This is a genomic window from Kitasatospora sp. NPDC092286 (assembly GCF_044755565.1).
In the GTDB taxonomy this organism is placed as follows: Bacteria; Actinomycetota; Actinomycetes; order Streptomycetales; family Streptomycetaceae; genus Kitasatospora.
Genome location: NZ_JBIVRD010000038.1, coordinates 1 through 56,982, shown reverse-complemented (window position 1 = coordinate 56,982; position 56,982 = coordinate 1). Strand labels below are relative to the sequence as shown.

General features: G+C 72.6%; 51 protein-coding genes and 2 pseudogenes. 28 read left to right on the top strand and 25 right to left on the bottom strand.

Going from position 1 to position 56,982, the window contains the following annotated elements; all coding sequences use genetic code 11:
* The first annotated feature begins 184 nt into the window (after nt 1-184).
* The 4 genes from ACIQIB_RS30720 to bla all read left to right on the top strand — a co-directional run bounded on the left by ACIQIB_RS30720 (nt 185) and on the right by bla (nt 2,825).
* Entirely contained in the window at nt 185-421 is a 237-nt protein-coding gene (locus ACIQIB_RS30720) for a hypothetical protein (protein ID WP_363609693.1), read from the top strand.
* Between the two features lie 19 nt (nt 422-440).
* Nucleotides 441-1,223: a helix-turn-helix transcriptional regulator gene (locus ACIQIB_RS30715; RefSeq protein WP_363609695.1), complete on the top strand. Its 783-nt coding sequence runs from the start codon at nt 441-443 to the stop codon at nt 1,221-1,223.
* 80 nt (nt 1,224-1,303) lie between these two features.
* Complete coding sequence (locus ACIQIB_RS30710; RefSeq protein ID WP_363609697.1) at nt 1,304-1,726, top strand: sigma factor-like helix-turn-helix DNA-binding protein; 423 nt, start codon at nt 1,304-1,306, stop codon at nt 1,724-1,726.
* A gap of 178 nt (nt 1,727-1,904) precedes the next feature.
* A complete protein-coding gene (gene bla / locus ACIQIB_RS30705; RefSeq protein ID WP_400762048.1) occupies nt 1,905-2,825 on the top strand; it encodes a class A beta-lactamase in 921 nt (306 codons plus the stop codon).
* A gap of 102 nt (nt 2,826-2,927) precedes the next feature.
* On the opposite strand, the gene ACIQIB_RS30700 is transcribed toward bla, so the two are convergent.
* Nucleotides 2,928-5,648: a M4 family metallopeptidase gene (locus tag ACIQIB_RS30700; protein ID WP_400761999.1), complete on the bottom strand. Its 2,721-nt coding sequence runs from the start codon at nt 5,646-5,648 to the stop codon at nt 2,928-2,930.
* Between the two features lie 504 nt (nt 5,649-6,152).
* Here ACIQIB_RS30700 and ACIQIB_RS30695 point away from each other — a divergent pair.
* The 3 genes from ACIQIB_RS30695 (at nt 6,153) to ACIQIB_RS30685 (ending at nt 10,795) form a co-directional block, all read left to right on the top strand.
* Entirely contained in the window at nt 6,153-7,112 is a 960-nt protein-coding gene (locus ACIQIB_RS30695) for a LysR family transcriptional regulator (protein WP_400761997.1), read from the top strand.
* Nucleotides 7,113-7,353: 241 nt separating this feature from the next.
* Nucleotides 7,354-9,924, top strand: a complete 2,571-nt coding sequence (locus ACIQIB_RS30690; protein WP_400761996.1) for a collagenase — start codon at nt 7,354-7,356, stop codon at nt 9,922-9,924.
* A 253-nt stretch (nt 9,925-10,177) separates the two neighbouring features.
* Complete coding sequence (locus ACIQIB_RS30685) at nt 10,178-10,795, top strand: TOPRIM nucleotidyl transferase/hydrolase domain-containing protein (protein WP_363609706.1); 618 nt, start codon at nt 10,178-10,180, stop codon at nt 10,793-10,795.
* A gap of 324 nt (nt 10,796-11,119) precedes the next feature.
* Here the strand turns inward: ACIQIB_RS30685 and ACIQIB_RS30680 are convergent, their stop codons facing one another.
* The 4 genes from ACIQIB_RS30680 to ACIQIB_RS30665 all read right to left on the bottom strand — a co-directional run bounded on the left by ACIQIB_RS30680 (nt 11,120) and on the right by ACIQIB_RS30665 (nt 14,917).
* On the bottom strand, nt 11,120-12,277 hold the full coding sequence (locus ACIQIB_RS30680; RefSeq protein WP_400761994.1) for a hypothetical protein: 1,158 nt from the start codon (nt 12,275-12,277) through the stop codon (nt 11,120-11,122).
* A gap of 200 nt (nt 12,278-12,477) precedes the next feature.
* A complete protein-coding gene (locus ACIQIB_RS30675; RefSeq protein WP_363609710.1) occupies nt 12,478-13,455 on the bottom strand; it encodes a DUF6529 family protein in 978 nt (325 codons plus the stop codon).
* On the bottom strand, nt 13,452-14,405 hold the full coding sequence (locus ACIQIB_RS30670) for a metallophosphoesterase (RefSeq protein ID WP_363609712.1): 954 nt from the start codon (nt 14,403-14,405) through the stop codon (nt 13,452-13,454). The genes ACIQIB_RS30675 and ACIQIB_RS30670 overlap by 4 nt, the downstream gene beginning before the upstream one ends.
* A complete protein-coding gene (locus ACIQIB_RS30665; protein WP_400761992.1) occupies nt 14,402-14,917 on the bottom strand; it encodes a cupredoxin family copper-binding protein in 516 nt (171 codons plus the stop codon). Before ACIQIB_RS30665 ends, ACIQIB_RS30670 begins: the two co-directional genes overlap by 4 nt.
* An 818-nt stretch (nt 14,918-15,735) precedes the next feature.
* On the opposite strand from ACIQIB_RS30665, the gene ACIQIB_RS30660 reads away from it, so the two are divergent.
* Nucleotides 15,736-16,146, top strand: coding sequence for a hypothetical protein (locus ACIQIB_RS30660; protein ID WP_400761990.1), 411 nt, complete (start codon nt 15,736-15,738; stop codon nt 16,144-16,146).
* A gap of 137 nt (nt 16,147-16,283) precedes the next feature.
* Here the strand turns inward: ACIQIB_RS30660 and ACIQIB_RS30655 are convergent, their stop codons facing one another.
* The 8 genes and pseudogenes from ACIQIB_RS30655 to ACIQIB_RS30620 form a co-directional block, all read right to left on the bottom strand.
* Nucleotides 16,284-17,021, bottom strand: a complete 738-nt coding sequence (locus ACIQIB_RS30655; RefSeq protein ID WP_400761988.1) for a class I SAM-dependent methyltransferase — start codon at nt 17,019-17,021, stop codon at nt 16,284-16,286.
* The gene (locus ACIQIB_RS30650) at nt 17,018-18,058 is read right to left on the bottom strand and encodes a thiopeptide-type bacteriocin biosynthesis protein (protein WP_400762047.1); all 1,041 of its coding nucleotides are present in this window, start codon (nt 18,056-18,058) and stop codon (nt 17,018-17,020) included. The genes ACIQIB_RS30655 and ACIQIB_RS30650 overlap by 4 nt, the downstream gene beginning before the upstream one ends.
* A 20-nt stretch (nt 18,059-18,078) precedes the next feature.
* Nucleotides 18,079-19,386, bottom strand: coding sequence for a lanthionine synthetase C family protein (locus ACIQIB_RS30645; protein ID WP_400761986.1), 1,308 nt, complete (start codon nt 19,384-19,386; stop codon nt 18,079-18,081).
* The gene (locus ACIQIB_RS30640) at nt 19,383-19,559 is read right to left on the bottom strand and encodes a hypothetical protein (RefSeq protein WP_400761984.1); all 177 of its coding nucleotides are present in this window, start codon (nt 19,557-19,559) and stop codon (nt 19,383-19,385) included. The genes ACIQIB_RS30645 and ACIQIB_RS30640 overlap by 4 nt, the downstream gene beginning before the upstream one ends.
* A gap of 224 nt (nt 19,560-19,783) precedes the next feature.
* Nucleotides 19,784-22,423, bottom strand: a pseudogene (locus ACIQIB_RS30635) (lantibiotic dehydratase); the annotation flags it as partial.
* 279 nt (nt 22,424-22,702) lie between these two features.
* Nucleotides 22,703-22,903 carry a hypothetical protein gene (locus ACIQIB_RS30630; protein ID WP_363609726.1) on the bottom strand — a complete coding sequence of 67 codons (201 nt, stop codon included), beginning with the start codon at nt 22,901-22,903 and terminating at the stop codon, nt 22,703-22,705.
* A gap of 214 nt (nt 22,904-23,117) precedes the next feature.
* A complete protein-coding gene (locus tag ACIQIB_RS30625) occupies nt 23,118-23,531 on the bottom strand; it encodes a hypothetical protein (protein ID WP_400761982.1) in 414 nt (137 codons plus the stop codon).
* Nucleotides 23,532-23,711: 180 nt separating this feature from the next.
* Nucleotides 23,712-24,167 carry a hypothetical protein gene (locus ACIQIB_RS30620; protein WP_363609730.1) on the bottom strand — a complete coding sequence of 152 codons (456 nt, stop codon included), beginning with the start codon at nt 24,165-24,167 and terminating at the stop codon, nt 23,712-23,714.
* Between the two features lie 231 nt (nt 24,168-24,398).
* Between ACIQIB_RS30620 and ACIQIB_RS30615 the strand changes: the two genes are divergently transcribed.
* The 5 genes from ACIQIB_RS30615 (at nt 24,399) to ACIQIB_RS30595 (ending at nt 31,936) form a co-directional block, all read left to right on the top strand.
* Nucleotides 24,399-24,860, top strand: coding sequence for a hypothetical protein (locus ACIQIB_RS30615; protein WP_363609732.1), 462 nt, complete (start codon nt 24,399-24,401; stop codon nt 24,858-24,860).
* Nucleotides 24,861-24,969: 109 nt separating this feature from the next.
* A complete protein-coding gene (locus tag ACIQIB_RS30610) occupies nt 24,970-26,268 on the top strand; it encodes a magnesium transporter MgtE N-terminal domain-containing protein (protein ID WP_400761980.1) in 1,299 nt (432 codons plus the stop codon).
* A 419-nt stretch (nt 26,269-26,687) separates the two neighbouring features.
* Nucleotides 26,688-28,154, top strand: a complete 1,467-nt coding sequence (locus ACIQIB_RS30605; protein WP_400761978.1) for an NRAMP family divalent metal transporter — start codon at nt 26,688-26,690, stop codon at nt 28,152-28,154.
* A gap of 172 nt (nt 28,155-28,326) precedes the next feature.
* The gene (locus tag ACIQIB_RS30600) at nt 28,327-30,609 is read left to right on the top strand and encodes a hypothetical protein (protein ID WP_400761976.1); all 2,283 of its coding nucleotides are present in this window, start codon (nt 28,327-28,329) and stop codon (nt 30,607-30,609) included.
* Nucleotides 30,599-31,936, top strand: coding sequence for a hypothetical protein (locus tag ACIQIB_RS30595; RefSeq protein WP_400761974.1), 1,338 nt, complete (start codon nt 30,599-30,601; stop codon nt 31,934-31,936). Before ACIQIB_RS30600 ends, ACIQIB_RS30595 begins: the two co-directional genes overlap by 11 nt.
* Nucleotides 31,937-32,267: 331 nt before the next feature.
* Here the strand turns inward: ACIQIB_RS30595 and ACIQIB_RS30590 are convergent, their stop codons facing one another.
* Both ACIQIB_RS30590 and ACIQIB_RS30585 read right to left on the bottom strand, forming a co-directional pair.
* Entirely contained in the window at nt 32,268-33,275 is a 1,008-nt protein-coding gene (locus ACIQIB_RS30590; RefSeq protein ID WP_400762044.1) for a TSUP family transporter, read from the bottom strand.
* A 255-nt stretch (nt 33,276-33,530) separates the two neighbouring features.
* Nucleotides 33,531-34,994, bottom strand: coding sequence for a S41 family peptidase (locus ACIQIB_RS30585; protein WP_400652442.1), 1,464 nt, complete (start codon nt 34,992-34,994; stop codon nt 33,531-33,533).
* Between the two features lie 230 nt (nt 34,995-35,224).
* Here ACIQIB_RS30585 and ACIQIB_RS30580 point away from each other — a divergent pair, with 230 nt between their 5' ends.
* From ACIQIB_RS30580 to ACIQIB_RS30570, 3 genes are all read left to right on the top strand, one after another.
* Complete coding sequence (locus ACIQIB_RS30580; protein ID WP_400761972.1) at nt 35,225-35,398, top strand: hypothetical protein; 174 nt, start codon at nt 35,225-35,227, stop codon at nt 35,396-35,398.
* A 339-nt stretch (nt 35,399-35,737) separates the two neighbouring features.
* Nucleotides 35,738-35,890 carry a hypothetical protein gene (locus tag ACIQIB_RS30575; RefSeq protein WP_400761970.1) on the top strand — a complete coding sequence of 51 codons (153 nt, stop codon included), beginning with the start codon at nt 35,738-35,740 and terminating at the stop codon, nt 35,888-35,890.
* Nucleotides 35,891-36,126: 236 nt separating this feature from the next.
* Nucleotides 36,127-36,819 carry a hypothetical protein gene (locus ACIQIB_RS30570; protein WP_363609748.1) on the top strand — a complete coding sequence of 231 codons (693 nt, stop codon included), beginning with the start codon at nt 36,127-36,129 and terminating at the stop codon, nt 36,817-36,819.
* Nucleotides 36,820-37,108: 289 nt separating this feature from the next.
* Here ACIQIB_RS30570 and ACIQIB_RS30565 read toward each other — a convergent pair whose 3' ends face one another.
* From ACIQIB_RS30565 to ACIQIB_RS30545, 5 genes are all read right to left on the bottom strand, one after another.
* Nucleotides 37,109-38,803 (bottom strand): hypothetical protein, encoded by a 1,695-nt coding sequence (locus tag ACIQIB_RS30565; RefSeq protein ID WP_400761968.1) that lies wholly within the window; start codon nt 38,801-38,803, stop codon nt 37,109-37,111.
* The gene (locus ACIQIB_RS30560) at nt 38,800-39,549 is read right to left on the bottom strand and encodes an ABC transporter ATP-binding protein (protein WP_400652431.1); all 750 of its coding nucleotides are present in this window, start codon (nt 39,547-39,549) and stop codon (nt 38,800-38,802) included. The genes ACIQIB_RS30565 and ACIQIB_RS30560 overlap by 4 nt, the downstream gene beginning before the upstream one ends.
* A gap of 275 nt (nt 39,550-39,824) precedes the next feature.
* Nucleotides 39,825-40,100: a hypothetical protein gene (locus tag ACIQIB_RS30555; protein WP_363609754.1), complete on the bottom strand. Its 276-nt coding sequence runs from the start codon at nt 40,098-40,100 to the stop codon at nt 39,825-39,827.
* A 149-nt stretch (nt 40,101-40,249) separates the two neighbouring features.
* The gene (locus ACIQIB_RS30550; RefSeq protein WP_400761966.1) at nt 40,250-40,549 is read right to left on the bottom strand and encodes a hypothetical protein; all 300 of its coding nucleotides are present in this window, start codon (nt 40,547-40,549) and stop codon (nt 40,250-40,252) included.
* 216 nt (nt 40,550-40,765) lie between these two features.
* Nucleotides 40,766-41,119 carry a hypothetical protein gene (locus ACIQIB_RS30545; RefSeq protein WP_400761965.1) on the bottom strand — a complete coding sequence of 118 codons (354 nt, stop codon included), beginning with the start codon at nt 41,117-41,119 and terminating at the stop codon, nt 40,766-40,768.
* Between the two features lie 84 nt (nt 41,120-41,203).
* On the opposite strand from ACIQIB_RS30545, the gene ACIQIB_RS30540 reads away from it, so the two are divergent.
* The 7 genes from ACIQIB_RS30540 to ACIQIB_RS30510 all read left to right on the top strand — a co-directional run bounded on the left by ACIQIB_RS30540 (nt 41,204) and on the right by ACIQIB_RS30510 (nt 49,506).
* Nucleotides 41,204-41,425, top strand: a complete 222-nt coding sequence (locus ACIQIB_RS30540; RefSeq protein ID WP_400761963.1) for a hypothetical protein — start codon at nt 41,204-41,206, stop codon at nt 41,423-41,425.
* 357 nt (nt 41,426-41,782) lie between these two features.
* The gene (locus tag ACIQIB_RS30535; protein ID WP_400761961.1) at nt 41,783-45,106 is read left to right on the top strand and encodes an ALF repeat-containing protein; all 3,324 of its coding nucleotides are present in this window, start codon (nt 41,783-41,785) and stop codon (nt 45,104-45,106) included.
* A gap of 106 nt (nt 45,107-45,212) precedes the next feature.
* The gene (locus ACIQIB_RS30530) at nt 45,213-45,608 is read left to right on the top strand and encodes a hypothetical protein (RefSeq protein ID WP_363609764.1); all 396 of its coding nucleotides are present in this window, start codon (nt 45,213-45,215) and stop codon (nt 45,606-45,608) included.
* Nucleotides 45,609-45,814: 206 nt separating this feature from the next.
* Nucleotides 45,815-46,366, top strand: a complete 552-nt coding sequence (locus ACIQIB_RS30525) for a hypothetical protein (protein WP_363609765.1) — start codon at nt 45,815-45,817, stop codon at nt 46,364-46,366.
* 92 nt (nt 46,367-46,458) lie between these two features.
* Nucleotides 46,459-47,637, top strand: coding sequence for a trypsin-like serine protease (locus tag ACIQIB_RS30520; protein ID WP_400761959.1), 1,179 nt, complete (start codon nt 46,459-46,461; stop codon nt 47,635-47,637).
* Between the two features lie 532 nt (nt 47,638-48,169).
* On the top strand, nt 48,170-49,225 hold the full coding sequence (locus ACIQIB_RS30515) for a C45 family autoproteolytic acyltransferase/hydolase (protein ID WP_400761957.1): 1,056 nt from the start codon (nt 48,170-48,172) through the stop codon (nt 49,223-49,225).
* Between the two features lie 59 nt (nt 49,226-49,284).
* Entirely contained in the window at nt 49,285-49,506 is a 222-nt protein-coding gene (locus tag ACIQIB_RS30510) for a hypothetical protein (RefSeq protein ID WP_400761956.1), read from the top strand.
* Nucleotides 49,507-49,635: 129 nt separating this feature from the next.
* Here ACIQIB_RS30510 and ACIQIB_RS30505 read toward each other — a convergent pair whose 3' ends face one another.
* From ACIQIB_RS30505 to ACIQIB_RS30495, 3 genes are all read right to left on the bottom strand, one after another.
* Nucleotides 49,636-50,319 (bottom strand): helicase associated domain-containing protein, encoded by a 684-nt coding sequence (locus ACIQIB_RS30505; RefSeq protein WP_400761954.1) that lies wholly within the window; start codon nt 50,317-50,319, stop codon nt 49,636-49,638.
* Between the two features lie 227 nt (nt 50,320-50,546).
* Nucleotides 50,547-50,939 (bottom strand): hypothetical protein, encoded by a 393-nt coding sequence (locus ACIQIB_RS30500; protein WP_400652405.1) that lies wholly within the window; start codon nt 50,937-50,939, stop codon nt 50,547-50,549.
* The gene (locus tag ACIQIB_RS30495; RefSeq protein WP_363609787.1) at nt 50,936-51,226 is read right to left on the bottom strand and encodes a hypothetical protein; all 291 of its coding nucleotides are present in this window, start codon (nt 51,224-51,226) and stop codon (nt 50,936-50,938) included. The genes ACIQIB_RS30500 and ACIQIB_RS30495 overlap by 4 nt, the downstream gene beginning before the upstream one ends.
* 437 nt (nt 51,227-51,663) lie before the next feature.
* On the opposite strand from ACIQIB_RS30495, the gene ACIQIB_RS30490 reads away from it, so the two are divergent.
* The 5 genes and pseudogenes from ACIQIB_RS30490 (at nt 51,664) to ACIQIB_RS30470 (ending at nt 54,396) form a co-directional block, all read left to right on the top strand.
* Nucleotides 51,664-52,035 (top strand): hypothetical protein, encoded by a 372-nt coding sequence (locus ACIQIB_RS30490; RefSeq protein ID WP_400761952.1) that lies wholly within the window; start codon nt 51,664-51,666, stop codon nt 52,033-52,035.
* A gap of 421 nt (nt 52,036-52,456) precedes the next feature.
* Nucleotides 52,457-52,804: pseudogene (locus ACIQIB_RS30485) on the top strand (DUF6299 family protein); the annotation flags it as partial.
* 3 nt (nt 52,805-52,807) lie between these two features.
* Nucleotides 52,808-52,936, top strand: coding sequence for a hypothetical protein (locus ACIQIB_RS30480; RefSeq protein WP_363609809.1), 129 nt, complete (start codon nt 52,808-52,810; stop codon nt 52,934-52,936).
* Nucleotides 52,937-53,087: 151 nt separating this feature from the next.
* The gene (locus ACIQIB_RS30475) at nt 53,088-53,492 is read left to right on the top strand and encodes a hypothetical protein (protein ID WP_400761950.1); all 405 of its coding nucleotides are present in this window, start codon (nt 53,088-53,090) and stop codon (nt 53,490-53,492) included.
* A 499-nt stretch (nt 53,493-53,991) separates the two neighbouring features.
* A complete protein-coding gene (locus ACIQIB_RS30470) occupies nt 53,992-54,396 on the top strand; it encodes a hypothetical protein (RefSeq protein WP_400761948.1) in 405 nt (134 codons plus the stop codon).
* Between the two features lie 234 nt (nt 54,397-54,630).
* Here ACIQIB_RS30470 and ACIQIB_RS30465 read toward each other — a convergent pair whose 3' ends face one another.
* Both ACIQIB_RS30465 and ACIQIB_RS30460 read right to left on the bottom strand, forming a co-directional pair.
* The gene (locus ACIQIB_RS30465) at nt 54,631-55,626 is read right to left on the bottom strand and encodes a replication-relaxation family protein (protein ID WP_400761946.1); all 996 of its coding nucleotides are present in this window, start codon (nt 55,624-55,626) and stop codon (nt 54,631-54,633) included.
* A 468-nt stretch (nt 55,627-56,094) separates the two neighbouring features.
* Nucleotides 56,095-56,694, bottom strand: a complete 600-nt coding sequence (locus ACIQIB_RS30460) for a DUF1707 domain-containing protein (RefSeq protein ID WP_400761944.1) — start codon at nt 56,692-56,694, stop codon at nt 56,095-56,097.
* Nucleotides 56,695-56,982: the final 288 nt, after the last annotated feature.

Here is a 56,982-nt window from a genome sequence, read left to right as displayed (position 1 = left end):
GGGCAGGTCGAAAACGCGGGCTCGGGCCTGGACGGTGGCGCATCAATCCGCGTGGTGTTCACCGAATCGATTGGGAATCGCCTGTATGCCTGACAGAGTGTTACCCGAACGGATGCTTCGCGTGACGCCAACCACCGAAGTGCCGTCCTGTTGGAGTGATCAGTGCTATAGGAGGGTCTCGTCGATGACGAGGAAGCGCAAGAAAGCCGCCCCCGTCCCCGCCCACTGCGCCGCCGGAGGCATCACGCCGCCGCGCCCGCGCCCGTCCTGGCTGCCCGGACGGGCGGAGGCGATCGTGATCGTCATCGTGATCGCCGTCGCCGCCGTCCTGGTCGCGGCGGGCATGTCGGCCGGAGCGGCGCTGGAACTGGCCGGCGGCGGCTGGCTCGTGGGGCTGAGGCTGCGGCGGGAGCGGATCTAGCGGAGGGTGCCCGCCCGCGATGGGACGCCGAGAGAACCCGATCACGGCGACCGAACCGGCACTGGGCAGACTGGCCGCGTGGCTGCGCGAGCAGCGCGACGAGGCCAAGCTGACCTACCGCCAGCTCGCCGATCGGACGAACTACCACTCGACCACCCTGCAGAGGGCCACCAACGGCCGGTCCCTGCCGAGCTGGGAGGTCGTCGAGGCCATCGCCCGCGAATGCGGGGCGGACCTCAAGACGGCCCGCAAGAAATGGACCCACGCCAACTACTGGGCCCACGTACCCCGTTCCTCCGGAACCCGGCGCCGGCGCGTACCCAAGCGGCTCAACCCGGAACACGCCGACTCCTTCGCCGACCTGCGCCGGGCCATGCACGAGATGCGCCGCAAGGCCGACTGGCCCTCTCTGGAAGAACTGGACCGCCGGGCCCGGAAACTGGGAGGCCGCCTGCCCTCCAGCACCCTGGCCCTGGTCCTCAAGGGCGAAGCCCCCCTCCACAAGACCGTCTTCACCACCTACATGGAGGTCTGCGGCGTCAAGGAGAACCGCCGCGTCCTGTGGGCGGCGGCCTGGGAACGGACGAACAACGCCCGCACCCCGGTGCCGATGACCGCCAGGACCTACCAGCGCGAGTTCGCCCGCGCGATCAAAACCTCCACCGGCGGCATCCCGACAGAGACCCTGTTCAAGCTGTGGGTGACGCTCAAGAACAGCCTCGCCGCCGACAAGGCCGACGACGCGCACCACCCGGCCCCGGCGGGCCGCGACGGCACCGGAGAAACCCCGGCGCTCGTGTGACCAGGCTCCGCGGGCAGGGCCCCACCACGGCCCCGCCCGCGGACCACCCATCCGCCCACCCGGCTACCTCGGGAACACCCATGCCCGCATCACCCCGAACCCGGACCACCGCCCACCCCGGACCCCACCTCGGCCTGTGGGCGCTCCACGACCTCCACCTCCACAACTACCTGCGCTACGCCGCCCTCCTCCTCACCCCCGCCGACGCCGGCCGCGCCGTGCACGACGCCTTCGACGAACTCGCCGGACGCTGGCCCGACGTCCTCGCCGCCGCCAGCCCGGCCGCCTGCGCCTGGCAGGCCGTACGCCGCCACGTCCGCACCCTGGCCGGCCCCCGCCCGCTCCACCCCGTCGCCCACCTCACCGACCCCCAGCAGGACGTCCTGCTGCTCCACCTGGTCCTCGGCCTGCCGCAGAGCGAGGTCGCGGCCGTGACCGGCACCGAGCCGGCGGCCGTCCACGTGCAGATCCGTTCCCTGGCCGGAGCCCGGCGCCCCGCCTGAGCCGTCCCGCCCCCGGCCGGGCCCGGCCCGGTCGTGCGGCCCGTGGGCCCGGACCGGCTGCACCGGCGGTGGCGCACGAGCGGCAGAAACGGGGGAAAGCGGGCGAACCGGTCGGGCCGTCGAGGTGTCCTGATCTCCGGAGGATGGTCGCCGGACAAAGGAGGACACGATCGTGGGGATCTTCGCAGGACGCCCGGGCCGCCGTGCGGTGCTGGCCTTCGGCGCCGGGACGGCACTGGCCGGCGCCGTGTCCACGGGTGGGCCGGCCCACCCGGCGGGCGGCGCGTCACCGGGTGGGGACACGGTCACCCGGGCGCTGGCCGGCCTTGAGCGGGAGCACGGCGCCCGGCTGGGGGTGTTCGCGCGGAACACGGTCACGGGCAGGAGCGTGGTGTACCGCGCCGACGAGCTCTTCCCGATCTGCTCGGTGCACAAGACGATCACCGCCGCCGCCGTCCTGAGGGACCTCGACCGGGACGGCGGGTTCCTCGCCAGGCGGATCCGCTACACCGGCAAGGACGTCACGGACGCGGGCTACGCCCCGGTCACGGGCACGCCCGGACACCTCGCGAACGGCATGACCGTCGCCGAGCTGTGCGCCGCCGCCATCGGCTACAGCGACAACGCCGCCGACAACCTCCTGCTCCGTGAGCTCGGCGGCCCCACGGCGATCACCCGCTTCTGCCGGTCCATCGGCGACGACGTGACACGGCTCGACCGGTGGGAGCCCGACCTGAACTCCGCCGAACCGGGGCGTGTGACGGACACCACCAGCCCGGCCGCCATCGGGCGGAGCCACCTGAGGCTGGTGCTCGGGGACGCGCTCGCCCCGCAGGACCGGCGGCGGCTGACCGGGTGGCTGCTCGCCAACACCACCGGCGCCGCCCGCCTCCGCGCCGGACTCCCCGGGGACTGGACCCTCGCGGACAAGACCGGCACCGGCGGCTACGGCACCACCAACGACGTCGGCATCGCCTGGACCCCGGACGGGACGCCCGTCGTCCTGGCCGTCCTGTCCACCCGGCGGGACGCCGGCGCGCCGGCCGACGAACCGCTGGTCGCCAGGACCGCCGCTCTGCTGGCGGCGGCCCTCGCCTGATGCCTCACGGTGCGGCCCCGCCACGGACGAGGAGACCATCGCCCCGGTACCCGCCGGCACCGGGGCGAACGCCGCAGCGGCGGCCTGATCAGCAGGACCCGGTCAGCAGCGCCCGGCCGGGTGGTCGCGGACCACCAGGTCGGTGCGGCCGGTGGTGGCGTCCAGCCAGAGCACCCGGGTGCCCCGGTCGGCGGCCGCCTCGTACTGGCCGCCCCGGTTGCAGGAGACCCGTACGGGCGTGCCACCGGTGAGCGGCAGCTGCCAGAGCTTGGGCAGCGCGGCGTTGGTCCAGCCGCCGGCGGGCTTGCCGCCCTCGTCCCGGGAGATGACGGCCTGGAAGGTGACGGCCTGGTCGGAGGCGGTGATGGCGGCGGTCACCTGGGCGTACGGGGAGTCGGCGGGAAGCACGTCGACCACGCCCGAGCCGTCCAGGGCGCCGGAGCGGATCGCGCTGCGCGCGGCCGGGCCGGCCGGGGTCTCCACCCAGAGCAGCCGTCCGCCCGCGAGCACGGTGGAGCTGACGGTGCCGGCCGACTCGTAGCGCGCGGTCACCCGGCCGGTGGTGAGCGAGCGGACGGTGGCCGCGGACATCTCCCGCTCCCCGGCGGTCCACTGCTCGCTCCAGCCGAGCACGCCGTCCCTGAGCGTGAGGCCGGACGGGCGGTGGCCGTCGGGCAGCGGGAGTTCCACCGGCGGGGCGCCGTCGCGGGAGAGACGCACCGTGGTCCGGCCGCTCTCCCAGTCCTCCACCAGGAAGGCGATGTCACCGCCGGAGATCCGGACCTCGGCGAGCTGCTCGGTCCGGGAGGCGAACAGGCTGCGGACCGGGCCGCCGGCCAGCGAGCGGGTCAGCACCTCCATGCCGAACCTGCCCTCGGCGTCGGGGCCGACGGCCAGCCAGGCGGCGGACTGTCCGTCGGTGGCGGCCCAGCTGTGCCGGCGGCCGTCCTCCGGGCTCAGCCGGGTGGGCGTGCCGGGGGCGGTGGTGGAGCCGGTGTACAGGGCGGGGTCGCCGGTGCCGGTCGAGTTGCCCATCACCCAGCGGCCGCCTGCGACGGCCGGGGCGGCCATCGAGGTGGGGATGGCGCGCACCAGCGGGCGGCTGTCCGTCCCGAGCCTGGACTCCCAGCCGGCGCGGATCCCGTGGGCGTCGAACGCGGCTGCCACCGAACGGAGTTGGGCCGGGCTGAGGTTCATCGAGCGGCCGGCGGCGAGCACCGCGTTGCGGCCGTCGACGAAGTCGTCCAGCGGGGTGAGGTAGTCGGCGAGCGCGCGGTAGACCAGCCGGTCGGCGGTGAGCGGGTCGAGGGTGCGCCGGATGTCCCACAGCGCCCCGGAGAAGATGGTGGAGTTGAGGTGCACGCCGCCGCTGTCGAGGCTGAGGTCGGTGCCGAGGTAGTCGTCCACGGTGGTGCGGCGGTCGTCCAGCCGGCGCCCCGCGCAGTCCTCCGGGGTGCCGGTGCGGCACACCGCCTCGCCGAACAGCGCGGCCTTCGGGTCGGTCATCGACACGCCGCGGGCGGTCACCTCGACGGCGTTGCCGAAGTAGTCGGCCAGCGCCTCGTTCATCGCCCCGGTCTGGCCGGCGTTGACCAGACCGGCGGTGTGGTCGATGACGCCGTGGGTCATCTCGTGTCCGGCTATGTCCAGCGCGACCGCGAACGAGTGGTACTGCGGGCCGCCACCGCCGTAGGACATCATGGTCCCGTCCCAGGTGGCGTTCATGATGGGTGCGCCGTCGTTGGTCACGCCGACCAGCGAGACGATCGGGGAGCCCTTGCCGTCCAGCCCCTCCCGGCCCAGCCGGTCGCGGTAGAAGTCGTACACGATGCCCGCGTTGAGGTGGGCGTCGGTGGCGCCGTCGGCACCGGTGGCGGCCGGGAAGTCGGAGGTCGGGGAGGCGGCCGGGCGGAGGTCGGCGGGCAGGCCGTCGATGAAGTCCAGCAGGTCCCGTCCGGCCGCGTCGTAGGTGGTGATGGAGGCGGGCCTGGTCAGGTCGACGAGCTGGTGGCTCCCGTCCGGCAGCCGGGCGGTGTTCACCTTCACGGTGCGGCCGTAGGCGTCCGGGGCGGTGCCGGTGGCGGGTTCGAGCGCCGGTGCGGCGGCCGCCGCTGTCGCCGGTCGGGCACCGGCCTGGTACGGGGCGCGGGCGTCGTGGGCGAGGGCGATCCCGCCGACGGTGGCGTCCACGTAGACCTCGCGGGTGGTCGGCTGCCCGCCGGCCCGGTCGGTGCCGCGCACGGTGAAGTGCCGGGTCAGCCGGCCGGTGCCGCCGGGCAGCACCACCAGGCCGTGGTCCTCGGCGGTGGCGCCGGCCCGGCCACGCGGGTCGGTGAGCGAGCCGAGCGCGAGGCCGCGCAGCACCGGGTCCGGGACGGCGGGGGTGGTCGGCGCGGTCAGTCCGGTGAAGTACTTGCCGCCGGCCGACTCCACCCGCTGGCCGGCGCCCTCACCGGTGAGGCGGACCAGGTACTGCCCGCCGAGCACCGGCACACCGCCGTGGTACTGCTGGAACCTGACGGTGTGCCGCCCCTCGGCCGTACGCCCGGTGCCGACCTCGGTGAGCTGCCCCGGGTCGATCCGGTACCGCTCCGGGTGGGCGGCCAGGTGGGCCCGGGCCGCCTCGCCCGGACTGCCGGGCGCCGCCTCGGCCAGCCCGGTGACCAGCTGCGGGGCGGCGGTGCCCCCACCGGCCACCAGAGCGGGCACCGGGTCGGGGTCGGCGGCCGGTCCGGCCAGGGCGGGCGGTGCGGCCAGGGTCAGGCCCAGCACGGCGGTGACGGCGAGGCCGAGCGCCTTGGGGGTACGGGACGGGTGCGGCACTGGGTGTCCTCCACGGAAACCGGGATCGATGACGGAACGTCATCCCGATGCTTGATCGCGGAAGTCCGGAAAATCCAGGCGTTTATCGGTAAATGCAGAGAATCCCGGAGATACGTGTACGTTCACGCAACGACGGCCTGCCCGAACAGGCAGAACCGCCCCTCCACGAGAACCCGCGCCACCTCGGGGCCGAGCACGGCCGGACCCCGCCGGAGGGCCACCGGCGCGCGCACCGCACGAGGACGCCGGCCACCGCGCGAAGGGCCGGCCCCGACCCGGCAGCCGTCGGACGGTCAGGCGGACGGTCAGGCGGACGCAATGCCCTGGTAAAAGGTGGTGCCGGTATCGCCGTCCGGCCCCGGAAGGGCCTTGACGAGGCAATCCGCGGGGGGTGAAGGTAGGCCGCTGACATGTCATGTGTGCTGTTGCACTGTCCTCGGCGGCAGCCACCCGACGCCGACGGCCGGGAAGGCCCGGCCGTCGCGTGAAGGGGAGGGGAGGGGCATGGAGCTGGAGCTGCGGCACCTTCGGGTGCTGTGCGCCATCGCCGACAGCGGGAGCGTCAGCCGCGCCGCCGCCCTGCTCGGCGCCTCGCAGCCGGCGACCAGCACACAGCTGCGCCGCATCGAACGCCACCTGGGCGCGCCGCTCTTCGAGCGCACGGCCGCAGGCGTGGCGCCGACCTGCTTCGGCGTCGAGGTGGTGACCGCCGCGCGCGACCTCCTCGCCCGGGCCGACTGCCTGGGCCACCGCCCGGAGGCTCCCGGCGGGCCGGCCCGCCGGGAACTGCGCCTGGCCGCGACCATCTCGCCGATCCTGCCCGGACTGGTCACCAGGGCCCGGCACCAGCGGCCCGACCAGCGGTTCACGGTGACCTCCGTCCACCAGTCCTCGGACATCGTCGACCTGCTGGAGCAGGGCGACGCGGACGCCGCCGTGGCCATGGACTACCCGGGCCGGGAGCTGCGCCACTCGCCGTCCGTCGCGCACCGCGGCATCGTCACCGAGCCCTCCTTCGTCGCCCTCCCGGCCGGCCACCGGCTCCGGCACCGTACCGAGATCGCCCTGGTGGACCTGGCCGACGAGGACTGGTTCCTCACCCCCGACGACGGAGCCGGCTGGCACGGCGTCTTCTACGACGCCTGTGCGGCGGCGGGGTTCACCCCGGCCGCGGTCCACGAGTTCCCCGGCGGCCGGCTGGAGCTCCAGGAGATGATCGCCGCCGGGCTCGGGATCTCCGTCGTCCAGGCGACCACCCGGCCGCTCGCCGACGTGGTGGTCAAACCGCTCGCCGGTACGCCGGTCTGGGTCCGGCATCTGCTGGCCTGGCGGCCCGGCGGGGTGAGCGGGGAGGTGGTGGAGACCCTGTTCGGCGCGGCGGCCGCGGCGTACCGGGACCTGATCGCCGCCTCGCCGGCCTTCCGGGCCTGGGCCGCGCGGACGTACCGGCCGACCCGGCCGTAACGGGGCGGGCGCTGTTCGCGCCGGCGGCCGCCGGACGCGCCGGGCCGGTGGTTCGGCACGGCCGTTCCGAGGCCGTGTTATGACCGGCCCACCTTATGTCATATGACCTGTGACATTGTTCTGACGCCCTGTCGAATGGCAGGATCATGCCGCATCCCCCCATGCCTCGGCAGTCGTCCAGAGACCTCCCCCACAGGAGAAGGGCCCAGCAGTGCGCCTTCGGATACCCCTCCCCACACTCATGGCCGGCGTCGTCGCCGGCTGTGCCGCCACCGCCACCCTGTTGCCGGTCCCGGCGCTCGCCGCCTCCGGACCGGCCTCCCACCCGTCGGCCAGTGCCCGGCCGGCGGCCGACGCGGGCTCCGCCGCCCCGGGGCCGCTGGGGGCCTTCCGCGCGGCCGACCCCTCCGAGGACCTCGCCCCCGCCGCCAAGCCGCTGCCGCCGGCGCTGCTCGGCCAGGTCGTGATGGGCCAGCCCGCCGGCACCACCGTGCAGACCGCACCGCGACCGGCCGACCGGAAGACGCCCCCGGCCAGGCCGGGCTCCGCCGGCCGCTCCGCCACCGGTCCGGCCGCCGCCGGCGCGCAGAGCTGCACCCCGGCCGACTTCGGCGGCCGCAGCGGGGCCGACCTGGTCTCCTTCGTCGAGGGCTCGACCCCGGACTGCGTCAGCACGCTGTTCAACGTCACCGGCACCGACGCGGGCGGCATCTTCAAGGAAGCGAAGATGCTCACCGTCGCCAACGCCTTCCAGAACCTGGCGGCCGGCTACACCGGCGACAACTCGACCGGCATCCTGCAGCTCGTGCTCTTCATGCGGGCCGGCTGGTACGTCCAGTCCTACAACGCGGACGCGGTCGGCCCGTACGACACCGCCCTCACCAGTGCCTCCAGGGCCGGACTCGACGCCTTCTTCGCGAGCCGGCACTGGACCGATGTCACCGACAACAACGGCACCGTCCTCAACGAGGTGCTGGTCCTCACCGACAGCGCCAACCTGCAGGGCAGTTACCTGGGCGTCTACAAGCAGGTGCTGAACAGCTACGACAACTCCTACAACGCGTTCCCGAAGATGCTCAAGTCGGTCAACGCCGTACTGTCCGCGCCGCTGTGGCGGGGCAACTGGAACCCCGACTTCGTCAAAGCGGTCAGCGCGGACCCGGCCATCGGCACCGCGCTGGGCACGTTCGCGCTCAACCACAAGGACCTGCTCGGCACCGCGAACTCCTACCTCGACGTCAACGCGGGCAACGACCTCGGCCGGATGGCCGGTGACGGCCCCGCGGTCGAGGCCGCGCTCAAGGACCAGGTCAAGGCGGTGCTCGACGCCGTCCGGATCACCGGGGTGACCGGCCCGCTGTACGTCCACACCGCGTACCAGGCCAACACGTTCGACCCCGGCCAGTGCTCGTACTACGGCATCTGCGACCTGCCGGCGAAGCTGACCGCGGCGGTGCTGCCGAACCAGCTGGTCTGCGACAACCGCACCATCCAGACCGAGGCGCTGTCGCCCGCCGACCTGGCCGCCGTCTGCGCGAGCCTGCGCGGCGAGGACACCTTCTTCCACGCCATGGTGAAGGACAACGGCCCCATCCCCGGCCAGTACGACAAGACCCTCACCCTCGCGGTCTTCGCCAACCAGGCCGACTACCTGACCTACTCCTGGGCGATCTTCAGGAACTCCACCGACAACGGCGGCCAGACCGTCATGGACCCGACCGACCCCAACGACCAGGCCGTGTGCGTGATGTACCAGAAGTCGTGGAACGACGGCTTCACCGCCAACGTGTGGAACCTCAACCACGAGTACACGCACTACCTGGACAACATCTACGACATGAAGGGCGACTTCTCCACCGAGGTCTCCGTTCCGGACATCTGGTGGATCGAGGGCGTCGCCGAGTACGAGTCCTACGCCTACCGCGGCACCACCGACACCCAGGCGATGTCGGAGGCGGCCAAGCACACCTACACGCTCAGCACCATCTTCCAGAACACGTACCGCAACTCGGACTCGGTGCGCACCTACCCGTGGGGCTACCTCGCCGTCCGGTACATGTTCGAGAAGCACCCGGCCGACATCACCGCCATGCTCGGGCACTTCCGCACCGGTGACTACCAGGGCGGCTACGCGGTCTACAACAACGTCGGCACCGGCTACGACGCCGACTTCGACGCCTGGCTCGACAGCTGCGCCGGCGGCGCCTGCTACGCGGCCGGCCCGACCGCGCTGTTCGACCAGGCCGTCAACGGCGCCACCGTCACACTGACCGGCAAATCCGTCCAGACCGGCCCCGGCCGGATCACCGCCTGGCACTGGACCTTCGGCGACGGCGGCTCGTCCGACCAGCAGAACCCGACCCACACCTACGCGAGCGCCGGCACCTACACCGTTGCCCTGACCGTCACCGACGACACCGGCAGGACCGCCAGCACCCCGGCCCCGGTCACCGTCACCACCGGCAGCGGCGGCACCACCCTGCCGACCTGCGCCGACCCGCGTACCGACGCGCTCGGCCGGAACTGCTCCCGCTCCGGCCTCTCCGCCACCGCCGGCCACCTCGACTACCTGTACGTCTACCTGCCGGCCGGCACCAGCACCCTGAAGATCGACACCTCCGGGGGCACCGGCACCGCGTACCTGTACTACAACGCGGACACCTGGGCCTCGCCGAGCGCCTTCACCACCTCGTCCACCAACCCGGGCACCACGCAGAGCATCACCGTCACCAACCCGACGGCCGGCTACCGCTACATCAGCCTCTACGCGAACACCGACTTCAGCGGGGTCACGGTCAGTACCCAGTTCTGACCGGACGCCCCTCCCCGTGCGGACCACGCCCGCGGCAGACCTGCCGCGGGCGTGGCCGTTCGGCGTCGCCGTCCGCCGACCGGGGGAGCGCGGGGCGTGCGGATCCCCGCGGCCCCACTGCCTCCGACAGGCCCGACTGACGAGGCTTCCCGAAAAAACGGCCGGAGCCGCTCTCCCCCCTCACGCGAAGCCCCGGAGCGCGGCCGACGAAAAATCCGTGCCGCGCCTGCCCGAACAGGAGCAAAATCGCCCCATGGCGGACATGCGAGCGTTCCGGGATGCGGTCACCAGCTGGGCGGCGGGCAGCCCCGGCGGGCCGGCGAGTGAGCTGGCCGCACGACTGCGCGTGCGGACCGCGGTGCTGCTGGAAGGGCCGAGCGACCTCGCGGCCGTCGAGACGCTGGCCGCGCGCTACGGCCGGGACCTGCCCGCCGAAGGGGTGTGCGTCATACCCATGGGCGGAGCGATGAGCGTCGGCCGCTACGCCGGCCTCCTCGGGCCGCCGGGGCTGGGTCTGCGCCTCGCCGGACTGTGTGACGAGGGCGAGCAGCGCTTCTACGACCGCGGTCTTGAGAAGGCCCGCGCGCCGCGCCAGGGGTTCTTCGTGTGTGCGGCGGACCTGGAGGACGAACTCATCCGCGCGCTGGGCGTGGCACGGGTTGAGGAGATCGTCCAGGCCGAGGGCGACCTCCAGGCCTGGCAGACCTTCGTGCGCCAGCCCGCCCACCAGGGCCGGCCCCCGCAGCGGCAGATGCGGCGCTTCCTCGGCACGAAGAAGGGCCGCAAGATCCGCTACGGCCGCCTCCTGGCCGAGGCCCTCGACCCCGACCGGGTGCCCGCTCCCCTCCACAATCTGCTCGCGAACCTGTGACCGAAGCGCCGCCCGGGGTCAGCGGCGGCTACCGCCGGGACTGCCGGTGGAGCGCGGCGTGGCAGCCGGGGACGAATGTGACGACGGCTCCGGAGATGAGGCCCGGCACCACGACGCACCGATCGAGATCGCACAAGGGCGGCAGGTCGATCGAGCGGGTTTGGCCGGCACCCCGCGAGGGCGTGGCCGTCTTCAAGTGTCCCGACCTGCGCTGCCTGGCCCTCACCGGGGGCCGGTGGACCGCCTGCTGGACGAGGACGAGGTGTCGCCCAGCCCGGCCCTGAAGGATCGCTGATGAGTTCATTCCTGCCGGGCCCCGCTCGTTCAGCGGGCGGGAACCGCGGCCCGCTCCGCCGCTTTCAGGCGCGTCTCCAGACGGGCGGTGCGGGCCAGTTCGGGGCACTGGGCGCGGGCCCGGGCGAGAGCGGTGCGGGCCTGCTCGTAGCGGCCGAGGGCGGTGAGCGCGGCGGCCAGGGTGCAGCAGGCGTCGGCGCGCCAGAAGGGCGAACCGGCGGTGCTGCTCCAGCGCTTGGCCAGCCGGGCGGCCTGCTCGGGGCGGCCGTCGAGCAGTTCGGCGTCGGCGGCGGTCTGCGCGTACCGGTGCATGATGCGCGGGTCGGGCTCGGAGCCGTCGCCACCGAGGCCGATGAGCGCCAGGGCGACTCGGTGCCGGACCTCCTCCGGGGGCAGTTCGCCGGCCTCCCCGGCGGCCACGGCGGCCGCGGCCAGCAGCTGGTAGCCGATCGGGTGGCAGGGTGCCTGGTGGGCGTGCAGCAGTTCCCGGGCACCGGCGGAGGCCTGCTCGTAGCGGCCTTCTGCGAGCAGGACGCCCACCTCGGTGGCGCTCGGCAGGGGCGATTCGGGTACCAGGTCGAGCAGTCGGCGGGCCGCGCCGATCCGGCCCCGGAGCAGTTGCCGTTCGGCCCGCAGCAGGTCGGGGTGGCGCAGCTGCGGTTCGAGCAGGTCGCGCCGCAGCGTGATGCCGAGCGCGGCCCACAGCGGGGCCAGCGGACCGGCCTGGTAGCGCAGGTTGCTGATGACGGTGGTCACCAGCAGGGCGATCCCCAGCCCCCGGGCGAAGCCCTCCGGGCGCGCCGTGAGCAGTGCCCCGAGACCGAGCTGGACGGCGAGCAGCACGGCCGAGTGCAGCCACAGCCGCAGGCGCAGCCGCGGGGCGGACACGAGGTTGAGGGAGATCGTCAGCTCGGCGGCGGGTACCAGGCCGATCTCGACGGGAACACCTGCCACGGCGGTGGAGGCCAGCAGGCAGCCGCGGCCGTAGCGGACGACCATCAGTCGCGCGCCGGCCGCCCGGGCGAACAGCAGGCACCACACGTCGGGGAGCAGCAGGCCGAGCCCGACGCCGAGCGGGAGCCCGGCCAGGGCGCCGGGATCACCCGCCCGAAGCGCGAGGAGGACGAAGGGGGTGAGCAGTACGGCGAGCAGCCGCCTGGCCAGCTGACGGGAGATGGGAAACGTCACGGGCGAAGCATTTCGGCAGGTCACCGTGAGGGAAAGTGCCTGTGACGCACTTGTGACCTCGATCCGTGGGTTCGGCGGCTGCCGCCGGCTCGGCCTCCTCGGGCGGGGTGCCGGCGGTGGCGAATCCGGCGCGGGGCGAACTGGGCCCCGCCGCCCGGGAACCCGCTGCCGGCCGTCGGGAGGGACGCCTCACGTTCTGCTCACAGGCCGGGTGCCTGGAAGTCGTTCAGGTACCAGAAGGGGGCGGCGTACCAGATCAGGGCGATCGCGGTGACGAGGGTACCGCCGGCCAGGGGGAGTGCCCAGCCGGGCCAGCGGCGGTGCCGGACCACGATGACCTTGGCGACGAAGGCCCCGTAGAGGAAGCAGCCGGTGAGCGAATGCAGCGCCACGCGGGGATCGGTCAGTTGGACGCCGTAGGCGGTGATGCAGTGCCGGGCGATGGGCAGGGAGAGGAGGAAGGCGGTCAGGCCGACGAGGCGGTGCGTGGTGCGGACCTTGTGCGGTGCGGTTCGCAGTGCGGGCAGGCGGCCGTAGATCCACAGGGCGAGAAGGAGCTGAATCAGCGCCAGGCCCAGGAGCGCGGATCCCAGTTGGGCTTTCAGCAGTCTCGCGTCGTCGCCGCGGTTCCCGAAGAGGCTGGTCTCGTAGTCGGGGGTGTGTACCCGGCCGTACCAGTAGAGGCCGACCATCACCGCCACGGGCAGGAGAAGCCACAGGATGTCGTGGAGCCGTCGGTGGCCGGCGGGGTGAGCGGGGCCCTCCGCGTGCCCGGCCGCCCCCGCTGTCGATTTTGCCGCCGCGACCCCGGATGCCTGCCAGGCCACGACGATCAGCAGGGTGAGCGTCTCGGCGATGAGGCTGAGCAGGGCCTGCGGGGCGGGTCGCAGGCCCTGCTCGGAGAACCCGAACAATCCGATGGTGCGGGATGCGGTGAACCCGGCGAGCGAGCCGACGGCGATCGCGGCGGCGGCGATTCGAAGGAGCAGGGGTGCCGCCAGCAGCAGGAGTGCGGCCACCGCGAAGGCGGTGCTGGCCTGCAGCAGGAACAGCGAGCCGATGATGTGGACGAAGCGGTATCCGTCGATGTAGAGCTGGGCGTGGATGTATCCGCTTGCCGCGAGCGTGGCGGCGAGCAGCAGGCGCAGTGCGAGGGCTGGCAGGCTCCGGGTGTTCATACGAGTTTCTCGTCCTTGACGGCCAGCGCGTGGTTGCCCTGCCAGTAGTTGACGGTGCGGATGCCGAGCGCGTCCTTGAGGCGTCCGGCGGGCAGCACCTGCGGGAGCGGTGCGGGGCCCTGGCCGGGTTTGGGGAACGGGTAGCAGGTGGGGCGGGCCGAGTGGAAGGTGATGTTTCCCTCGGTCTTGCTGAACAGCTGGTGGACGTGCCCGTTGAGGCACGTGACCGAGGAGAAGCGGCGCAGCATCGACAGCACCTGCACCGCGTCGTCGGTGCCCCAGCCCCACGTCGGATACATCGCGAACAACGGGATGTGACTGAAGACGACGATGGGGGTGTCCGACGACAGGCCGGCGATGTCCTTGCGCACGAAGTCGATCTGGTCGTTGCCCAAGTGGCCGAGCTGTTCCAGGTGCAGGGTGTTGACCAGCGCGATGAAGTGCACACCGTGGGTGTCGAAGCTGTACCAGCCGTCGCCGAGGGTGTTCTTGCCGAAGGTCTGTCGGTAGGCGAGTGGTCCGTTGTCTCCGATCGAGTCGTGTTCGCCCGGCACGGTGAAGACCCGGTCCGTGTCCAGCTGCGACAGCATCTGCTTGACCTGGTCGAACTGGGCGGGGGTGGAAAGGTGCGTCAGGTCGCCGCTGTGCATGACGAAGTCGGGCCGGAACCCGAGGGAGTTGACCTGGTTGATCGCTGCGGCGAACGTCCCGGTGACGTCCGTGTTGGCCGGGCCCTGGAAGCCGATGTGGCTGTCGGAGACCTGCACGAAACGCAGGTCTGCGCTGCTTGCCGGGGCCACGCTCGCCGAACCGGGGATATGACTGATCACCTCTCCTGCGGTGACTGTCAGGACCACGACCCCACCGAACCAGGCGGAGTGCCGGATGAGCTGCCGGCGGGTCATGCCGTGCTCGCCGTCACCGCCGGAGTCGGGTGTCTGCCCGGTCATGGCGTCACCTCCACGGTGGCGGTCATGAACGGGTGGATGGTGCAGTAGTAGGCGTAGGTGCCGGGTGCGGTGAACGTGTAGCTGTAGGTGTCGTTGGTGGCCAGGGCCGCCGACTGCAGCGGCCCGCCCGACCCCTGCTTACTGGTGACGGTGTGAGCGTCGGAGTCGGTGTTGGTCCAGGTCACCGTCGTGCCCGCCTTGACCGTCAGCGTGGCCGGGGAGAACGCAAAGTTCTTGATCGTCACCGCGTTGGCGGCCGCTGGAACGGACGGCTGGCTGCTGGTGGGTGAGACCGAGGGCGTGGCTGCCGGTGCGCTGACCGTGCCGCCCGTTCCGGAGGCACCGGGAAATCCCGGCAGGGTCTGGCCGGGCCCGGGACTCAGCGTGCCGGCGGGTCCGGGCTGTGACGATCCGCCGCACGCGCTGAGCAGTCCCAGTGCTCCGGCGACGACGACGGCGGCCAGGCACGCCGTACGCGAGCGCCGGACCGGCGGAGAGGAGTTCGCATTCATGACCATCGTTCCTTCTGCGCGTCCCCAGCGGCACGGGCGGGTGTGGTCCAAGACCGGTCCGGAAACGGTCTCCTCAAGCGGATGGACGACCCCGTTACACCCGCCGGGGGATTGGGGATACTGGAAAGGGTGCAACCCGGTGGGTTAATTTATGTGAGCGGACAGCGCATTCCGTGCAGTGAAACGAATTCCCTGGCGGGGTCTCGTTGTTTCACCCCGACGGCGGGCAGCGGAACGCCTCGAAGGTAAGTCCCCAAGCCCCGGTGAACCTGCAGGCGGGCCGGCCAGAGGACGTTCGGCGAGTCCAGCGGCCGATCGAACCCGGGATTCCCCGGGCCGACGGATTCCGGCCTCGGATCTGAGCCAGGCCGCCGTCGACGCTCAGGTCCATGCCGGCACAGAAGCCGCTCTCGTCGCATGCGAGAAAGAGGACGGCCGCGGCGACTGCCGGGGGGCGGTCCATGCGAAGACTGGGTTCAGGGCCCCGAAAATCCCCGCGCAGGGTGCCGGCGCCGCCTTCACTGCTCCCCGCGCTGCCGCTCACGCGCCCACAGCGCCCGCGGCACCACCCGCAACGAACCCAGCTGACTTCTGAAACAGAACGCCACGCCCTCCACGCCGGCGGAAACAGGCACCCCGCACCGAAACGCGCTGGGTGCTGGGGACCTCGAAGCATCGCAGGCTGTTACAAGGAAGTGACGGTCCGCTCGCAACCTGTGCGTGGAGCGGAGCGTCCCTACGGATGACAGAGCCCGGATCGCACCGACCGACCGTGCCTTCGGGTAAACAACCACCTCCCCTTCGAAAGAGGTGTACCTGTGATCGTCTCCAAGCGGAACTCCCTGCGCCTGGCCGCCGTGACCACCCTCAGCGTGCTCTCCCTCGGGCTGGCGGGCACCGCCATGGCAGCCACCCCGGTCGCCCACCCCGCGTCCGCCACGCAGCGAGCCGCCGCGCACGCCGGCATCACCGCCAGGCCGTCGGTCTCGTCCGTCCAGGCATGGCAACTGTTCCGTGTCACCGGCACGACCACCGGCCTCACGGCGGGAAGCAAGGTGACCCTGCAGCAGAAGCAGCACGGCACGTGGGTCACTCTGCCGGCCTCCGCGCCCACGGCCCGCGACGGCTCCTACTCGCTCGGCGTGAAGCTCGGACTCAAGGGCCTGAACGAGCTGCGCATCGTCAGCGGTGACACCGTCTCTCCCGTGTTCACCGTGACCGTGCGCTGACCTTTGGCCCACAGCCCCCGCCGTCCCACCCCACCCCACCCCGCCGCGCCCGCTCCCTCGCCGCGCGGCCTGATCTCCTCCACGGCTCCACCAGTTGAGACCGGGACCCTTGCGGGCGAGGGCGCCGAGCCCGCGGTTCACCGCAGGACGAGGTGCGCCAGATAGTGGAAGTCGCCGTGGTGGATCTCATGAACGCGCCACGGGGAGCCGGTGACGAGTTCCTCCAGCTCGGCGGGGGAGAGGAAGGCGTAATCGAACCATTCCGTCGCCAGGCCGGCGTGGTGGACCCTGATCCGCCACTGCCCGGGCAGCCGGCCGCGCGCGGCATTGTGTTCGCGGTAGCGGTTCTCCGCGGGCGTGGTCAGGCGGGCCGGGTCGAAGGTGGTGCCCAGCAGCGAGGCCCCCGCCGTGGCCACCCTGGCGAGTTCCGAGAGAACCCGGGGGGCCTGCTCCCTGCTCTCCAGGAACCCCAGCCCGTTGCCCGTCATCACGATGGTGTCGAACCGGCCGTCGACGGGGCCGAGGTCGGCCGCCGTGCCGCGCACCGCGGGAAGCCCGCGGTCGAGGCAGAGCCGGACCGCGCCCGGTGACGGGTCGACGCCCAGGGCCTCGTGGCCGCGGGCCCGGAGTTCGGCCAGCGTGCGCCCCGCTCCGCACCCGATGTCGAGGACCGGGCCGCGGACGCGGCGCAGCAGTTCCCGGTCGACGTCCGGCCAGGCGTCGGCGGTGCTGAAGTACATCGAGGCGGGGGAGCGGTAGAGCCGGCCGTCGTCCCGCTCCAGGACTTCCTGGACGCCGCCGTGCTCCCAGCAGTCGCGGACCAGCGCGCCGAACGCGTCGCCGGTCGTGGGCGTTTCGTGTGGCCGGGTGGTCACGGCTGGCTCTCCTCTGACGGGCCCTGGGCAAGCGCCTCGGTGATGCCCACCTGCCAGTTCTTCGGCATGCGGGCGCGGTTCCAGTGGAAGACGGTCAGGAGGGCGGCGGCCTCCCGCGGGCCGACCCATGCGCCGGGACTGCCGAAGTACTCCTCGTGCCAGGTGTCGCACGCCCGCGCGACGGACTCCTGGAACGCGTCGAACGCCGGCTCGATCACCGGGGCGCGCAGTGCGGCCAGCTGCTGCGGCGAGTGCCAGAGCAGGTTCAGCCGGGCCGACAGGGCGGGCCAGTCGGCCGGCGGCTCCGCCTCGAATCTGCGGCCGAGCTGTCGGCGCAGCCGGTCCCAGACGTCCCGGTCCTCGAAGTCGGCGACGCCCAGCCGCTCCAGCAGGACCCGGGTCGCCGCCAGGGACAGGGCCCAGCCGGGGGCGGGCGGCGTCGGCAGCGACAGGTGGCTCAGCCACAGAAGGGAGTCGGCCGTGAAGACCCGGTGCACGCCGCGCATCGACCGCGGCCCGCCGAACAGGTGCTGCTCCGGCTCGTAGACGGCGGGCCGGACCTCGGTGAGCAGGCCGGCCGCCCGCCAGTCCTCCCACGCCCGGGCGAGTCTGTCCTGGGTCTGCGCGCGGTACGCCGCGCAGGTGTCGAAACGGACGCGCAGTCCGGGTGTCTTGTGGACGAAGAAGAAGTCGTCGATCCACCGGGCCGCGAGCAGTTCGCGCACGGTGTGCAGCAGGCCCTCGTACAGCGCGGGCGTCGCGCCGTCCGGCCCGGGGACGAGCCGGTATTCGAGCCAGGTCCGCGGTTCGGCCGCGGCGCGCAGCGCTGTCAGCCCGGCGCCGAGGAAGCACTCGGCGACGGGCCGCAGCTCGGGGTCCGCGGCGGTGTCGGCGTGGTCCAGCTGGGCCGCCACCGCGCGCAGGAACTGCGGGACCGTCAGCCGGGCTTCGCCGATCCGGATGGTCTCGCCGTCGTGCGGGGCGTCGTGGTCGCCGGGCGCGGGGGCCGGTCGTCCGGCGCCGGGGTGGGTGCGCATGTGGTTCCCCATGTGGTCGGTCAGTTCAGCAGCAGGGCGATGTCCCAGGGCAGTGACTCCTCCGGGCGGGCGTAGTGGTTGAGGGCGAGGGCCAGGCCGGCCGTTCCTTCGAGGAAGCCCGCCGGGTGGCTGCCGTCGGCCAGGCCGTCGTAGCCGAGCTGCAGGCGCGGGGGGCCGTCGGCCTCGAACTCCTCGATGATCCGTCCGGCGATGGTGTCGCGCAGCCCGCGCACCGGTGCCGCGTGCGGGCCGTCGGTGAAGTACCCGAGCAGGTGCAGCACTCCGGACCAGCCGTGGCACAGCGACCAGTGTTCCGTCCCGAACGACTCCAGCGGCAGGCGGGTGAGGGGCGCGATCGAGGCGTGGGCCTGCTCCAGCCAGTCCGCGCGGCCCATGGCCTGGCCGGCGATCTGCAGTGCCCGCGAGATGCCGGGCGCGCCGTAGCACCAGGCGGTCCGGCCCCGGGCGCGGCCCGGCTCGGCGTTGCCGAAGGCGGACAGGGAGACCGTCGGCGGCCAGAACGGCCCGTACTCGTCGGTGTCCTGGAACCGGTCGAGGAGCGCCACCAGCGACTCGACGGCCTCGCGCTGGCCGTCGACGACGGCGCCGTGCCGGTGGGCGATGGCGAGCAGGGCGAGCGGGCCGGCGATGCCGTGGGCGAGGCCGAGGTTGAGGTGGCCGTGGTCGACCAGTGCCGGGTCGGTGGCCGGATGCCAGTTGGGCGGGGTGACGGACCAGTAGCGCGGCACCCGCTGCCCGTGGTGGTCGGCCGGGCCGGTCATGCCGACCAGGGAGGTGAGCAGCTGCTCCATGTCGGCGGATCCGCCGAGGCCGCGCAGCAGCAGGTAGCGGCCCAGACCGGCCAGGCCGTCGAGGACGTCGTAGCGGGCCATCGGGCCGAGCGGCACGGTGTCCACCAGCCGGGACAGCGCGGAGGCGGCCGCACCGGCCCTGGCGTCGAGCGCGGCCAGGGCCCGGCCGTAGCCGCCGCCGGCCTGGCTGGCCAGATGGAGGGCGAAGCTGAGGCCCGCGACCTCGTAGAGCAGACCGTGGTGCGGTGCCGGCTGGGTTTCCAGACTGGCCGCCGCCAGCGACGCGTACCGGTGCGCGGTCAGCCGCTCCGCCGGATCGCGCAGGCTCCGTTCGCTGAACAGCAGGGCGATGCCCGCGTGGCCGCTGGCCAGCGACGAGACCTTCCACCGCTCGTCCGGCCCGGTTCCGTGATCGGCCTGGGGCAGCGACGCCGGGTCCCGCAGCTGGCCGGCCAGCTCCTCGGCCAGGGCCAGGGCCTGCTCGCGGTACGTGGGCGGTGCCGTGGTGGTGGTCACGTGCGGTTCCTTTCCGGGACGTGTGCGGGCCGCCGGTCCTGGCCCTGGGCCTGGTGGGCCAGCCGGCCGCGGTGGGCCCGGGCGGCCTGCCCCAGCAGGGCCAGGCCGGCGAGTTCCCCGGCCGGGTCGATGCCGTACAGCCGGTTGTGATGCATGTGGAGCAGGCTCGCCACGGCCGCGTCCTGCCATCCCCGGCCGCCTTCCCGGCCGATTCCCGGCAGCACCAGCTCGCCGAACCGGCCTGCCGCGGCGGCGATCCGGGCAAGAGCCGGACGGTACGGATCGGGAAGGATCCCGCCAGCAGTTCCCTGGCCCGACCAGGTATCAGGAGCCGTTCGGCGGCCCGGACTTCGTCGCGCGGCCGTGCGGCACCCGGGCTCCTGGGCGCCACGCGGCCCACCCACGCGCACCAGTCCCACGGGCCCAGGGAGTCCAGCAGGTGGACGTACCCGGCGAGCAGTACCTCGGCCTTGTCGGCCCCCGCGCCGCGGCCGCCGAGGGCGGTGAGCAGGCCGACCGCCGCCAGGCTGTCCGCGCAGAACCACTCCTCCGCCCGTGCGACGCCTTCGACGCCGCCGTACCGGGAGGTCTCCTGCCCGTAGCCGGAGACGCGGAAGTCCCTGATCAGCCCGGACGCCTTCAACTCGCCGCACCCGCTCAGCAGTTGCGGCCAGACGGTGGCGGCGATCCGCTCGGCCGGGCCGTGCACCCGGAACCGGACGTGGTCGCCCGACTGCCGGTAGCGCATGAAGAACCAGCGGTCGACCGCTGCGCCGAACCGGTCCAGCAGCGCGGGTATGTGACGGGTGATCAGTGCCTCGTGCGCCTCCGGCAGGGCGTGGAGCTCGACGAACGCCCACTCGCCACCCGGCTGGTGCACGGGCCGCACGGCGCTGTTGGCGACCCGCTGCGGGTCCAGCGCGGGTACGGGGCCGGGGGCGGGCGCCGCGGCGCGCAGGGGCACGAGGATCTCGTTGCCGTGCCCGCCGAGCCAGCCGAACGCGTCGGCCTGCGCGTGCGGGCTCTCGGTGATCGTCACCCCCTCACGCAGCACCTCACGGCGCAGCATCTCCCGCTGGAACCCGCTGCTCAGGTCGAGTTCGCACACCTGGTCGCGGTGGCCGACGCTCACCCGGTCGTCGACCCGCAGCTCGCGCCGCCATGTCTCCACCGCCCGCGGCCAGTCCCGGCCGTGCTCGGCGTGCTCGCGCAGCCCGGGGCCGGGCTGCCAGCTCAGCGGCGAGACGACGACCCGCCCGAGCCGTACCCGGGGCAGCACCGGAAGGTGCTCGAACGGCCCCCAGTTCCAGGCCTGCCAGATCTTCTCCTCCCCGCAGTACACCAGTTCACCGAGGAAGCGGACCAGGTTGGGCGCGGCGGTCCCGAGCGACAGCACGTGCGGGATCACCGGGCGCACCTCCTGCCCGGTCCTCTCCCAGTACAGGCGCAGCCGGTCCCCGTCCGCGGCGACGACCAGGTCGCGCCAGTCGATGCGGCCGGGGCCGGCCGGATCGTCGAAGGTCCCGACCGGGATGGAATGGGGGAGCATCCGCGGCACCTGCATGACGTTCAAAGCGCGGGGCAGCACCGGGACGAAGTCCACCTGGGCGGCCAGCGCCTGCCCGTCGCCGGCCAGCAGCCGGCCGAGGTCCTCGGACGCGCCGGCGAGGTCGGCGAACCGCCCGGCCATCGCACCGGCGGTGAGGGTGCCCGTGGTCGGCGTGGTCACCAGCGTGAAGTCCCCGGCCGCCAGGTCCGCCCGGCTGCGCGCCACCAGCTGGAAGCAGAGTTCGAGGGAGGCCGGCGGCGGCGTTTCGGTGTCGACGCCGAGCCTGCGGATGTCGTCGTCGGTGAGCACGACCTCCCGCCGCTCGGCGGACAGCCCCCGCTGGAGCACGTCCGCCAGCGCCCGCACGCGGGCGCTCTCCGCCGGCGACTGCTTGGGGCGCTGCCCGGCGGGGAAGTCGGTACTGGTCCGCGGATGCAGGTAGGTGGCGGGGTAGCCGAGGCCGCGGTGAGGATCCACCAGTTCCTCCAGGCGGACCGCGCCGTGCTGCCCGTAGGTGTCCAGGAAGGCCTGCCGGTAGCCCCGCATGTGGGCGAAGGCCCCGCTCGGCGCCGACAGCGACCACATGACCGCGCCGTACCGTTCCGCCTCCCGCAGCACCGCCCCGGGCAGTCGCGCGTCCGTGTCCATCCGCAGGTCGACCTGCGCAGAGACCGTCTTCGACGGGTGCGCGCGGGCGGACACCCGGACCAGCCGGCGGTACGCGTCCGTCCCCTCGCCCGGGGCGGTGGCGCGGTAGTCGGCCAGGGCGGAGCGCACCGCGCTCAACTGCGCCCTCTCCTCGGAGGATTCGGGCAGGGCCTGCTCCAGCGAGGCCAGGCCGGGGTCGTCGAGCGAGGTCGCGGCGAACTCGGTGAGGAGCACCTCGTGGTGCGCCAGCACTCCCAGGAACGTGTCGAGGTGCGTGCGGCCCAGGCGCGGGAAGGCGGTTTCGGCCGCGGCCAGCAGGTCCGGGTAGGGCACCGGGCGGGCCGCGGCCGAGCGGACCCAGGACAGCAACGGCGTGCAGCGCATGGACAGTTCCTGCGTCGCCTGCTGTGTCCCGGTGATGTCCGCGGCGTCGTCCCCGCGGGCCCGCAGGTGCGGAAGCACCAGCCGGTCTCCCCGGACGAAGCACAGGTTGTTGACCACCACCCGCAGCGAGTGCCGCACGTGCGGCGCCCTGAGCCACTTCGCGGCCAGCCCGTCGAACCAGCCCGCGTCGGGGCGGGCGGACTTGACGGCCGATCCGTTTGCCGGCCGGGCCGGGACGGTCGACACCCCGGCGAACAGGCCGAACGGGGTCGGGCGGCCGGTGATGCGCCGCGCGTAGCGGGTCAGTGAGACGGCGGTGCGGACCAGCCGCTTGCGGCTGAGCCGGGTCCCGTCGGCGATCCGGTCGAGCTCGGCGGTCAGATCGGGGCTCGACACCGCGATCGCCTCCCGCAGTTCGGCGCGGGTCGACAGCTCGCTGATGTAATCCGTGAGCATCTCTTCGGTCGGTGAATCGCCCGTACCGAGCCTGGCGAGCATGCCGTCAAAAGTGTCAGCCGGAAGTGCCGCGGACCTGATGAATATCGGTTCGGCGGCCGAGAAATGGCTTTGGCTGGGCATGCCGGAAGAATCTCGCTTCCATGAAGAAGGCCGACCGCCGCCGGCATCCGCGAAGAGGAGATCCGGCGGCGAAACGGAATCCGGGGCAGTGGACCTCGAACGGCGTCACCGCCCCTTCCCGCGGTGGAGCCGCGGGAAGGGGCATGGCCGTTCCGACTAGCAGCACATCGGGTTGCAGTGGTTGGTGAAGCCACAGGAGGTGCCCGTGGCGCCGCCGGTGTCACAGGTGATGAAGGTGAACATCTCGGGCCGCAGCGGGGCGTCGGCACCACCGGTGATCGCCGTCTGGATGTCCAGGTCGAGGTCCATGAGGTCGAGGTCCTGCACGGTTTCCTCGGCAATGAGGGTAGTAGGCACATGAACTCCTTTGTCTCGAACGAATCCAGGAAATTCACCCGGTCCCGGGGCACGGCCGGCCGGGCGCCTTTCGGCGCCGCGACACCGGTGACTTCGGGGAGACGGAAGCGCCATTGTCAGCCCCCGTGTCGCACGACAAGCCAGCCCCCCCCAGGTGAATTGTCCCGCCTGAATGGTTCGTCTCCCGGTGCAATTGATCCTTGATCAAGGCGTGTCAAATGTCAACCCTTTGCCATGGCTTGCCGTTCGAGGCGAGGCCGGCGCCGTCGCGGCGCATCTGGGGCAGCACCATCTCCGCCTCGCGGGCGAGCACGACCGTGTGCCGCTGGAGCGTGCGGTCGGCCGCGTGCGACAGGCCGGACGTCGCGGCACCGGCCGCCCGTGCCGCACGAACACCGCCACCAAACCGCCGGACGGCAACGAATGACCGCAGGTCGTCGTGGATCTCGTCCGCGTCCCGCTGGGCGCCGGCGTGCTCGGCCAGTTGCCGGCTGCTCTTGCGGCCCACCGGTGCCGGCAGGCCTCGCATACGGCGGCGGGGTTCGACTCGGCGGAAGCGGTGCCCGATGTCCAGGAGGAGATCGTCCGGTTCGCGGTTCCACATCCCGGCGGCGCTCTCGGTGATCACATCGGGAGGCTTCCCCGAAGCCGTCATGACCGAAGGCGCTGTCACGCGACCGAGGGGCGGCCCACGGGAAGCCGCCCCTCGATGCCCCGCACCCCGGCTGCACTCCAGCCCGCCCGCATCGCCCCGGGTCACGCGGCAAAGTCCTGCTGGAGTACCAGGGGTACCGGTGCCGTCATGCCGTCACATGGTGCGCGGGGGACGCGGGACGCCCTGCCAGCGGTAGAGCATGGACTCCCACACGTAGGTGTACGTGAAGGTGACCTCGAACGTGGTGCTCCGTTCGAGGTACGGCCCGCCGTCCTCCGGGGTGAGCCGGGTGAACGCTCCGTAGACGCTGGCGCGCGGGTACACGCAGACGGTCCAGATGTACGAGCCGGACGACAGCTGGACGTCCAGGGCGGGCGCGTTGCCGCCCGGGGTGTTGAGGCTCCAGGCGTAGGTTCCGGCGTCCAGGTACAGCCGTCGTGAGGTGCACTGCTGGGGAGGCGTCACGGGAGCCGGCAGCGGTACCAACTGGCCGTACCCCTGCAGGAACTCGTGCTCGGTGGCGGCGCCGGCCGGTGTGACCGCCGGGCCCGTCACCAGGGTGAGCACAAGGGCCGGAAGAGCGAGGATCCAGGTGAGTCTGCGCAGCATTCGTGCCTCCGGTCGGACGGGCGTTCCTGCGGGCGGAGCCTGTGGTCTATGCCAATTCTGCTGGCCGGCCGCGTCCCTTCCCATCCCAGAACCCTGGGATCCCGTCGGCGGGCCCGGCTCCGGGCTCCGCCTTGCGGGCCCGCCCGCCGCCGGTCCGGGTCGCCGGTAACAGCGCCTTCAGCACCACGGTCGGCGGCCGCGTCACAATGAAGGAGAGGGAAGGTGGTCCGTATGCGGGCGATACCCCACCTGCGGACCGGCGAGGGCATGGCGGCGTTCACCGCCGCCGTCGTGGCCGTGGCGGCCATCGCCGCCATCGGCGTGTCGCCTGCCGGGGCCCGGCCCGTCGTCGCTGCGGCGCTCGGCGGAGCCGCGGTCGCCGTTCTCGGCGTTCTGGCGGCGTCGGCCCTCGTGCGCCGGGCTCGTTCCCGCCACCACACCCGGCAGCTCGACCGCGACCCGGCGGAGGCCTGGTTCGCGGCGCCGTCCATGGAGGACTTCCCCGAACAGGAGCTTCGCCGGCTCCTGCCGGAGACCGACGCGCCGTCCATGAACCGTCTCTGCACCGCGTGGGTGTTCGCCACCCACGGTCACGACGCCGTATGGCTCGAACGTCACTTCGACCTCACCGACGGCCTGGCCCGGAAGCTCGTCGAGCGAGCCCACCGACGCGGTCGGTTGCCGTGCCCCTGACTCCCGCACGACCCGCCTTGGCCCCGGCAGGCTGGGCCATTGGGGCCGGGTGCCGGCCCCACCCGGTGCGTCCCACGGGCCATCGCCGACGCCTGGTTAGCGTCGTGGCGTGGACCCCGTCGTGTCTCTCTCCCAACTGCTGCGCCGCCCGCTGGTGGGGCGTGGCGGCGCGGCCGTGGGCCGCCTGTCCGATGTGATCGTCCGCCTGCGCGGGCGCGATCACCCCCTGGTCGCCGGGCTGGTCGTGCGGGTCGGCCGGCGCGAGGTTTTCCTGCCCGTCGAGCAGGTCGCGGCCTTCGGCGGCGAGCAGATCCGGCTCACCAGCGAGGTTGTGGACCTTCGTCCGTTCGAACGGCGTGAAGGGGAGGTTCTGCTGCGCGCCGACGTCCTCGGGCACCGGGTGATCGACGTCGCCGAGGCCGAACTCGTCCGGGCACATGACCTGGAGTTGCGCCGGCGGCCGGACGGCTGGGTCGTCGACCGCCTGGACACCCACCCGCGCCGCGCCCGCCCGTTCGGGTTCCTCGCCGGTGCGAGCCGGCCGCGGTGGCGGGACTGGATGTCCTTTGAACCACTTATCGGCCACGCTCAGTCGGCACGCGTGCGCGGCCCGTTCGGGCGTTTGGCCCGGCTCAAGCCGGCCGACCTGGCGGACCTGCTGGAGGACGCCAACCGCACCGAATCCCACGAGATCCTGCAGACCGTCCACGCCGATCCCGAGCTGGAGGCGGACGTCTTCGAGGAGTTGGAGCCCGACTCGCAGACGCGCCTGCTCGCGGAGAAGAGCGACCGCGAGATCGCCGAGGTGCTGGGCCGGATGCGCGCCGACGACGCCGCCGACGCGATCAACGACCTTCCGCAGAGACGCCGACAGCCGGTACTCGACGCCCTGCCGGCCGGCCAGCGCGCGAAGGTCCTGACCCTGATGGGCTTCAACCCGTCCAGCGCCGGCGGTCTGATGGCCCTCGACATCCTCAGTGCGCGCCCGGACGCCACTGTCACCGAGGTGCTCGGCCTTGTCCGGGCGGCCCGCAACCTGCAGCCCGAGGCCCTGACCAGCGTCCACGTCGTCCGGGACGGAAACCGGCTGATCGGCACCGCGCCCCTGGTCGCCCTGGTGCAAGCCGACCCGGACACCCGCCTGGAAGAGGTCATGACCACCGAACCGGTCAGGGTGCTCCCGGACACCGACGTCGAGGATGTCGCCCTGCTGATGACCGACTACAACCTCCTCACGGTGCCGGTCGTCGACCACCGGGACCAGATCCTCGGCGTCATCACCGTCGACGACATCCTGGAAACCGTCATCCCCGAGGACTGGCGCCGGCGCGAGCCCGCCCCGCACCCCGCCCGCCGAAGCGACGACGCGCCGAGCGAGGCCATGAACACCACGGACCTCGACGGATGACGGCACCCCAGAACCCCCAGAACCCCCAGAACCCCCCGGACCACAACGACCGTGCCGACCGCCCCGCACACGCCCCCGCGAAGAGCCCCGCGAAGGGCCCCGCCCAACCCCCGCCGAAGCACGAGGACGCGCACCCCACCGCGCCGAGAGAACCCACCCCTCCCGCGCCCCGACCGGCCAGACGGCCACCGGCACCGGCAGCACCCGATTCCGCACCCGCACCCGGGAAGCCCGCACCCGCGAGGCCGGTACCCAGAAAGCCGGATGCACCACGGCCCAGCGCGGTCCTGGACGAAGCCCACCTCGGCGACATCGAAGGCGCGTTCGGCCGGATCCCCCGAGACCACACCGAAGAACGCCCGAGCCTCAAGACCCGCACACTCACCCTGCTGGCCGTTCTCGGGCCCGGCATCATCGTCATGGTCGGCGACAACGACGCCGGCGGTGTCGCCACCTACGCCCAGGCCGGCCAGAACTACGGCTACTCCCTGCTCTGGGTCCTGCTGCTGCTCGTCCCGGTCCTGGTCGTCAACCAGGAGATGGTGGTACGCCTCGGCGCCGTCACCGGCGTCGGCCACGCCCGCCTGATCAACGAACGCTTCGGCAGGTTCTGGGGCTGGTTCAGCGTCGGCGACCTGTTCGTCCTCAACTTCCTCACCATCGTCACCGAGTTCATCGGCATCTCGCTGGCCGCCGAGTACCTCGGTGCCTCCACATACTGGGTGGTGCCGCTCTCCGCCCTCCTGCTGATCGCCGTCACCGCGAGCGGTTCCTTCCGCCGCTGGGAACGCGCCATGTTCGCCCTCATCGCCGTCAGCCTGCTGCTCGTCCCGCTCACCCTGCTTTCCGGGCCGAAGTGGGGCCAGGCCGCCCACCACTTCGTCGTCCCCGGAATCCAGGGCGGCATCACGGGTGACGCGGTCCTGCTGGTCATCGCGATCGTCGGCACCACCGTGGCCCCCTGGCAGCTCTTCTTCCAGCAGTCCAACGTCATCGACAAGCGCATCACCCCGCGCTTCATCGGCTACGAACGCGCGGACACCGTCATCGGATCGGTCGTGGTAGTCGTCGGAGCGGCCGCCCTCGTCATGATCGCCGACTACGCCGCCCGCGGCACAAGCTTCGCAGGCAACTTCACCGACGCCGCCGGCGTCGCCCACGCCCTCGAACAGCACAGCCGCGCACTCGGCGTCATGTTCGCCGTCGTCCTCATGGACGCCAGCATCATCGGCGCCGCCGCCGTCACCCTCGCCACCAGCTACGCCTTCGGCGACGTCTTCAACCTGAGGCACTCGCTCCACCGCGGCTTCGGCGAGGCGAAGACGTTCTACGCCTCCTACAGCCTGATGGTGCTGCTCGCCGCCGCCGTCGTCCTCATCCCCGGCGCCCCGCTGGGAGTCATCACCGAAGCCGTCCAGGCCCTCGCCGGACTCCTCCTGCCCTCCGCCAGCGTCTTCCTCCTCCTGCTCTGCAACGACCCCGAAGTCCTCGGTCCCTGGGTCAACCCCCGCTGGCTCAACCTCCTCGCCGCCCTCATCATCGCCGTCCTGCTCCTGCTCTCCGCCACCCTGATGACCGCCACGCTCTTCCCCCGCATCGACGTCAAGACCCTGACCACCTGGCTCGCCGCAGCCCTGGTCGTCGCGCTCATCGCGGCGGCCGCCGGCCTGCGGATCGCCCGTCGGCGCTCCGGCGCCCCGGCCCGGGCTCCGGCACCCGCGATGCCGGCGGCCGAGAAGCTTGCCTGGCGGATGCCCCCACTGGCCCTGCTCAAGCCCGTCCAATGGTCACCGGCACTACGGCTCGGCATGCTCGCCCTGCGCGGCTACCTCGTCCTCGCCGCGATCCTGCTGCTGGTCAAAGCCATCCGCCTCGGCGGAGCGTGACCCGAGGGGAGAAGGCGATGCCGGCCCACCGCCGGCTGGTGCGCCGCCTCCCGTCGGGCCGGCGCCGACCAACGGGCCCCGGAAGCCGCCGAGCGCGAGCAGGCCGCCACCGAGGCGAAGCTCGGGACCAGGCGCGGGTAAAGTGACCGGCCGAACCACCGGAAGGGCACCGATGCGGACGCTGTCAGGGATACAGAGACGGACCGGGACGTTCGGGGCCCTGGCGGGTACGGCGCTCGCGGCCCTCGTGCTGCTCGGCAGCGCCGGAACGGCCGTTGCGGCCGGCCCGAGCACCGCGCCGAACGCCACGGCAACGTCCACGGCGTCCGCCACCGCCGCACCGGCCGGTCAACTCGCCCATGGCGCGACCCAGTCCGAGCGCCTGGCCGAGGAACTGCGCAAGAACCCGGTCTACGTCTCGGCCGACCGTCCCCGCGAACTGCCGCGCTCGCTCGCCCCGGACATCGCCGCCCTCGCCGAGCGCACCGGCGTGCCCACCTACGTGCTGGCGCTGCCCGCGGGCGACGCCGCGCTGCTCGCCCTGGTGCGCGACCGGCTCGGCGAGAACGGCCTGTACGTGCTGATCGGCGACCACGGCAGCATCACCGCCTCCGCGTTCGGCGTCGACGTCCCGGTCGAGGAGGCCCGCCGCATCGCCCTGTACGGCACCCCGTACGGGGCCGGCCCACTCGCCGCGTTCGAGTCCTTCGCCGACGCGATCGCCTCCGGCCGCGACCGGGCCGCCGCCAAGGCCGACGAGTCGTACGACCGCTACCACAAGGACGGCAAGCCCGACCTCTACATCAGCTCCACCGACCGGCAGAACCAGAACCTGCTGCTCGGCCTGGCCGTGGTGGTGACCCCCGGCCTGGTGCTGGCCCTCGGCATCCGGCTCTCCCGCCGCCGCTCCGACCGGCCGCGGCCGGCCGGGAAGAAGAAGGCCGCCGGCTCGAAGGCCCCGGCCGTCGTCCTGACCAAGACCCCGGCCGTCACCCCGGCCGTCACCCCGGCCGTCACCCTGGACAAAGGCGCGGGCAAGGCCGCGGCGAAGCCGAAGGCCCCGGCCCGCACCACCTGGCCCGCCGCCCGCCGACGCGGCGTGCTGCCGGTGACGGTGGTGGCGGCGGTGGCCGCCGCGGTCGCGGTGGTGCTGGCCGCGCCCACCGTCTTCCCGCAGACCGTAGACAGCCCGTACCTCAACGTCACCCAGGGCGACCTGGACGCCCGGGTGGAGGAGGTCGCCACCGGGCTCGCCGCCGGACCGATCTACCAGGACCCGTCCACCGCGGACGCGCTGACCGCCGCCGACCTGCCCGCGATCCGGCAGCGGATCGCCGAACTCGCGCCCAAGGGCCCGGTGCACGTGCTGGTCACGCCGACCGACAGCGACGACGAGAGCGGCGGCAGCAGCAGCATCCTGCTCGCCCGGGTCCACCAGCGCACCGGCCAGAACGGCGTCTACGTGCTGATCGACCCGGTGTCCGGCCGGATCGACCTGGACACCTTCGGCACCGACCAGGACGCCGCGCGCCGCTTCCTGCGCCTGCCGTCCACCGTCCTCTACCCGGAGTACCGCAACAACGGCGACCTGCAGGTGGTGCCGCGCCTCAACCAGACCCTGGACGCCGTCGCCGCCGCCCAGCCGGGGAGGGACGACGGACCCACGACCCGCGACGCCGAACTGCCCCCGCTGCGCGACAACCGGCTGCCCGGCCTGTTCAGCAGCGACTTCGGGCCCGGGATCGTGCTCGGCACGATGCTGCTGGGCGCGCTGCTGCTGGTCGCCTGGCTGGTGATCGCCATCGCGCGGGCCGTGCTGCACTCCCGCCGCACCCCCGCGGCCGACCCCTCGCCGCAGCAGCACGCCGGACCCCGGCACGCCACCGCGCTGCCGTCCGTCCGGCAACTGCGCGCCTGGGCCGCCGCCGACGTCCGCGAACTCACCGGGCGGCTGGCCGCCGCCGACCAGGCCGCGCCCGGCCGCACCCGAGCCTGGGACTGCCTGGACGCCGCCGAACTGCTGGCCGACACCGGCGACGAGCACCCGGACGAGGCCACCGAGGCGGGCAACCTGGCCACCGTCGCGGTACTCGCCCAGGCCGGACTCGCCGCCCTCCGGGGACACCTCCACCCCACCCTCTGCCGGCTCAACCCGCTGCACGGCGAGGCCACCGGCGGCAAGGTCCCGGGGTGGCTCGCCGACCTCGGCATCGGCCCCAGGTCCGCGCAGCTGTGCCCCGCCTGCCGGGACGCCTTCCGCAGCAGCGGCGCCAACCACAGCACCGCCGACCCGGCCGCCCGCGAACGGGAGGCCACCGAACGGCTGCTGCGCCTGCCCGGGGCGGACGGCCGCACCCGGACCGCCTGGGACGAGACCGGGCAGGTCCTGCCGGCCGCCCGTGAAGGGCTCGAAGCACTCATCCTCAGGGCCAGGGAGTCCGCCAGTGTCCAGTGACCGACTGACCAGTGACCGCCCGACCGGCGCCTCCCGCGGCCTCGCCGCCGGACTGCTCGCCGCCCTGCTGCTGGCCTGCACGGCGCTGCTCGGCACCGGCACCCCCGCCCGGGCGGAGACTGCGGGGACCGGGCCGACCGCCACGACGATCGCCGAGGCGCTGGCCACCAGCCCCGTCTACGTCGACCCGTCCTACGCGGCCGCCGTCAACCCCGCCCAGCAACAGGCCCTGGTCGACCAGATCGCCGCGACCGGCATGCCGATCAAGGTGGTGCTGGTGCCGCTGAAGAAGGGCGACGCCTTCGACGGCAGCTCCCGCACCCTCGCCGCAGTGATCAAGGAGCGGCTCGGCCAGCAGCAGCTGATCCTGATCAGCACCGACGAGTACGGGAAGTGGCTCAACGGCACCGAGTGGCCCACCGACGCCCATCAGACCCGCGACGCCGCCTCCGCCGTCGGCTTCCTCAGGGAACTCAACGACGCCGGACTGGCAGCCCGGGTCGCCAAGGCCGTGGAACTGATCAAGGCCGGCAACGGCACCGAGGTCTACAAGGCCGAGACCGCCAGGATCGACAAGGAGCACTCGGCCCGGCCCGAGGTCAAGGAGAACGCCTCCGGCTCCTCCTCCGGCCGCGGCCCCGGGACCCTGCTCGCGGTCGCCGCGGTGCTGGTCCTCGCCGCCGTCGGCGCCGCCTTCCTGGTGCGCCGCCGCCGCTCGCCCCGGCACACCGCCTTCACCTTCCCCGACGCCGTCTTCGCCGCCGAGCAGGCCGCCGACGAGGCCGGGCTGCGCCGCCAGGCCACCGCCGAGATGCTCGCCCTCGGCGAGGCCGTGGAGCACGGCGGCGGCGCCGCCACCCCGGGTCTGAGCCGAGCCCTGGACGCCTACGACGCGGCCGGCCGGGTACTGGACGCCGCCCGGGGCCTCCCCGACCTGGTCGGAGTGCTGGCCCTGACCGCCGAGGGACGCTCCGCCCTGGCACCGGCTCCCGGACTCCCGCTGTGCTTCTTCGACCCCCGGCACGGCACCGCCGTCCGCCGCACCACCTGGCGCCCGCTCGGCCGCCGGGAGCGGGCCGACGTCGCGGTCTGCGAGGACTGCGGCCAGGCCCTGCGCGCCCGCCGCTCGCCGCAGGTGCTGGCGGTCCGGGACCAGGGCCGCACCGTCCCCTACTTCGAGGTGCCCGCCGAACGCAGCCTGTGGGCCGCCACCGGCTACGGCTCCCTGCTGTCCGGCCCCGACGACACCCTCGCCGCCCGGGTCGGCGCCGGCGAGTTCAGCCGCGCACGGCAGCAGTCCGAGGACCACGGCGCGGCCAAGGACTGACCCCGACATACCCCCTGACGGGGCGCCGGTTCCCTGGCGGAACCGGCGCCCCGCCGTTCCGCCGCCCGTCCGGGTCGCACAGTTCCCGCACGGCCGACGCGCCGGGAGCCAGGAGCCGGGAGGAGCCGGGAGCCGGGTGGTGTCAGCGCTGCCGCGGGCCGGGCAGTGAATTCGGTCCGCCGTCATGGCGGCCACTCCTCATGTGCGTGGTTGGTCGCGAGGGGTGGCCCGGTGCGGCAGCTCAGGCTGTCGTCCAGGCGGCTCCCGGCGGCCGGGCCTTCGAGGTCTCCGTCTTCCGTCAGGACGGCGAAGCCTTCGGCTGTCGGGCTGGTCAAACCCGGGCGGGAGACCCCTCATGGCGGAGTTCCGGGGAGAGGATCGCGTAGCGCTCGTTGCGGACGAGGGCCACGCACAGGACGGTGAACATCGTGAGGGCGGCGACACTGGCCGCGACCATGAACGGTGTGAACGGCACGAGCAGCACGGTGCTGATGAGTTCGGCTCCGATCAGGACGAAGAGTACGGCCCTGATCGTGAAAGGCGCGAGCTTGGTGCATATCCACGCCCCCAGCGGAGCGCCGACGGCGACCACCGGCGCCGCCGCCGTCCAGTACCCGACGACGGGGCCTGTGAAGTCATCGAGCAGGATCACGTGGGTGAGGAACGCCGCGACGGAAACGATCGTCATCATGACCACGGTCGTCGGGGTGGCGACCTTCTCGGACACCCTGAAGAGCAGGACCAGCAGGAGGAACATGACGCAGTTCTCCCCGACTCCCGCCACGCCGCTGACAATCCCGCCAGCGAAGCCCGCCGCCAGGACAAGGCCCTTCTCACGTTGGCTCCAGGCGGGGATCTTCGCGTTGCGGCGGTATCCGCGCTGACCGAGCTGGACGACCAGGGCAAGAGCGAGGGCCACCAGCAGCATGGTGAACAGCGCCCGTACGACGGGGAGTGGTACGTGCGGAGCGAGCAGCGTCGCGCTCAGCGCGACACCGACCACCCCGGAAGCAGAACCGTAGAGCACCACCTTCCGCTCGATCGGAATCCGGTTCAACAGGATCGACAGCGAAGCGGCCGACATACCGATCGACTGGATGGCGAAGGTGAATATCCTGGCCCGGTCCGGGGGAACGACCAGGACCTTGGTCAGGACGGGGAAGGCGATGGCACCCCCGCCCTCACTCGTCCCGCCGCCCACGAGGGAGCCGAAGACCATCGTCAACGCCACTCGCCAGTTCTCCGCGAGCACGGTGAAGTACTCCGTGCCCCAGACGAGGGCCCAGACCAGCCAGACCACACCGGCAAGGGCGGCGTTGACCACCAGCACACGAGGCACCTTCAAGCGGCCAGTCACGGAGGCATCCCTCTCACGAGAATCACGATCACGACATCCCGCCGCACCGTAGCGTGAAAGACGGGCCTGCCGGACGGTGCGGGCTTCAAGTCAGCACGATGGAAGAACTTCTCCTTCCGGTGTGGTCGATGGTTGCGTTGAGCGCGCCGCCGCCCGCTCCGCCGGCGGATGCGGCCGGCCCCCACCTCTACCCGGCCACCGGCCGGGCCCTGAGGGCGGTGGATCCGATGTGACGGGTCATTGGTGGCCGGCTCCGGCGGTGAGCAGCCGCCGGGCCTCGGTCAGGGCGGAGTCCTTCAGCCCGGCCAGCTCCTCCTTCGTGAAGACCGGGGTCCGGACGTCCGGCGGGATGCCCGGTCCGTCGAAGGTGGTGCCGGCCGGGGTGAGGAACTCCTCGTTCGGCAGGAGCAGCACGAGGTCCGAGGAGAGCCGTCGGGCCAGGGCGTCCGAGAAGACTCCCTGGGTGTTCTCGCCGATCCGGGTGATGTGCGGGCTGCGGCCCATCATCGCCTGGGTGAAGGTCTCGCCCGCACTCACCGTGGAGCCCGAGGTGAGCAGGGCCACGGGCCCGGTGAAGCGGGTCGCCCCGGGGGCGGGGCGGACGGTGACCGACTGGGGCCGGGTGAAGGCGGCCGGGTCGGCCGGGTCGTTGCGAGCCACCTTCCGGTAGGCCAGGTACGGCCGGTCGGTGAACCGGGAGGCGAGCCGGACGGCCAGCGCGTCCGAGCCGCCGGCGTTCACCCGGGCGTCGATCACCACCCCGCGCAGGGGCGTGGCGCGGGGCCGGTCGAGCAGGGCGCCGACGGCCTTGTCGAGTTCGGCCTCCTGGTCCTGCTGGCCGCCCTGGTCGACGTAGTCGCCGAACGCGCTCACCCGCAGGTAGCCGAGGCCGTCCGGGAGTTCGCCGACACCGAGGAGGCCGTTCCCGAACGGCTGCTCGGGGACGGCCAGCTGGGCGCTGATCGGCGGCAGGACGGTGGTCAGCAGCTGCGCGGTCGGCGCCACGGTGCCGTCCCGCATCTCCCTGAAGAAGGTGGTGTACCCGCCGCCGGGATTCGCACGGAGCAGGGCGACGTGCGAGTCCTGGAGCGGTTTGACCATGGCGATGATCGTGTCCACCAGGTTCTCCGCGGTGACCGTCGGCCGGTACGCCGCCCGCTCGGCGTGCCAGTCGACGCCCTTGACGGCGAAGAAGGGGTAGTTCTCCTCGAAGCTGTCCCAGAACCTGTCGAACACCGCGACGGGATCGTCCGGGACCGGCAGCGCGCACCGCGCCGGCAGCCCGCCGGGCAGCCGTTCCAGCGTACGGGTGCCGGTGCCCGGGTCCTTGGCGTACACGGCCCGGTGGCGTCCGTGCGGGGTGACGGTCAGCTGGGCGAAGGGCTCCCCGGGGGTGCCGTAGCGGACGGCGCCGCCGGGCAGGGGCGCGCCGAACTGTTCGGCGGAGGTCACACCGGGGGTGCAACTGTTCCTGGTGACGTCGTAGGTGGTGAGGGCGGTCCCGTGGATCTCGACGATCGTGCCGTACCCGTCCGCCCGCCAGACGCCCTCCAGCCGGTTGGCGCCCGGCCGCTTCGCGCCGTCCCCCTCCGGTGCGGCGCCGACCGCCCCGGCCGCGCCGACCGTTCCCGCCGTGAGCACGAGCGCGACCGCCGTGATGCCCGCCGCCCGGGCCATCGACTTCCTGTGTCCGATACCCATGCCGTGCGTGTGCCCTCCAGGTCCGGGACTTCCCCCGCGGAACCCCTCCGCCGCCCACGGGTCGACGGTACGGACCGGTCCGGCCGCCACGCGTCAGCCTGTGGAGCGGTCCGGACCCCGACCAGGGAGGTACACCGGTGCGCTCCCGGCTCCGCCCTGCGGCGTACCCGCCCCCGGAACGGCGTCAGGGTCACCGGTTCGGTGTCCAACTCCCTTGCGCTCAGGCCGCCATGGCCGATCAGCTCCAGCGGCTGCTGCGCTCTGGCGCGGTGTCGGACAAGGCGATTCGGGCGCTCGGCGACCTCGCCCTGCACGGCCTGGTCGCCTCGGACGGTGAGGCCACGCTGGTCATGCCCTGGGACGAGCCCCGGGACGGCGACCCCGAGGCCGTGCCGGCGGCGTGAGGCGGTTGCTTCCACAGGGGGCTGAACCGGCGCCTGGACAGGGGGCTGCGCGGTTGCCCCGAGGGGTGCACCGAGAGTTGCGGCCCCCTTCCATGGGATCGCCCGTTCTAGCAGGTCAGACCGTATGGGAAAGCCTCTCACGCGCGCCGGCACCTCTTTCCACGCGATGGCCGTGGGCAGAGGATCCGCTCCGCCGGCCGACGGCGCCGGGCTCGGCGGGGCGCCGCCCGGTTCGCGTGTCCCAGGGAAGTCCAGTGCTGTCACACATCCTTGACGGAACGTCAGCTGCGCGGGGCGGTGGCGCAAGAACACGCAACCGACCCGACATGGGAAATCGTCATGACGCTACGGTTTGTCGGGATCGACCCCGACACCCAGGGCGGCGGTTCGCCGACGGTCTGGGTGGGCGACGAGAAGAAGAGGCTGAAGACCGGACTGGGGCTGGTCTCGTGTGCGGGGGTGGGTGCTGGTTCCGGTGGTGTCGCCGGTTAGGGATCCGCAGCGTTGACCTGGGTGTTTGTGCGGTCGGTTGAGAAGCGCCGGGTGGCATGAGAAGTGGTGAGGTTTTCCGCAGTCGTAGTGAGAGGGCACGCAGGCGGTACGGCGCTCGGACATGCCGACACCCTGCCCGCTCGCCCGCTCTTCATGGCCGTCCTACGCCCGCGACATCCTGCTAGCATCCGGCGCCATCGCACCCAGGGGAGAGGTGCCACATGACGGGGAGGGGCATGGACCCCGCACTCATCACCGGAATCGCGTCGGTGCTGTCGGCCGGCGTCGCATCCGCCGGAACGTACTTCACCATGCGGGGGAATCGGCGACACGACAAAGCCGAGCAGGACGCGAAGATCCGCGACAGGCGGGAACCGGTCTACAAGGAAGCCGAGACGCTCGCCACCGCGTTTGAGAGCATCGCCGTGCTTCTCGTCGAAGTCACACCGCGGGAGCGGGGTGCCGTGCGGAGAGAACTCGGCGACAACCGGCTGCGCATGCTCCGCTACCACCGCACGCTCGCCCTGACCGGGCCAGTGGGGATCACCTACATGTGGCAACTCATCGAGGGTCGCGCCAACAACCTGGTGCACGCACTGGACCAGCTCGGATACAGCGACCCGGACCACGAGCCGACGGATGAGGAGGAGAAGCGGGCAGCCGAGGAGCTGGCCGTCTTCGCCAAGCACATCGCCCCGCCGTTCGGCATCATGGGCGCGCTGCTGGACGATCCGCGGCTGATGGGCAGGCTCGACATCCAGCACCGAGTCGACGAAGAGGGCGAGAGCCTCAGCGTGATCGTTCCCCGGGCCGAGCGCCGTCTGTGGTGGCTGGGCCGGCGCTCTGCCGACAGGTATGAGGCTCTGGGGCGGCCGGCGTCGGAGAGGTCCGAGCAGTCATGCCCCGCAAATGGATCGCCTTCCCCGTGACCTCGCGACGAACTCCCGCAGCGGACTCGACGAGCTGCTGCGGGAGTCGGCGTCGTCGCCTCGCTGGCGTCCCGCAGGTGGTGGCCACGGCTGGGCTGACGCGGTCCGCGCCGCGGCCGCCGCGGCGAACCGGCCCTGGGCCCCGGTCCGGCGCCGAAGTGCGCATCCCGCAGGGCCGGGCCCTGGAGACTCTGAAGCGCCAGGCATCGTCCCCGCCACGCACGGTGCGGGCCGGTCCTGGGTGGCGGTGCGCCGGAGCGTCCGAACCGACGACCTGCGGAGTACGGGTCTAGGGAGTGCTCTTCCCGGGGCGGGCCTTGCTCATCTTCGCTGCCCTGGCCCGCGCCCAGCGCAGCAGCAGGACCGCAACCACCAGGGCCATCAGGGCGGCCTTGCCGACCGGCACGGTCGCCCCGCCGCGCAGCGCCGAGGAGAACATCGGCGTCAGCGCCGCCACGCCCACGGCAGGCCCGGCCGCGTACCAGGCGGCGAACAGCAGCGGGCCTGTCCCGCCGCCCGCGCCCTGGGCCGGGGAGAACATCAGGTCCTTGCGCAGTATCCCGCGGCAGGCGTTCACCAGCCCCGCCGCGACCAGTGCCGGCGCGGCGGCCGGTGCGAGCCAGGCCGCCGGGCCCGTGCCCGCTGCCAGCAGCGCCCCGGTGCAGGCCAGCCCCAGCAGGACCCCGGCCAGCGTCGGAACGATCGCATGACGCAGCATCAGAGCGGCGAACGGGTACGGCGACCAGGAGGCCCGCCGGACATCGTCCGTCTCGATCCGGGCCGGCTCCAGCAACTGCGCGACGGCCAGGTAGCCGAACACCAGCGCGACGGCGGTGGCCAGCCAGGACAGCCCGCCCGTGGCGCCGTGCGCGAGGACGGCGCAGAGCAGTGCGGGCACCGTCAGCACCACCGCGCGACCCAGCCGGGCGGGGGAGCGGAGCAGGGCGAGGGTGTCTCGCCACGGCACCACCAGCCAGGCCCGCCGGGGCGCCGGCAGCCGGAGCCGGCGTTGCCGGGCGCTGCCGCTGGCGCCGTTCACCGCCAGCCGCGCGCTGCGCAGCTCGACCGTCCGGAGCGCGGCCAGCACCCCGGCGGCCGTCCTGGCCCGCTCCCGCAGCCGGGCCAGTGGCACCGTCGCGGCGGCCCGGTCGGCGAGCACCAGGGCAGCACCGGTCGACACCAGCAGGAGTGCGGCGGCCACCCAGCTGCCCGCCACGGCGGCCGGGGTCGGCGCCAGTGCGGCGATCGCGGCCCAGCCCCACGGCCCCGACCACATTTCGACCAGCTCCAGCCAGTGCACCGGGTGACCGGCGACGGCCAGCGCGCTCTGCCCCGCCAGCGCGATGATCAACAGTGTCAGATACGGAGTGAGCCGGCGCACCCAGCGGGCGGCGCGGTCGCTGCGCTCCACCACCAGCGCGGCGCAGGTGGCCAGAAGCGGCACGCAGAGCCCCCCGGGCAGGCACCAGCCGAGCGCGGCCGGCAGGCCGACCCGAACGGTCAGCCCGAGCGCGACCATGCCGCCGACCGCCGCCACCAGACCGGGGAACGCGGCCACGGCGCAGGACAGCCAGAACCACGGCCGGAGCACCGGGCGGGGCCGGACGGGGTGGACCAGCAGCCAGTCGGCCGCCGCCCGGGGCGGCACCACCGGGCCGCGCCACAGGCCGTCCCGGACCAGCAGGAGGAAGGTGACCAGCCCGATCGCGGTGATACCGGCGGGTATCGCGGCGAGCAGATCGCCGCCGTGGCCGGTGTAGTCGGCGCCCATGGATGCCTGCAGGAACAGGCCGAGGCTGGGCACGCCGCCCCAGATGATCAGGATGAGTACCACGCAGTAGACGGCGAAGCCGACCGACTTGGCGCGGTTGCGCCGGTGGGGGGCACGCAGAGCGCGTAGCAGGGCGAGTGTCTCGTCGGTCCAGTCGTCGTCGTCCGTCCAGGCCTCGACGGCGGGCTCGGCTTCCGGGTGAGCGGTGGTCACCGGGCACCCGCCGGGTCCGCGGCGGTGCGGGCCGCGAAATCCGCCGCCAGTACCTTGCGGGTCGCGCCCTGCTTCAGGATCCTGCCGTCCTCCAGTACCACCACCCGGTCGGCCACGTCCAGGGCGAGGTCGGTATGGTGGGTTACCAGCAACACCGCGACGCCGTCGGCCAGTTCGGCCTTGAGCAGATCGGCGAGGTGTCGGCGGGCGTCCGGGTCGAGCCGCTGCTCGGGCTCGTCCAGCAGCAGCAGATCGCGCGGGCGGACCAGCGCGCAGGCCAGCAGCAGGGACTGCATCTGTCCGGAGGAGAGGGCCGAGGGCAGCGCGTCGGCCCGTTCGGTGAGCATCCGGTCGGCCAGCACCTGGGAGACCCAGCCGGGCGCATCGGCGACCCCGTGCGCGACCGCGACCAGAAGCAGGTGCTCACGGACGGTCAGGTCGGGGTAGCAGGCGACGGTGTCGCCGACCACCGCCACCCGGGCCCGGACCCGGGGGTCGTTCTCGTCCATCGGGATGCCGTCGAAGAACACGGTGCCCTTGCTGGGTACGTCGCGTCCGGCCGCGACCCTGAGCAGGGTCGACTTGCCCGATCCGTTGTGTCCGAGCAGCGCCACGCACTCCCCGGCGGCCAGCGACAGGCTCACGGGGTGCAGCACCTCCCGCTCGCCGTACGAGCGGCTGACGCCGGTCAGCCGCAGCAGGGGCTTGCGGGCTGCGGCACGTGGTTCGGCGGCGTTCTTGGCCATGGGGGAGGGCGCCTCTCAACGGGGTGTCCGGCCACAGTACCGATCCGTCGGCGGCCACCCGGGCGAGGGTGGCGCCGGCCTGGATTCGGGGAGAACGTCGCGCGCCCGGCCTGGGAGGGGGCAGCGGAGCGTGGGGGCCGTCGGCGGTCCGCCGGGGTGCGGACAGGGCTGCCCACCACGCGATGCTCGGCACCGCCCACCTGCACAGCCTGTCCATCACTGGCTGAAGATCATGACGAGGCGGCCTTCAGGTGCCCGGAGGATCCGAGTACCACTCAGGGCCTGTCAAACGTCCACGAGTTGCCGTACCCGCCCAGCCAAAGGGTGTGCTTCCCGTCCTTCGCGACCCGGCTCGACAGCGCGAGGTGACACCTCTTGGGCTGCGCGAACCCGATCACCACCAGGTGCCCGGCATCCGTTTCGTAGGTGGCTTCCCAGGTACCGTCCGCCACTTCCCACAGGTCGTCCGTCGCCGGGGATTCCACGGAATCACGACAGGCGGAGGCCGGTATCACCGACAGGCCGAGCCGGCCGCCCTCCAGCAGGGCCAACCTGGCTCCGGCTGTCCCCTCGGCCGTCCACTGTCCGACCGGACTCGGCGGCGGGGCGGTGGTCACGCAGGACCGGAGCACGAAGAGGGCGGAGAACGCCAACACGAACGCCAACACGACGGCCGGAACGGCCAACTGTGTGGATCTTGTCATGCCGGGACGGTAGCAGCGCAGGCCACCGGCGCCCGGGCTGCGCTTGCAGGAGGAGCCCCGCCGGAGGCGTCCGCAGGCCAGGGGCGCGGGAGCTGCGGCAGGTGGATCAAGGAGATCTCGTCGATGAAGCTGCCGGCGATCTGCGGAGGCTTGTCGACCGAGACATGGCGGAGGCCGGAGAGGGAGATCGCGACGTCCGGTTTCCACGGTCCCTTCCTGAAGGTGATCTCCAGGGAGTCCTCCCCGGTGAAGACGTCGCCGACCACCAGCCACTGCTGTCCGCCACCCCCGCCCACGCCATCACCCTGCCGCGCCTGGCCCTCGGGCAGCACCTCGCGCCGTAACACCTCACGCCGTAGCGGCGGCGCCCGCCGCCGGGCCGACACGGACCTGCGGGCCCGGGAGGAGGTCGAGCAGGAGCGGAACGCCGAAGCTGAGGCCGCGGCCGCCGAGGCGAAGTGCGGCAGTTCCTGGTGGCGTCACTCCTGGGCCACGGGTTGCCGGACGCGCCGTCAGCGGTTCCGGCAGGTGGGGCAGGTGGCGTGGTGGCTCCGGTGCAGGGCGGGCAGGCGGGCGGTGCGCCGGGCCAGGCGCACGACCGAGCGCCGGGTGAAGGCGCAGGTCACCATGCCCGTCAGGACGACGTCCTCCCCGTCGTACAGGACAAGGGTGGCCGTGTCGGTGGGGATCGGGCTCCCGCCGCCTGCCGTTCCCGTCGTGACCATGCGTACCTGACACCAGGGCACGGGTTTGCTGCGCTCCAGGCCGCGATGCAGGACGCCCTGCGCGTCCGCCCGGACGCCCAGGCGCACGCTGCGGCAGACACCGGCCGCGCTCACCAGGGTGATCACGATGTACAGCACCACGCCGAACGGATCCCGGACGAAAACCGCGAGCCCGCCCACCCCGATGAGGAGGAAGACCCCGATCAGCGTGGTCAGGACAGGCTGGTGGCGGAGGCGCGGCGGTTCGTCTGCGCCGCGTTGGGCGTGACGGAGGAACAGGCGGCGTTGGACGCGCCGGAGGTGGACGTCCACACCGACGGGTGGATGCTGCGGTTCGCCGAGGGAGGTCTGCCGCTCTGCGAGCCGTACGGGGTCGGGGTGGTGTACGAGGGGCTGCGGCCGGTGCGGGTGGAGGATCTGAGCGAGGCGGAGGAGATCGAGGACTGATCGGTCCGGGCCTGCGGGGTCCCGGCCTGACAGCGCATCTGAGGGGCGTACCCAGATGATCCCCCGTCAATCCCCGGCGTCCGCTTTGCGATGAACAATACGTATTCGAACCAGCGTAGCGATCAAGCCAGTGCGTGCACATTCGGACAATCAAAAAAGAGGGTCGGAATTTCGTCCGTGCACAACTAGGCCCCTCGCGGTGCCGGGACAACTGTCCCGCCACGAAGGGGCCCTGACGGGCCCGGGGGAAAACGTGAGGGGTTATGTCCTACGCGACAAATCGGACAGGATCCGCCGCAGGGGCGGCGGATCCGCAAGAAGCTCTCTGCTCTGATCGCACTCACTCTGGCCGCCACCGTGGCCGGCACGACCGTCGCCCACGCCCTGCCGTCCGAGGCCGGGCCGGCACCGCTGCCCGCGGACACCCGCGGCAAGGTCGTCGAGGCCTGGGAGCTGGGCGGCCTTTCGACCAAGGACGCCGCCGCGAAGGCGCTGCTCGGCACCGACGCGGACCTCACCAAGTTCCTCGGTGAGACCCTCGCCCGGGTCTCCGCCGAGGACGAGCGCTTCGCCGTCCTGAAGATGCTCAGCGACACCGGTGTCGGCGTCCGCGACGCCGCCATCAAGGCGCTGAACGGCACCGACGCCGACGTCCACGCGTTCGTCACGTCGGGCTGGCAGAACCCGATGAACGACGACCGCCGGGCGGCCGTCTTCTACGTGCTGAACAACAGCGAGGCGGGTGTCCAGTCGGCCGCCGCCAAGGCGCTGAACGACGGCACCCAGAAGGCGCTGGAAGACTTCCTGACCACGGGCCAGGCCAAGGCGCAGGAGGAGGACGACCGGTTCGCCGTCTTCGCCGCGCTCGGCCAGAACCCCGGGCCCGAGTTCACCAAGCAGGCCCAGCGGGCGCTCGCCGGGACGGCCCAGGATGTCCGCGCGTTCCTGGAGAACGGCCAGTACCTGGCCCGGACCCGGGACCAGGAGACGCTCTCGATCACCCAGCTCGCCCAGGCGGCCAAGGAGGCCGGCCAGCGTGCCAAGACCGAGACCGAGAACGCCAAGCAGGCCGGCGCCCGTGCCGAGGACGCCGCGGCCACGGCCAAGAAGGCGGCGCTGAGCGCCGCGGACGAGGCCTCCAAGGCCAAGGACGACGTCAACAAGGCGGGCGAGGCGGCCAACAAGGCCGCGCAGGCCGCCGAAGGCGCGGCCGCCGCCGCGGAGACGGCGATCTCCGCCTCGAACGCCGCCGTCGCCGCCGCGCGCACGGCCGCCTCGGCCGCTCAGTCGGCCGCCTCGGCCGCGGCCGCGGCCGAGCAGGCCGCCTCCAGGGCCTACCGCGCCGCCGCCTCGGCCGCGGGCAACCGGAACGAGGCCGACTCCGCCCGCGACGCCGCCCGGGGCGCCCGCGACGCCGCCAAGGGCGCCCGGGACGCCGCCAGCGCCGCCTCCGCGGCGGCCACCGCGAGCGCCGACGCGGGGCGCTCCGGTGCCGCCGCCGCCCGGGCCGCGAACGACGCCGCCAGCGCCGCCGAGGCGAGCGCCCAGGCCGGCAACTCGGCCGGCGCCGCCACCGCTCAGGCGGCCCGGGCCCGGGAGGCGGCCGGCAAGGCGCGTTCCGCGGCGAACCTGGCCACCGCGGCCTCGGGCCGCGCCGAGAGCCTCGCCACCGCGGCCGCCGCGCACGCCGCCGAGGCGAACAAGAAGGCCAACAGCGCCGCCGACCACGCCGACAAGGCGGCGGCAGCCGCCGAGCAGGCCGCCGCGGCGGCCGGCCAGTCGCAGGACTGGGCCAACGTGGCGACCGCCCACGCCAACGCCGCGATCGAGGCCGCGACCGCCGCGAACAGCGCGGTCACCGAGGCCCAGAGCACCGAGCAGCTGGCCCGTGAGGCCGAGGACGCCAAGCTGGAGGCCGACAAGCAGCAGGGGCTCAAGGAGGCCGCCGCCCTCGCCAAGGCGGAGGCAGCGGACCAGGCCAAGCTGACCAGCGACCAGACCTCGGCCGCCGCGCTCGACGCGGCCACCAAGGACCTGGTGCAGAAGGCCGCCGCCTCCGGCACCGACACGAAGACCGCGGCGGGCTTCGGCCGCAAGGCCGCCGTCAACCTGCTGGACACCGCGGGTTACTGGACCCGCGACGCCGCCCGCGCGGCGCTCGCCGACAACGACGACGGCGTGGTCGCCTGGGCGAAGAAGGAGTACCAGGACAGCCTCCGGCTGGACGACCGCGACAAGGTCGCCTACATGTCCACCATCGGCACCTCCACGCTCGCGGGGGCCGCCCAGCGGACGCTGGAGAGCACGGACCCGACCGCCGTCCCGAAGTTCCTCTCCGGTGGCGCGCTGGACGTCCAGGCCGACGACCTCCGGTACACCATCTTCACCATGCTCAACGGAGCCGGGACCGCGGTCCAGCGGGACGGCGCCGCCGCACTGAGCAACGGCAGCGCCAAGGCGATGTCCGACTTCGTCCACACCGGCTACCAGCGCGCCGTGACCGAGGACGACCGGGTGGCGATCTTCACCCTCCTGGGCAGCCAGGCCGGTCCCAACCTCAAGGCGGCGGCCGAGATCGCGCTCGCCGGGCCGGCCTGGATGCAGCACGACTTCGTGACCACCGTCCAGTACAAGGCGGCCGTGCTCGACTCGGACACCGACACCCACGTGTCCTCGGTCCTCGCGCTGATCGCCAACGCGGCGAAGGACGCGGTCACCGCCACCGAGAACGCCCAGCTGGCGTACCAGGTCGCGGCCAACGCCCGCAGTGCCTCCGCGGAGGCCAACGAGTGGGCGGACAAGGCCCAGGCATCGGCCCAGCAGGCCAAGGGCTACGCGGACGACGCGAAGGCCAAGGCCACGGCGGCGGACGCCTCGGCGAACGCCGCGGCCGCCTCCGCCCAGCAGGCCAAGTCCGCCGCCGCGACCGCGCAGAAGGCGAACCGCGCGGCCAACTACTCGCTCAACCAGGCGGTCGCCTCCGCCGACAAGGCCACCGCCTCGGCGGCCGGCGCCCGTGCCTCGGCCGCCAGCGCGGCGGCCTCGGCGACGGCTGCCGGCAAGAGCGCCTCCGAGGCCTCCGCGGCCGCCCGGGAGGCACGCACCATCGCGGCGGACAAGCGGGCCCAGGAGCAGGCGGCGGCCGCCGCCGCGGCGGCTCAGGCGGCCCGGGCCGCCGAGGCCGCGAACGTCAACCCGTCCAACAACCCGGCCAACGACAAGGTCAACGACACGGCGTCCGCCACCCCGCCCGGGGGCTCCGGCGGAAACGGTGGGAACGGTGGAACGGGCGGCGGCGACGGCAAGGAGGGCGTCCGCAACTTCGCCACGGAGATGGGGCACTACAGCACCGTCTGGGCGATGGCCGCGGTCGCTTCGCTCGTCCTTCCGCCGCCCCTCGGGGAGATCGGGTTCACCGTCTTCGGGGCCTTCTCCCTCGGCGCCGGTCTGCTCAGCGCCGGCGGGTTCCTCCTCTCCGACGGCTGGAACAGCAAGGCGTTCCTCGACGCGGCGACCAGCGCCGCCGTCGGCTGGGTCGGAGGCCCCTTCGGCAAGGCCTTCGGCAAGGTCGCCGCACCGGCCGTGAAGACCAGCATCAAGGGCGCCAAGGCAGTCGGCAAGAAGATCATCGAGGGTGGGGCCAACGCGGCCTCCGGCATCATCGGCCTCTTCACCTGGTGATCTCCTGAACCGTCCGGCGGTCTAGGCTGTCGGAGAGCGGTGAGTCAATCCGAACGGGACCGTGGGGCCGCGTCCGACGCGGCCCCACGGTCGACAAGGGGTGGACATGTACGAACTCGACCTCAGCACGACCTCCTGGTGGCTGATCGCGGTCCTGTGCGCGGCCGTCAACCTCGCGCTGCTGGTGCCTTCGATGCCGACGCGCGCGACCCGGATCCGCGTTTCGTTCATGCCGGTGGTCATCGCGACGTTCGCCTTCGTCGCCTCGGTCGCCAAGCCCGACTACTCGACCCAACTGTTGCTCTCGATGTACTCGATCGCCTGCCTGCTGGTTCCCGGGAGCCTGCTCGGGTTCCGCAGGAAGATGGCGCGGATGGTCCTGGAACGCCCCGAGGACGGCAGCCTGCCGCCGGAGCACTACGGCCTCGCCCAGGAAGCCATGATCCGTTTCACCGTCGCGGCGGTCGCGATGGGCGGCCTCATGTACCTGTTCAAGCCGTAACCGCCCGGCAAGGGGCCGTTCGGAATATCACCCCGCCCATAGAGTTCGTATACGTATCTGCGGTTCGACAATTCTCCTCCCGGCCGGCTGAACGATCTTCCGGAACATCATCCGTTCGTGATAGCAATGCTTCCGGTAACGGCCGCCGAGCCATTCACGCAGATGCCGTGAACCACCGAAACCGAAACTTTCCAGGGGGGATTCCCATGCGCTCCATTCCCAAGCTGCTCGTCGCCGGTGCGGTCGCCGGCTCCGTCGCGCTCACCGGTGTCGCGGTCGCCAACGCGGCGACCGGCGTTCCGGCCGGCTCCGCGGTCGTCACCGCCGACGACACCCCGCCGCCGGCCGTCGAGGACTTCGTCTACCCGGACGCCGACAAGATCTTCACGGACCGCGGCATCAGGCTCATCACCGGGGACGGCCACATGGTCCTCGTCGACTGCCCCAGCCCCGGCACCACCAAGCCGGGGGTTCTGCTGATCGACACCCGCGGCATGACCGACCGGGACACGATCGGCCACGGCAAGTTCTGCTTCCAGATCACCGGGAACAGCGCCTCCATCAAGCTGGAGCTGCCGAACGTCTACGGCATCACAACCCCCGACTACGCGGTGACGGCCCACATGGTCACCGGCACCGGTGACCAGACCGAGGAGAAGACCTTCGCGCTGCAGCGGAACAAGCCGAACCCGGTCGGCGAGGCCACCGACCCGCAGCGCCGCCCGTACACGCTGCTGGACCTCACCGCCGTCAAGTGACGCCCCCGGGCCCCGCCGCGCGACCGCGGCGGGCCCGCGCCGTCCTGCCCCGACATCAGTTCCGGCCCTGCCCTGACACCGGGAGACACCTCGTGCTTCGCACCCGTTCACGCACCGCGTGGATGACCGGCCTGCTCGCCTCGGCCGCCGTCGTCGGCGGAATGCTCACCGGCGGAACGGCCAACGCCGTCGTCGGCGACACCGTGCCCACCAACTTCCACACGTACACCACCAAGCTCGACATCGGCAACGGCCAGCGCAGCTGCACCGGTTCGCTCGTCGACCCGTACTGGGTGCTGACGGCGAGCAGCTGTTTCGCCGACAACCCGGCCCAGCCGCTGGCGCTCGCCGCCGGTGCGCCCAAGCTGAGGACCGTCGCCACCGTCGGCCGCACCGACCTGACGACCACCAGCACCGGCCACGTCACCGAGGTCACCGAGCTGGTCCCCCGGGCCGACCGCGACCTGGTGCTGGCCCGCCTCGCCAAGCCCGCCCAGGGCATCCCCACCGTCCCGCTCGGCGCCGCGCCGGTCGCCGGGGAGACCCTGACGGTCAACGGCTACGGCCGCACCAAGGACGAGTGGTCGCCGCTCGCCCTGCACAACGGCCAGTTCACCGTGCAGTCCTCGACCGCCACCACCCTCGCCGTCACCGGGAAGACCGCGGGCCGCGACAGCATCTGCAAGGGTGACGCCGGCGGCCCGGCGGTGCGGATGGTCAACGGCCGGGCGGAGATCGTCGCCGTCAACAGCACCTCCTGGCAGGGCGGCTGCTTCGGCACCACCGAGACCAGGACCGGCGCGGTGGAGACCCGGGTCGACGACCTCGCCGGCTGGCTGCTGGACACCCGGCTGCACACCGCCTCGCTGGTCAACAACCTGAGCGGCCTGTGCGCGTACGTGCCGTGGCAGACCCCCGAGTGGGGCGCGCCGGTGATCCAGATCGGCTGCGACAAGCAGTTCATCGACCAGGTCTGGGACTTCCAGAAGACCCCGGCCGGCACCTACCAGATCCGCAACACCTACTCCGGCAAGTGCCTGCTGGCCCCCCACCAGACCCCGGACAACGGCGGCCCGATCGTGCAGGCCGACTGCGACCCGCAGTACCCGGACCAGGTCTGGAAGCTGGAGAAGGTCGACGGCGGTTACCAGATCCGCAACACCTTCTCCGACCGGTGCGCGATCGCCTGGTCGGGCGACAACGCGCCCGGGTCGAAGCTGACCCAGTACGACTGCATCCCGCAGTTCGCGGACCAGGTCTGGTCGATCTGACGGACGGGTCGGCGGCGTCGACGGCGGGTGACGCCGGCGGCGGATGACGAGTGACAGCGAAGGGTGTGCGGCCGCCACGGCGGCCACACACCCTTCCGTCGTTGCGCGGGAGGGGCTCTGTCTTGCACCGCGCGGGGGTTGTCGGTGGACCTGCTGTCGCGGCCGGGCGGCTGGCGGGAGACGTGCCGGCAGATGGCGGACTCCAGTCCGCAGGGCCGCAAGGCGTTGGCGGCGGCGCTGGACGAGCTGAGGGTGTGGGGGTACTGCCGAGTGGAGGACCTGGTGAAAGTACCCTCCCCGGCTGACCGTCACCAACACCTCGACGACCACTTCATCGAGCGTGTCCTGGTCGACAGCTCGAGGGAGGGCGGAGGAGTGGACGTCTTCCTCCGCTACGGACCGGGTCGTCCCGACGCGGTGATCTCGCTCACCGGCATCCTGCACTTCGCCGGGCCCTTCCTGGAGATGGATGGCGCCTTCACCGACGAGATCTCCCTGAACCTCATCGCTTCGGCACGTCCCGACTGGCCGGATGACCATCGCGCCGCCACCCCCGCTGCTTGCGCTTCCCGCCCCCACGCCGCTCCCTCCCCTTCCCTCGGCACTGCCTCTGCTGCCGCCACTCCCGCCGCTTTCACCGCCGGAGTTCCGGCTGCTGCTTGTGCTGCTTGTGCTGCTTGTGCGTGCGGTGGCGGGCAGGGAGATCGACGGCATGGCACTCGGCGCGGGCCTGCCCCTGTGGCGGATCGCCGCGCTCAACGCCCGAACGGAGATCCTCGGCCGTTTCGGCCGGACGCAGCACCCGGAGTGCTCCACGGTCGTGTACGCGCCGGCCGACGGACGCCCGCCGGTCACCGCGCAGACCTGGGACTGGCACGACGGCATGCGCGACGGCTGGTTCGTCTGGACCATCGAGCACCCGGACGGCCGGGTCGTGCACGCGGTGACGGAGTTCGGCATCGTCGGCAAGATCGGTGTCAACACGGCGGGCCTGGGCCTGCACTTCAACATCCTCGGCCACACCTCCGACAAGTCGCTCGTGCCGACCGGCTCGTGGATACCGGTACACGTCCTGGCGCGACGCATACTCGACACCTGCACCAGCGTGTCCGAGGCCGTCGAACTGGCCGCCGCCACACCGGTGGCGGCCTCCAGCTCACTGACGCTCGTCGACCACGCGCAAAGGCGGAGCACCGCCGCGGCGATCGAACTCAGTCCGGCCGGCTCGGTACTGCTACGCCCACGCGAAGACGGCTTCCTGCTGCGGACCAACCACTTCGTCGACCGGGCACTGGCCGGTGGCGAGGCCATGGGAGTCGAGGACCCGAGCACGTACCGGCGGATGGACGTCCTGCGGGAGCACACGGCGACCCTCACCGGACCGGACAGGGAGGACCTCGTCAAGGCCCTCACCTGTCACGCGGACGAGGGTGCGGAGCTGTGCTGCCACGCCCAGCCGGACTCGGCGCTCGGCAAGCGCTGGGAGACGCTCGCCACCGTGTCCCTCGACATCGCCGGGGGAGGACTCGTCGCCCACGCGGGCGGACCCTGCACCTTCCACCTCGCGTCCCGGGCCGAGGTGGCCTGACGCGACACCGGGGGCGGGCCCTGCCGGGTCCCGCCCCCACCGGCGGTCATCTGCTCTCGGTGGCTTCCCTGCCGTCGGTCAGCCCCGGGATCATCCCGGAGAACACGGACCGCAGCCCCCTTCGGCCTGCCGAAGGGTTCTTCCTGTTCGATGACGACGTAGTGAATGCGGAGTTGATCTCAGTTCACCTGACGATCACGCAACCGCACGAGATCGGCATGTACGCCGGGGTGTTCGCAGACTGTGTCGTCCCAGGAAGTTTGAAGATCTCAACATCCTGATAGGTCTCTGACCTGGTGTTCTGCAAAAACTGGAACAGACCGCTTCCAGGGCTCTGAACTGGGGTTCTTTGCTTGACAGTGGCGATGTATGGCGTTCGGCCTGCTCTTCTTCGGAAACTGGGACGAGCATCAGAAGCCCCGGGACGATCTATAGGGGAGCGGGGGAGGTCGCACCCCGCAGGGTGCGGCCCCCCACGTGCTGCTGACCGGCATCACCGCTGCTCGACCCGGTCCTTCCTGACGCTGCGCAAGCTGACCACCGGCCGGGTGACGAAGTACGCGGCGACCAGCACGGCCTGGCGCGGCCGGCCCCCGACGGCCCACCGCCCGCCGAACCGCACCTGCCGCTCGGCCCAGCCACCCAGCCCACTCCACACCGTGTTCGGCGAGCTGCGCGAGCTGGCCCGGGGTCAGCTTCACCCGGCGAGCCTCCTGGTTGTTGAGCCAGGTGCCCAGGACGAAGTGCGACACCACCGCCTGCTCCTCACCGCCGGGGCCGGCCTCCACGGTCTCCAGCGGCTCCTTGTGCGGGCGCTTGACGGCTGCGTGCCCTTCCCGCTCGACGAACTGCGCCAGCGCCGCCAGGCCCTGGGCGAACCGGTCGACGCGGGAGACCGCCGGCTTCGCCTCCGCGGCGGCCTTGGCGGCCACCAGCTCCTGGTCCTCCTCCGGGCCGGGCCAGCCGGCCCGCTGCGCCTGCGCCCAGCGGCCGAGCTGCTCACCCTCGTACACCGGGTCCGCGGCAGGGGCCGGCGGGTCGTCCGGCGGGTCAGTGGACAGCGGCGGCACTCCTTCATCCGTAGTGGCGGACACGATACGAAGGCGCTGGTGACGCGGAATCGGGAGCCCTCGTACGGCGGGCGCCGTGTTGTGGGCAGCGCTGGTAACCAAGGCGCGGGCGACTTCCGCCCTGGACAGGACGGTCAGCGGATCGGCGCTCGCTGGCTCCGCCTCGGCCCATTCCCACAGGGCCCGGATGCCGGTGGCGCGGTCGGACAGGTACTGCACCCGGTGGTCCTTGAGCGCCCAGTCGTCGCCACCTACGGCTCCAGCCGGGGGTCGTCGATGTCCACGGTGGCGATCCCGGGCGGATACAGCTCCGGACGGGCCGTCAGGATCAGGTGCTGCAGCGGACGCACCGGGGTGGGCAGGCTCGTGGCGATGGCATGGGCCAGATCCGGGCCCCCGTACCCGTCGCGGACCATGGTCGCCACCACCACTGCGGTACTCGCATCCAGCGGCTCGAACTCGAGCGCGGGCAGCGCCATGACCGCGTGCGCGGCACCCTCGCCCTTCACCTCGGCCTCGACCACGCACAGCACCGGAACCAGCAGATGCTGGAACGGACTCTGCAGAGCGGAGTCCACGATCCGATGCAGGCGCGGATGACCGGCGGCCAGCGCGGACAGGGCGCTGGAATCCAGAATGATCACGCGCTGCGCCTCGGGGCGACCTTGGCACGCGCATCCGCCGCGGCGATGTCGTAGACCCGCTGCAGCAGGTTCGGGCCCTCGTCCAGCTCCGTGTCGGTGAGCGTCATCCCGAAGTGCTCCCGCAGCAGCCGACGGCCCTCGGCAACGCGCTCCGCGATCTGCTCCGCGGTGGGCTGCGCCTCCACCAGCAGGGCCACCTGGGCGCCAATCGTGGTGCCGCGGGCCGCCGCGAGAGCGGCCAGCCGGTCACGCGTATCAGGGGAAACCTTGATCGTCGCATCAGCCATACCGCGATCGTACACCGCTGGTACACCAGCGGTGTACCGACCTGCCCGGACTCGGAAAAGCCCAGGCCCGCGCCGACGGCAAGCTGACCGGCCGCACGATGGGACACCTCACCCCACCACCGCGCCTGCCCGGCCCCGCCGCTTCATACGGTCGACAGGGACCGGGACCACGAGCACGAAGGGCAGGCCGTACGGGACCTTCCGCAACGCGCCCCGCGGCGGCACCGAGCCCGACGCGGCGGGCGGGGTCGGCACTCCCTGACAGACGCCCCGGACAACCCCGACAACCGCGCCGCCTGCAACCAACGCCAGAAGGCCCCGGAGAAGAAGGCCCGCCAGGTCCACCGCGAGCTGATGGAGACCCTGGCCTGCGCCGACTGCGGGAACGTGCCGACCCAGGAGAGCACCGAGGAGTACGGCCCCAAGGGACCACAGAAGTGGACCCGCCGCCCGGGTGGCCGCTGCTGGTCCTGCCACGACACACGGAACGGCTGGAACGGGAGGCCGAAGAGCAGCTGGAGGCGGCCCGCGCGGCCAACGCGCAGCTGCGCCCGTGCTGGACGTGCCGGGGTTCGATCGGCGGGAAGGAGGGGCCGTGGCTGGAGCTGACCGAGAAGGCCGGCCCTGACCGGCTGGAGTGCCCGCAGTGCGTCAGCGACCGGGAGACGAAGGGGCTGGGGCCGCTGGTGCTGCCCGCCCCGACCCGGCGGGAGCTGATGGCCGCCCGTATCTCGGCCCCCGCCGACCGGTGGTGGGAGGCCCGGGTGCGGCACGCCAAGCTCTACCCGCCCAAGGGCCGCACCGCCTGAACCCCGGAGCCCGGGGCCTGTCGCGTGGGGCGCTGTCGGGTGCTGCGACCTGCACGGACGGGCCCCTTCTCCTGTAGCCGATCCGGGCGCGACAGCCCCCCGTGACAACCTCCGGACGCGACGCGCGGTGCAACACGCAACACGCAACCCGCGTCGCACCGCGCACTGCTCGGCCCGGACCGCGTCCGGCGCCGGCCTCCACCAGGCCGTCGAACCAGGCGGGGGCCTGCTCGCGGGAGCGGGGGCCATCGCTGCCTGCGCCTGCGGCTGGCCTTGCTCCGGGGGAGTCTGTCCGATCGGGCAGCCTCGCCCGGTAGGCGGGGCAGTTTCTGACGGACCCACAGATGTGCCGGCAAAGGCGTTGGTACGTTCTCGATGAAAGGTCTAGACAAGTCAATCACCGTTCAGCGAGGGGAATTTCGTGCGTCGCTCTGCTTCTGCCGCTCTGTCCACAGCTGTGTCCATCACGTTGCTCTCGGGAATCTGGGCCGCTTCGCCGGCCCAGGCAGCCACCTCGGGGACGACGCCCACCGCCTACACCGGGACGGTGTTCCTCAACTCCACCGGGACCGTCGACAGCAACGGGTTCGTGACCCTCTCGGGTACGTACCGCTGCTCCGCGCCCGTCCCCGTCCCCGCCCCCTCCCCCTTCGGTCCTCGCGTGGTCCGCCTCCACAGTTCGGCGTGGGGGCCTGGTCGCGCCGAGCCGGCCGTCTGCGACGGTGCCGAACACACGTGGGTGCACCGTGACAGGCCCCTCAGGGTGCCCCTGGTGACAGTCGAACAGATCCAGTCCGTTGCGGAACTGGAGCTGTGGGAATCGACGGGCTGGCCGGTCATCACAATCACCCCCCTCTCGATCGATCGGAAGATCGTCGATCTGCAGGCTGCTGCGGGCTGACGCAGGGCCCGTCGGCATGCGGGACGGACTTGGGCCTGTCGTGATGTCACCAGTGGCGGCCTGGTGACGGAACGTCGGTCGGCCGAGGGCGGCGACCGACTCGTGGGGCGGTGGCTCGTCCGGGGACGGCTGGCGCGAGTACGACGATTCCGTGCCCGTCCTCGCCACCACCCTGGACCTCCTGGCCGAGCCCGGCCCGCTCGGCCCCGTCTGGTGGCGCTACGGCCGCCAAGGCCGGCACTCCCTGACCGACGCCCTCGACAACCCCGACGGAGACCGGCTGCTCGAAGCCGAGCAGACCGCCCATGCCCAGGCCCGGGGGAAGGAGTGGCGGCAGGCGGAGCGCGAGCGGCGCCGTCCGGCCTGCACCCGCTGCCGGGCGAAGTTCTCCGACGAGCGGTGGGCCGAGCACGAGCGGGCCGATACCTGGGGCGACGACGGCTTGTGTGCCGACTGCCGCCGGGCCGACGCCGACCAGCGGGCCCGGGAGGCCGCCGAGCACCACCAGGCCGCCGCCGAGGCCGCGGCCGCCGGCGCCTGGTGGCGTCGGTCCTGACCCGGCCCCGCCTCGGGTGCAAGCCGCTGACCTGCACCGGTGAGTTTCGCCTCGGGGCGGTGAGTTCCGCCCCGAGGTGCCGGTGAGATTCGCGCGCCCGGGCGGCCGGACCCTGGTGAGTTTCGCCCCCGTCGCCTGGTGAGTTTCGGATGTCGGCGCAGGTCAGCGGCTGGTTGGAGCGGAATCGGGGATGGGCCGTCCGGGTGGTTGCGGGGTTCGGCACCGCGGCGCGGTGGGCAGAGCCTCCGGCATGACGACACCCCATGACCAGGCGCCGCCGTCGCCGCCGTCCGGCCTCGCCCACCGTGCCCGCTCCCGCCGTCCCGGTCCGCGTCGTGAGGCCGCCGGCCCCGGCCCGGCCGCGCGGCGGCGGGTGCTGCCGGACCTGGTCCAGCGAACACCTCGCCCAAGGCGGCCTGGTCGTCCGCACGACCTGGCACGAACCCGCCTGCCCGACGTGGGCCCGGCGCTGAGCGCCGATGGCGGGGAGGGTCGCCGGATGCACGACCAGCCTGCCGAACCCGACTCCACGGACCCCGTCGCTGCGGCCGGCGACCGCCGGGCGTTGTGGGACCGGACGGTCGCGGCTCTCGCGGCCGCGGGCATCGACGTCGTCCAGGCCGGGGACGGCCGCCCCGGCGCGGTGCTGGAGCTCGGCCCGCGCGGCCTCGCGGTCGCGGTCCGCTGGCAGCTCACCGACCAGCACCCGCTGCCCAGCGGTGTCCTCGCCGTCAGCGTCTGCCGCACCCCGGGCGGCGACCCGCCCAGCGCCCGCTTCGTGCAGAACCTCGTTCTCGAATCGCATCTCGCCGGTGCCGGGCTGGGCACCGCGTACGCCGACGAGCACCTGGTCGTCCTGGACCCCGACGTGGTCCTCCCGGGAGCGTCCGGCCGCCGGCCTTGATGGCGCCACGGAGCCGCGCTCCGCACCTTGATGGTCCGCCAAGGTATCCGTCCGATACCTTGGCAGCCATGTCACGGCGAGATAACGCGCCAGGTCAAAGCATTGGTGAGAGCGGAATCGGTCACCTTGATGCCCGCCCCGCGCCCTCCGGTTCGTTCTGCGCAGGTAGAACGAAGCGATCAACCCTGTGATGACATCGCGCACCTTGATGGCCCGGCGGCCGGCCCGGTCAGGTCACCTTGATGCCCGCCCCAGCAGTCCGGGGCGGGCCATCAAGGAATGAGTGGCGGTGCCGGTCAGCTCCCACCAGGGGGCGGGCCCGTCGTCCAGGTCGGCGATCGACCACCAGAGGTCGGCACCCGCGCCATCGGCTTCCAGATCCTCCAGCTCGGCGACGCCGGCCGCCACGGTGCGCAGCATCCTGGCGACGTACGGGGTGCGGGTGGCGATCTCCAGGTCGTTCGCCCGGTTGGCGAAGCCGGCCTGGCCGGTGCCGGTGAGGACGAACAGCAGCCGCAGGAAGACGACGTAGTGCTGCTGCCGGGCCGGGAGCACGCCCTGGGCGTGGGAGGTGCGCCGCAGGTGCGCCGGGATGGGGTGGTGGTCGTGGAAGCGGGCGTAGCCGATCAGCTTCGACGCCGGTTTCTCGCTGGCCATGGTGCCGCGGTCGACCTCGACGAACGCCCGGTGCGGCGTGCGCCCGTCGGCGGCGGTGCGGCCGTAGTGGAGCAGGCCGTCGGGGATGACTGCCCCGGCCGGGCCTGCGCCGTAGCGGTGGTAGACCTCCGGCAGGAAGTCCAGCGGCGCGCACTCGTCTTCCGCCGCCCGGGCGCCGGCCACGAAGGCGACGTGGGTGCGGACGACGGCCAGGATGTGACCGAGCCGCAGCCGCGCCGCGCTCTTGTCGCCGGGCGGCGGCGGCGAGGCGACGCCCTCCAGCTCGGGGAACGTTGCGGCGATCCGGGCGGCGTGCCCGGTCGGGAACCAGGCCCGCGGCCTCCCGGCCTGCGGCAGCACGACGTCCTCGACCAGGCCCTCGTCCTTGAGCCGGCGAAGACGCCGGCGCATCTGCTCCGGCCCGGCCTCGGGGGTGTGCAGGACGCGCAGCTGCTCGGCGGTGGCCATCCGGAACTGGAACAGCGCGGCGACCACGGCGTGGTCGATCTCGGGCGGCATCGCCATCACGGGCTCCTCGAAGTCGGCGCCCGCCGCCCTGGTGGCAGCGGGCATCGGGATGGAAGCCCGCGCCTCTCACCGGATTTCTCACCACCGGCGGCCCTTGCAGTCACGATCCGACAACGGGTGTTCTAACCGGTCCGGCAACCGGTGGCCGCCTCTTCCGGCCGCCGGGCTCGGAATCTGGGCAACTGTGCAGGTCAGGGGCAGTGGTGAGTGGCTGTCGAGGTGGAACTCACCACCTCGACAACCCTCTTCTCCTTTCTTCCCTTTGTCTTTGTTTTTGGTTTTTGGTCTGTGGTTGCGGTTGTCGGTTCGGGTTCGGTACCTGCGGTGGGCTGTTCTTCTTCCCGGCGTCCGGCTGGTGCCGGCCGCGTGGGTGGGGCGGGCTCGGCGGCTCGTCCCCGGGCACGGGCGTGCGCGGGCGGCCTGGGCCCTTCCTGGCCCGCCGCGTTCGGTGCTGCGTGTTCGTGTTCGTGTGCGGCCCGTGGTTGGTGCGCTCGGGTCGTCCGGCCCGTTGACTCACTGCGGCGGATTGCGCCTCAACTTGCGGCGCTCCCAACGATTCGGATGGCGGACAACCACGCCCGCCGGGCCACCGGTGCCGCTGAGACGAATAAGCGGTGTACCCGAGAGCCGGTCGGAGGTGGTCAGGTCTTTCAGCCCACCGAGGCCGGGATCCACCCCACCGGTCTCCGCAGCCCAGCCATCAGGGATGACGACGGTAACGCCGGCCATCTGGCCATGGACTTCCACCTCGACGGCCGACAGTCGGCAGTCGGTCCGGATGAAGTCAAGCTTGGCGCCGCCCAGGCCGCCATACGCGATTATGCGTGCGGGCACCTGCCAGCGCCCGATACGGGAAACACCGTTAAGGCCCCCCTTGAGCACCAGCGGACGTCCCGGATCCACAGGAACCACGGGCGGCAGGTCGGCAGTGAGCGACGCCAGGTCGGCGTGAGTCTTGGCGATCAGCGCCTGTTCCAGCCTCGCATCCAGCTCGTGGAGGTCGAGGCGCCCCTCGGCTGCTGCCTCCTGTAGACGCTCAACCACCGCATCGCGCTCGGCATGAGAGGCCCGCACATCACCTGGGCGGACCGGTTCCGGTAGATCAGCAGTCATATGGCTGATGATACGAAGAGGCCGGTGCGGGGCCTGGGCTGTCGGGTATGTGGCCTCAGAAGCCGTTGTCTTTCCGATAGTGACGGGTGCGTTTCCTCTGGTCAGGCATAGTGCCGGTGCCTCGGTGGCAGGGACGGGGTGTCATGTCGTCTCTTCGGTGGAGGTACCGGATGCCGTCGGTGATGGGGCTGCTGGAGGAGCGCGAGCGTGCTGCCCGGCAGCGAGTGGAGGTTCTGCAGGCCGAGCTGCGGGAGGCAGAAGCCGCGTGGGAGCGATTCGTGATTACCC

What these genes read in the sequence shown, in the direction of transcription:
- ACIQIB_RS30720 (WP_363609693.1), top strand. Translation starts at nt 185, where the DNA reads ATGACGAGGAAGCGCAAGAAAGCCGCCCCCGTCCCCGCCCACTGCGCC.
- ACIQIB_RS30715 (WP_363609695.1), top strand. Translation starts at nt 441, where the DNA reads ATGGGACGCCGAGAGAACCCGATCACGGCGACCGAACCGGCACTGGGC.
- ACIQIB_RS30710 (WP_363609697.1), top strand. Translation starts at nt 1,304, where the DNA reads ATGCCCGCATCACCCCGAACCCGGACCACCGCCCACCCCGGACCCCAC.
- ACIQIB_RS30695 (WP_400761997.1), top strand. Translation starts at nt 6,153, where the DNA reads ATGGAGCTGGAGCTGCGGCACCTTCGGGTGCTGTGCGCCATCGCCGAC.
- ACIQIB_RS30690 (WP_400761996.1), top strand. Translation starts at nt 7,354, where the DNA reads ATGGCCGGCGTCGTCGCCGGCTGTGCCGCCACCGCCACCCTGTTGCCG.
- ACIQIB_RS30685 (WP_363609706.1), top strand. Translation starts at nt 10,178, where the DNA reads ATGGCGGACATGCGAGCGTTCCGGGATGCGGTCACCAGCTGGGCGGCG.
- ACIQIB_RS30675 (WP_363609710.1), bottom strand. Translation starts at nt 13,455, where the DNA reads ATGAACACCCGGAGCCTGCCAGCCCTCGCACTGCGCCTGCTGCTCGCC.
- ACIQIB_RS30670 (WP_363609712.1), bottom strand. Translation starts at nt 14,405, where the DNA reads ATGACCGGGCAGACACCCGACTCCGGCGGTGACGGCGAGCACGGCATG.
- ACIQIB_RS30665 (WP_400761992.1), bottom strand. Translation starts at nt 14,917, where the DNA reads ATGAATGCGAACTCCTCTCCGCCGGTCCGGCGCTCGCGTACGGCGTGC.
- ACIQIB_RS30650 (WP_400762047.1), bottom strand. Translation starts at nt 18,058, where the DNA reads ATGCGCACCCACCCCGGCGCCGGACGACCGGCCCCCGCGCCCGGCGAC.
- ACIQIB_RS30620 (WP_363609730.1), bottom strand. Translation starts at nt 24,167, where the DNA reads ATGCTGCGCAGACTCACCTGGATCCTCGCTCTTCCGGCCCTTGTGCTC.
- ACIQIB_RS30615 (WP_363609732.1), top strand. Translation starts at nt 24,399, where the DNA reads ATGCGGGCGATACCCCACCTGCGGACCGGCGAGGGCATGGCGGCGTTC.
- ACIQIB_RS30605 (WP_400761978.1), top strand. Translation starts at nt 26,688, where the DNA reads ATGGTCGGCGACAACGACGCCGGCGGTGTCGCCACCTACGCCCAGGCC.
- ACIQIB_RS30600 (WP_400761976.1), top strand. Translation starts at nt 28,327, where the DNA reads ATGCGGACGCTGTCAGGGATACAGAGACGGACCGGGACGTTCGGGGCC.
- ACIQIB_RS30585 (WP_400652442.1), bottom strand. Translation starts at nt 34,994, where the DNA reads ATGGGTATCGGACACAGGAAGTCGATGGCCCGGGCGGCGGGCATCACG.
- ACIQIB_RS30580 (WP_400761972.1), top strand. Translation starts at nt 35,225, where the DNA reads ATGGCCGATCAGCTCCAGCGGCTGCTGCGCTCTGGCGCGGTGTCGGAC.
- ACIQIB_RS30575 (WP_400761970.1), top strand. Translation starts at nt 35,738, where the DNA reads ATGACGCTACGGTTTGTCGGGATCGACCCCGACACCCAGGGCGGCGGT.
- ACIQIB_RS30570 (WP_363609748.1), top strand. Translation starts at nt 36,127, where the DNA reads ATGGACCCCGCACTCATCACCGGAATCGCGTCGGTGCTGTCGGCCGGC.
- ACIQIB_RS30560 (WP_400652431.1), bottom strand. Translation starts at nt 39,549, where the DNA reads ATGGCCAAGAACGCCGCCGAACCACGTGCCGCAGCCCGCAAGCCCCTG.
- ACIQIB_RS30530 (WP_363609764.1), top strand. Translation starts at nt 45,213, where the DNA reads ATGTACGAACTCGACCTCAGCACGACCTCCTGGTGGCTGATCGCGGTC.
- ACIQIB_RS30525 (WP_363609765.1), top strand. Translation starts at nt 45,815, where the DNA reads ATGCGCTCCATTCCCAAGCTGCTCGTCGCCGGTGCGGTCGCCGGCTCC.
- ACIQIB_RS30515 (WP_400761957.1), top strand. Translation starts at nt 48,170, where the DNA reads ATGACCATCGCGCCGCCACCCCCGCTGCTTGCGCTTCCCGCCCCCACG.
- ACIQIB_RS30495 (WP_363609787.1), bottom strand. Translation starts at nt 51,226, where the DNA reads ATGGCTGATGCGACGATCAAGGTTTCCCCTGATACGCGTGACCGGCTG.
- ACIQIB_RS30470 (WP_400761948.1), top strand. Translation starts at nt 53,992, where the DNA reads ATGCACGACCAGCCTGCCGAACCCGACTCCACGGACCCCGTCGCTGCG.
- ACIQIB_RS30465 (WP_400761946.1), bottom strand. Translation starts at nt 55,626, where the DNA reads ATGCCCGCTGCCACCAGGGCGGCGGGCGCCGACTTCGAGGAGCCCGTG.
- ACIQIB_RS30460 (WP_400761944.1), bottom strand. Translation starts at nt 56,694, where the DNA reads ATGACTGCTGATCTACCGGAACCGGTCCGCCCAGGTGATGTGCGGGCC.